Genomic DNA, 55,588 nt, shown 5'->3' on the forward strand with positions numbered 1-55,588 from the left:
CCTCCTTCGGGGTCTGGGTCGCGAGCAGGTCGCGCGCCCGGCTCCACGGCAGCTCCGGGGAGCCGTTCTGGTCGAGGTTCTTGGTCTTCGTCGGTTCGCTCATGCCTACGCGTCGAACGGGCCGACCGCGGATCGACACGCGGCGAGGGTTTTCGCGCCGCCCGGGTCGTCGTCGCCGGTGGCGGGCACGATCGCCAGCTCGTCGATCCCCGCCGCCGCGTACTCGGCGGCCTTCGCGGCGACCTCCGCGCGCGACCCCAGCAACCCGACCACGGCGATCGCCTCGACGGGCACCGCCGCCAGCAGCTCACGCGGGTGCGGCCGGGTGCGCGCGAAGCCGACCAGCTCGCCGAACCCCGCCGCGCGGAACATCTCGCCGTAGCCGGGTGCGGCCAGGTAGCCGACCACGCCCCGGCGCAGCTGCTCGAGCTCCGCCGGCCCGGGGTCCACCGCGCCGACCACCCACGCGGCCACCGGCGGCGGCGTCACGCCGGCCCGCGAAGCCGCTTCCCGGAGACCGCTCACCAGGGCACCGGCCGCGGCCGGGGTGACCAGGTTGACCACCATCCGGTCGGCGTGCCGCGCGGCGACGTCGAGCGCACGCGGCCCGAACGCCGCGATCGTCAGCGGCGATTTCGGGGCGGGCAACCGCAACCGATAGCCCTGCGAGCCCACCACCGAGCCGTCCACAGTGGACTTCTCGCCGGAAACGAGCTGCCGCACGGCGATCGCCGACTCCTCCAAAGCCGTCGCCGCCCGGGACCGCGACCGGCCGTGCCAGCCCCGCACCACGACGTCGCTCGACGTGCCCAGCGCGACCCCCGTCGTCCGGCCGGTCAGCGCCGCCACGGACGCGACGCCCATCGCGATCGTCGCCGGATCCCGCACGGTCACCGCGAGCGGCCCGAAGGTCAGCGAGATCGACGACGTCGCCGCGCCGATCGCGGTCCCCAGCGCGAAGGCGTCCCACGTCGCCATCTCGCCGATCCACAGCTCCGGGTACCCGGCGGCCTCCGCGGCGCGCGCGGTTTCCAGCGCCTCCTCCGGCGGGCGGTCCTGCCACAACCCCAGCGAAACCGAAAGCCTCATGCGGGCGCCCGCACGATCATGGTGACGACCGTGGTGAACGAGCCGCCGACGTTGAGCGTCAACGCCGTCCGCGCGCCCTCGACCTGCGTCTCGCCCGCTTTCCCGGTCACCTGCCGGGCAACGTCGTGCAGCATCCGGACGCCGGTCGCGCCGACCGGGTGGCCGAGGCCGATCAGGCCGCCGCCGGGGTTGATCCCGGCCGCGTCGAGGCCGCCCTCGGCGATGAACCGGCCGCCGTCGCCCGGCGGGGCCGCGCCCAGGTGCTCCAGCGCGACCAGGCCGGTGATGGTGAAGCAGTCGTGCAGCTCGACGACGTCGAGCGCGTCCGGCCCGGCCACGCCCGCGCGCTCGTAGGCGTCGACGACCGCGCCGCGCAGGTGCGGGAACAGGTACTCGCCGTCGGACGCCAGCTTCTCCGAGAGGCCGATGTGCGAAGTGCGGTGCCCGAAGCCCGCGATGCGCGGGAAGCCGCCGCCGAGCCGCTCGGCGAACGCCGGCGAAGCCAGCACGACCGCCGCGGCGCCGTCGGTGATCCGGCCGCAGTCCTGCTTGCGCAGCCGGCCTTCGATGACCGGGTTCAGCTCGTCGTCGGGTCCGAACGCGCCGGCCGGGAAGCGCCAGTCCCGCGCCTGGGCCAGCGGATTCCGCGTCGCGCGGTCGAAAGCGTGCGACGCGAACTGCCCGAGGTGTCCGGGATCGAGCCCGTACCGCTCGTCGTACGCGGAGGCGACGTCGGCGAAGAGTGCCGGCCACGGGAACTTCGCGCCCACGGCCTCGTGCCCGGCCCACGCCGCGGACCCGAGGTGCTCGGCCGCGCGCTGCCCGTCGACGTTGCGCATCAGCTCGACGCCGACGACCAGTGCGACGTCGTAGCGGCCCGCCTCGATGTCCGCGCACGCGGCGAGCACGGCGGTGCTGCCGGACGCGCACGCGGCTTCGTGCCGCGTCGAGGGCACGCCGTCCAGTTCCGGCACCGCGGCCACCAGCAGCCCGCCGAGCTGGGCCTGGCCGGTGAACAGCTCGGCCGCGAGGTTCCCGACGTGCGCGACCCCGACGTCCCCGGCCGAAACCCCGGCGTCCGCGAGCGCGGCCGGCACGACCTCGGCGAACAGCTCGAGGATCCCGCGGCCCTCCTTCGCGTAGTTGCGCGCGAAATCGGTCTGCGCCCCGCCCAGCACGAACACCGTCATGGCCTCACTCCAGACTTTCCCGCAGCTTCCGCTTCAGGATCTTCCCCACCGGGTTGCGGGGCAAGGCATCGGCGTACTCGAGCCGTTCGGGCAGCTTGAACGCGGCCACCTTCCGCTCGCGCAGGTACGCGACCAGGTCGTCGAGCGACGGCTTGCGCGCGCCGGGGACGACGACCGCGCACACCCGCTCCCCCATGACGTCGTCCGGCACGCCGATCACGCCGACGTCGGCGACGTCCGGGTGCCCGGCCAGCAGGCCCTCGACCTCGGCCGGCGAAATGTTGACGCCGCCGCGGATGACCAGGTCCTTCGTCCGGTCGACGTACCGCAGGAACTCGCCGCGCTCGCCGGCGATCTCGAAGACGTCGCCGGTGCGGAAGTGCCCGTCGGAGTCGAAGGACGACGTGTCGAGCGGCTCCCCCACCGCCGTGAGGTACCCGGCGAACACCGTCGGCCCGGCGATGTGCAGCTCACCGGGGCGCCCGGGTTCGGTCACCCGCTCGCCGGTGACGGGATCGTGCAGCCGCACCGACGTCCAGCCGGCGACGGGCGTCGACCACGTGACGGCCGAGGCGTAGTTCGGGAAGTAGCTCGCGCGCTGGTCCGGGTCCGGGATGTCGACCGGGCCGGACAGCAGCGCGGTGCCTTCGTTGGAGCCGAAGAAGTTGATGATGTCGATGCCGTGCCGCTCGGCCCAGGTGCGCACGAGCCACGGCGACAGCGGCGCCGAGCCGGAGCCGATCTTGCGCAGCGCCGAGAGGTCCACTCCGGACAGTATTTTCTCGTTGTGCAGCAGCATGGTCAGCAACGCCGGCGGCGCGAGCGTGTACGTCACGCGCTCGGCCGCGAGCTGCCCCAGGAACACCGGCAGGTCGAACGGGTGGTGCGGGACGAACACGGCGCCGGTCAGCAGCCAGGGCAGGAACATGCCGCCGATGCCGGCCATGTTCGTCATGGGGAACGGCGAGAGCAGGACGTCGTCGCGGGTCATCCCCGCGGCCTGGACGCAGCCGACCGCCGTCGCGAGCCAGTCGCCGTGGCAGCGCGGGACCGCCTTCGGTTCGGCTTCGGTGCCGGACGTCCAGCAGATCGTCACGCAGTCGTCGACGTCGGTGTCGAGTGTGGACAAATAGGAGTCCAAAGTGGATTTCTCCGCTGCGGACAGTGGTTCTTCGGGCCAGGCCAGGGCGCCGGCCGGTTCGTCGTCCCCCCGGGCGACGACGAACCGGACCGACGGCGCCGAAGCGCCTTTTAGCCCAAGGGCCGCCCCGGCGAGCTCGTGCTCGCCGTATCTGGATGCGGTCACCACGGCGACAGCTCCGGTGCGCCGGCACATCGGACCCATCTCGTGCTCCCGGTAGGACACCGGGAACGGGGTGACCACCGCACCGATCCGGACGATCGCGAGGAACGCCTGCACCAGGGCCGAGCAGTTCGGCAGCTGCACGGCCACTACGTCACCTGCTCGCACCCCTCTGGCGAGCAGGAACGCGGCCAGGACGTCGACGCGTTCGTCGAGCCGGTTCCAGGTCCACCGCACCGGGTCGCGTCCGACCAGTGCGGTGGTGTTCGGTGGATCGACCAGCGCGAGACCCTCCGGGTCGGCACTGACCCGCTCCTTCACGAGCTGGTCGATCGTCTCCGCACTCCACCATCCCCGCGTCCGGAAGTCCCGGGCGCGACCCTCTCGATGGCATCTCATGAACGGAGGTTTTCCAGCTGGTCCGCCCGGACCCAGGTCGCGTGAAAACCGAGCGGAACCCGCTGGGGCAACAGGACCCTGGCCACGGGTCCGGCAGCGAGATCGGCGGCGTCGAAGATGTCCAGTTCGGAGCGTCCCTCACGCTCGTCCTGCACGAACGTCACCAGATGACCGTCCGCCGAATCGGCGGCCGCTCCTTCGCGGGGTGCGAACGGAGCCTCACTGCCCCACCGGCCGGGACCGAACCGGTATTCGGTCTTGGCGCCGGCAAGATTGTCGTAGCGCACGAGCCCGTCGAACTTCAGCGTCGACTCGGGCGAGATGTGCACCGCGTAGGAGTACCGGTTCCGCTTGCCGACCCCGCGGGAGTCGACGGTCGGGAACTCGGTGTTGGCGTCGTCGAGCGCCTCTTCGCGGCACGCGCCGGTCCGCAGGTCGAAGCGGTAGCGGTGCAGCTGGGCGTCGAGCCGCAGGTAGGAGAGCATCTTCGCGAGCGGCGTGTGCGCGTCGGGCCGGGGAGCCGGCTTCTGCACGCGGCAGACGTCGAGGACGACCTCGTCGCCCTGCTCCCAGGCGTTGACGACGTGGTAGATGTAGCACGGGCTCGCTTCGAACCAGCGGATCTGGCTACCGTTCCCGTAGCGTGGCAGCACGCCGAAGCGGCTCGGCATCGAGCGGTCGAAGTGCAGCTTGTGGCGGCCCAGCTTCGCCGCGTGCGGGTCCTGGACCAGCGGCAGGTCCATCAGCACCGCGTAGCGCTCGGTGATGGCCATGTCGTGCGGCAGGCGCGGGCCGGGCAGCTCGATCTCGGTGGTGTTCACGACCTTGCCGTCCGCGCTGATCACGCCGTAGCGCAGGTACGGCGGGCGCGGGCCGTAGTCGAACCAGAACAGCTCGCCGGTGGCCTCGTCCACCTTGGGGTGGGCCATCATGTCGCCGACCAGCGTGCCGAGGAAGTCCTCGGCCCCCAGCGTCTCCAGCGAGAGCGGGTCGATGCCGTACGGCGAGCCGCACAGGTACCAGGTGGCCAGGATGCGGCCGCGGTGGAAGACGACGTCGGTGTTGGCGTTGTCCTTGAGGCCGAGGCCGTGCGCGTTGCCGAAGGGGTTGCCCTTCGGGTTCTCCATGACGCCGGTCCAGAGCGCCTGGCCGGCCGCGGACTCGGCTTCGAAGGCCTTGGTGCGGATCCAGCGGTTGCGGTAGCGGGCTTTGCCGTTCTCCAGGTGGACGGCGTGGATCATGCCGTCGCCGTCGAACCAGTGGTAGCGGCCTTCCGGGGCGAACCGCGGGTTGGGGCCGTTGCGCAGGTAGACGCCGTTGAGGTCCTTCGGGATCTCGCCGATGACCTGCAGGTCTTCCGCGTCGATCTCGGTGCCGACGGGGGCGTAGACGCCGAGCAGGTAGGGGTTGGGCTCCTCGGCCGCGTCCGCCGTCCGGGCCACCATGAGCGGCTGTTCGGAGGTGCTGGTCATCGGGCTGCTCCCTGGCTGTCGGGCTCACCGCGCTGGCTGATGGGGATGAGACTATGATTTGTGTAGTCAGGTGTCAATAGGCTTCTCTAGGTGTAGTCAGGTGTTACCCTGAGGCCGCTGAACAAGGGGGAAAGACGGTGACCGAGGCGACCGCACACCGCGTCCGGCCGGCGGGGGATCCGCTCCGCCGGGCGCTGGAGCTGGTCGGCGACCAGTGGACGCTGCTCATCCTGCAGAGCCTGTTCCTGCGCTTCCGGCGCTACGAGGAGCTGCGGCTGCGGCTGGGCATCTCGCCGACCGCGTTGTCGGGGCGGCTGCGGGACATGGTCGAGGCCGGCATGCTCACCCGCGTCCCCTACCGCGACGCGCGCCGCACGCGGCACGAGTACCGGCTCACCGAGCGCGGCCTGGAGCTGTGGCCGCTGCTGATCTCGATCTGGGCGTGGGAGCGCGAGTGGGTCGAAGGCCGCCGCGAGGTGCTGCCGACGCTGATCCACCTCGACTGCGAGCTGGCTACATCAGCGCCGCTGGGCTGCGCGGCCTGCGGGCGCCGGGTCGACGCCCGTGACGTGCGGGCCGAGCGCCTCGACAGCACCGGCGTCGCGGCGGCGACGGCGTCCAAGCGCTTCCGCCGCAAGGACGCCGAATCCCTGGCCGGGGACCCGACGATGTTCTTCCCCGACACTATGGAGCTGCTCGGCGACCGCTGGTCGACCGGCCTGCTGGTGTCGGCGCTGCTGGGCTGCCGGCACTTCTCGGAGTTCGAGCGCGAGCTGGGGATCGGGCCGAGCGTGCTGTCGGGCCGGCTGAGCAAGCTCGTCGAGGTCGGCGTGTTGCGGACCGGGACGGCGAAGACCCGCACCGACGCCCGCGACTACCGCCTCACCGCGAAGGGGCTTGCGTTCTTCCCGGCGCTGGCGTTCATCGCCGAGTGGTCGCGGGGCTTCGAGGTGACCGGCCAGGAGCCGGACATCACGCTGCACCACGTCGAATGCGGCAACCGGCTGCGGCCGATCCTGCTGTGCGACCACTGCGGCCGCCCCCTGACGCGCAAGTCGGTGCAGTTCGGCGGAGTTCCGTCCCCGAAACGCTGAAATCGACTCGCCAAGCCGGTGCGCGACTGACAGGCTGGAGCGGTCACACGTCGTCGTTTCCGGAGGTAGGCATGAGTGAACCGAACCCGTCGCCCAGCGGCGAGGAGGAGGACGACGTCAAGCGCAAGTTCCGCGAAGCGCTGGAGCGCAAGCAGGCCCACGCCCGCTCCGGCGCCTCCCACGAGAACGGCGGCGGCAAGAACCAGCACGCCCACGGCCCGGCGGCGAACAAGCGGACGTTCCGCCGCAAGAGCGGCTGATCCGGCCTTCGTGAAGGCCACCCCGAGGAACTCCACGTTCCTCGAGGTGGCCTTCACGGCGTTCAGGGGACGAACGAGCCGAGGTGGTCCAGGACCACGAACCGGCTGGTGGGGCTCGCGGCGGTGACGGCGGTGCGCAGCGGCTCCAGCCCACCCGCGTCGACGACCTTGCCGAGCGGCTCGTCGAAGTTGTCCCAGTGGGTCGCCGCCACGTAGCGGGGGTGGCCGAGGGCCGTGAGCAGCCGCGGCACGTACTGCGTCACCTTCGCGCCGCCCGCCGGGAGGCACACGACGTCCGGGCGCAGGCCCGCCAGCTCGGACTCGACGTAGTTCGAGCCGCCGAAGTTCAGCACGCTCGCGCCCGCGCCCGTCACCTGGTAGGCCAGCGTCCCGCCCTCCACCAGGTCCTCGATCACGCACGGCCGGTCCCGGCGCGACAGCGGCCGCGAGCCCGGGAACGCCACCCGCGCCCGTTCGCCCGTCGCCGAGTGCAACGAGCGCAGGACGCGGATCGAGTAGCCGTCGAACGTCAGGTCTTCGCCGCCGCTCGCGACCGCCAGCTGGTCCTCCGGGGCCCCCAAGGCGGCCATGAGACTCAAATGGGTCTCGGTGCCGATGACCGTCGCGCCGGTGCGTTTGGCCAGGTAGGGGACGTCGGTGAGGTGGTCGTAGTGGCCGTGGGTGACGAGGATGTGGTCCGCGCGCAGTTCCCCGCGGGCGAGGAAGCCGTCGATCAGCGTGCGGTTGACCGACAGCGGCGTCTTCGGGTCCGCGCCGGCCGGGGTGTAGGTGCCCGTCTTGAACCGCGTCAGCCACGGGTCGACGAGGATCGTCTTCGCCCCGGCGCGGATCTCCCAGCCGTTGTTCCCCCACCACCGCAGCGTCATCCCCGACGTACCCGAAGCCGCGGCCGCCGCCGGTCCCGCGCCCGCCAGGATGGCCGCTGCCGCGGCACCCGCGCCGAACAGCCCGCGCCTGTTGAATCCCATGTCCATATCGGACACCCGACCATGAACCGCGGACCGCTGTCCAAGATCGATCCGCCGGCATGTCGATAGGGGTACGGCTATCGTCGCAGCGTGGACCACCTCCGTTCGCTGCGGTACTTCCTCGTCGTCGCCGACGAACTCCACTTCGGCCGCGCGGCGGAGCGGCTCGGCATCGCGCAGCCGCCGTTGAGCCAGCGCGTCAAGCGGCTCGAAGCGGAGCTGGGCGCGAAGCTGTTCGACCGCGGCCGCCGCGTCACGCTCACCGAAGCCGGCGAAGTCCTGCGCGCCGAGGCCCGCGAGCTGCTCTCCCGGTGGGACCGGATGACGTCGCTGGTCGCGAAGGCCGAGCGCGGCGAGCTGGACGCGGTGCGCGCGGGCGTGCCCCCGGAGCTGCCCGGCGGTGTCCTCGCCGGCATCCTGACGGCGTTCGCCGCGCAGTACCCGGCCGTCCGGCTCGACCTGCAGGAGCTGACGACCGCCGAGCAGACCCGGCTGCTCGCGGACCGGTCGCTCGACGCGGGCCTGCTGCAGCTGCCGGTCGACGTCGTCGACCTGGAGCTCGGCCCGGTGATCGACACCCCGCTGGGCGTGGTCCTCCCCCGCGATTCCCCGCTGGCCCGCCGCAGTTCGCTTTCCCTGGCCGACCTCGCTGGCGAAGGCCTGGTGCACGCCCCGCGCGCGGCGGCGCCGGGCAGCTACGACGCCCTCCTGCGCACGTGCTGGGACCACGGCTTCCGCCCGGCGTCGATCCGCCACGCGCGCAACCCGGAGTTCGCGCTGGGCCTGGTGCTGGCCGGCCACGGCGTCGCGTTCGAACCGGGCCCGCGCAAGGAACCGCGCGTGGTGTGGCGGCCGCTGGAGGGGGAGGTGCTGCGCTCGCGGATGGCGTTCGCCTGGCCCCCGGCCAGCCCGCACCCCCAAGCCGCGAAGCTGGCCGAGCTGGCGGCGGCGGTGCTCGAAGGCGACGGGATCTCCCGGATCGTGCCCCCGAACCCGGTCGAGGCCCGGCCCTGGGACGTCTTCTACCAGACCTCGTGAGTGTTCAGGGCGGTTCTGACCGCCCTGAACACTCACGAGTCGCGGAGCTGCTCGACCGCCACCCGGGCCGCGTCGCCGATCGCTCGGTCGATGTCCGGACGTCGGAGCGTCTCCGCGCCGCCCACCGTGAACGCCGCGACCGCGTACGCGAGCCCGTCCGGGTAGGTCGCCACGCCGATTTCGTTGCGGATGCCCGGCATCGTGCCCGTCTTGCCCGCCACCGCGACCTCCGGCGGGAAGCCCGCCGTCAGCCGGTGCCAGCTCACCTGGGCCGACATCCACTCGCGCACCGGGACGCCCGCCGGATCGGCCCAGATCGCCGCCAGCAACGCGGTCATCTCGCGCGGGGTGCTCGCCGTCGTCCGCCGGGGATCCAGCGCCCGCAGCGGCCGCCCGGCCCCGGTGTCCTCGATGATCGTGCGCAGCAGGTCACGCGGGGCACCGATGACCGACGTCCGCGACAGGCCCAGCTCGGCCAGCAGCGAGCGCACGTTCGCCACGCCCACCCGGTCGAAGAGCAGGTCCGCCGCCGTGTTGTCGGACACCGACAGGGCCAGCCGGGCCGCGTCGCGCAGGCTGTAGGAGACGTCGTCGGCGAAGCCCGCCGAGCCACTGCCGCCCAGGCGGTCCGCGGCGGTCGCGCGCACCTGGTCGGCCGGGTCGAGCAGCCCCGCCGTGACCTGCCGGGCGAACTCGTAGGCCAGCGCCACCTTCACCACCGACGCCAGCACGACCGGTTCGTCGGCGCCGAGGCAGAACTCGAGGGACGAATCGAGACGGCGGGCGTGCAGGAACCCCTGCACGCCCGCCGTCGCGAAGATCTCTTCGGGGGAAGGACTCACCCGGCCATGATGGACCGCAGCCTGCCGATCTCCGCCATGCGCCGCTCCGCGAGCCGGTCCGCCGCCGTCGCCGGGGGCACGCCTTCGGTCTCGGCCAGCTTGAACACGGCCTTCGTCGTGTCGAAGATCGCGGTCGTCTTGCGCTTGGCGCGGTCGAAGTCGAAGCCGTGGCGCTCGTCGTCGACCTGGATCACGCCGCCGGCGTTGACCAGGTAGTCCGGCGCGTACAGGACGCCGCGGTCGGCCAGCTGCTTGTCGATACCGGGGTGCGCGAGCTGGTTGTTCGCCGCGCCGCAGACGACCTGGGCGCTCAGCAGCGCCACGGTCTCGTCGTTGAGCGCGCCGCCGAGGGCGCACGGGGCGAAGACGTCCAGCTCGGTGCGCAGCAGGGCGTCCACATCGGACACCACGCGGACGTCGGGGTAGATCGACCGGGTGCGCTCGATCGCCGGGGCCCACACGTCGGTGATCGTCACCTGCGCGCCGGCCGCCACCAGGTGCCCGACGAGGATGTGCCCGACCTTGCCGACGCCGGCCACGCCGACGCGCTTGCCCGCGAGGTCCGGGCTGCCCCAGAGGTGCTCGGCCGAGGCCCGCATGCCCTGGTAGACGCCGAACGCGGTGAGCACCGAGGAGTCGCCGGCGCCGCCGTCCTCCGGCGAGCGGCCGGTGACGAAGCGGGACTCGCGGGCCACGATGTCCATGTCCTGCACGTACGTGCCGACGTCGCACGCCGTGATGTAGCGGCCGCCGAGGGACTGCACGAAGCGCCCGAACGCGCGCAGCAGCGCTTCGGACTTCAGCGTCTTCGGGTCGCCGATGATGACGGCCTTGCCGCCGCCGAGGTCGAGGCCGGCCAGCGCGTTCTTGTAGGCCATGCCCTTCGACAGCGCGAGCACGTCGTCGAGTGCGTCCGCTTCGGTGGCGTAGGGGTGGAAGCGCGTCCCGCCCAGAGCGGGACCCAGCGCCGTGGAGTAGATGCCGATGATGGCCTTGAGGCCGCTGGCTTCGTCGTGGCAGTACACGACCTGTTCGTGCCCGGTGCCCCGGGTGAACACTCCTTCGGTCACGGTGGTGACTCCTTTGTCTCCCGCGCCCGGTTCGTGGCCGGGACGCGCTTCAAGGTTTCCAAGGGCGCGGGGCGGAGGTCGTCCGCCCGAGTGCGATTTCCCCGGATCAACCTAGATCCCCGCCGTCCGCCGGACCAGTGCAGGTCCCGCGATACGGACCGGTAACCCCCGGGTTAGGGGGTACCTGAGGGGGTCAGCCGCGGACCGCCGGTCCGAGTGCGGCCATCGCCGTCTCCAGCTGGGTGTCCGAAAGGTACGGTGCCGGGCCGAAGCGCAGGTACGCCCCGCGGCTGTCGGTGCGGACACCTTGCTTGGCCAGCGCGGCCTGCAGACCGCCCGCGTCGGCGCAGCGCAGCGAAAGGAAGCCGCCGAGCCGGTCCAGCGGCGTCTCCCGGTCGCGCGTGACGACGTCCGCGGGCAGGGCGAGCGAATCGAACACCGACGCGAGCAGACCCACCTGGTGCTGCGAAACCTCGCGGAGGAACTCGGGTGTGAGGCCCTGCTCGGCGAAGAACCGCTGGACCCGGGCGCCGCGGTAGTGGCTGGCCGGGTCGTAGGTGGCGCCGGCGAAGCGGTCGCCGCCGGTGGCGTAGGCGACCTTGCCGGGGTTGCGTTCGTCGGCCAGCGCCCCGAACTCGGCGTACCAGCCGGTGATCACCGGCCGCAGCTCCTGGGCGTGCGCGGGCAGCCGCAGGAAGCAGTTGCCCTCGCCGAGCTGCAGGTACTTGTAGCCGCCGCCGAGCACCCAGGCGTTGGTGAGCCCGAGGTCGTGCAGCGCGAACGGCACGACGCCGAGCGCGTGGTAGGCGTCGACGACGAGCTCGATCGAGCGGTCGCGGCAGACGTCGGCCAGGTGCGCGAGGCCGGGCACCAGCCGCGACGTCTCGAACAGCACGGCCGAGACGAGCACCGCGGCGGTGTCGTCGTCCACCTCGGCGGCGACGCGCTCGGCCAGCGTGGGCACCGGGTCGAGCGGCACCCGGACGATCTCGACGCCCTCCTCCTCGAGCCGGGCGAACTGGCGGCGCAGGGTGTGGAACTCGCCGTCGGTGGTGACCAGGCGGGGTCTTCGCGGCAGCTCCATCGCGGACAGGAACCGCAGCACCAGGTCGTGCGTGCTCGCGCCGAGCGCGTACTCGCCGTGCGGGTCGCCGAGCAGCTGCCGGAACCCGGCGCGCAGCTCGTCGGCCTTCGCGAAGGCGCGCTCCCACTTCGCGTCGACGTCGCGGGCGGCGTCCGCGAAGGACTCCAGCAGGCCCTCCTCCGCGACGTCCGGCCAGGCCTGGTGCGAATGCCCGGACAGCAGCAGGCGATCGGCCACCGCGAACCGGGAGTAGTGCGCGGCCAGCGCGTTGTGGTCCGCGCGGACGTCGTCGAGGGTGGTCACAGTCGGCTCCGTACTGCCCAGAGATCGGGGAACATCGGCTGGAAAAGCGTGGTGCGCAGGTAAGTCGCGCCGGACGATCCCCCCGTTCCGGTCTTGTCGCCGATGGTGCGTTCGACCATCTTCACGTGCCGGTAGCGCCACTCCTGCATCCCTTCGTCGAGATCGACCAGACACTCGGCGACGACCGACGGTCCGCCGTCGTCGCTGTACACGTCCAGCAATATCGCCTGCAGGGCCGGGGACGGCTCCACCGGTCGAGTGACGTCTCGGTCACACTCGACGGGATAGCCAGAAGCCTTGAGGTACGCCAAAAAAGAGTCGAACAACGAGGGCCGCGCCATCGCCCCGGCAATGCCTTTGCGCTGCTCGCCGCCCTCCGGGTAGTGCGCGAACACGCGCTCGTCACGCCGCCCGAGCACGGCTTCCAGCTCGCGGAACTGGGCCGACTGGAAGCCGCTCGACGCGTCCAGCCGCGCGCGGAAACTCGTGAACTGGCTGGGCGTCATCGTTTCCAGCACGTCGATCTGCGCGACGGCGACCTTGAGGATCGTGAGGATCCGGCGCAGCGTGCGGATCGAATGGGCGGTGTTGGCCGCTTCCAGGTTCTGCTGCAGGAATTCCGCCTCGTGCAGGATCTGCTTGAACCACAGCTCGTACACCTGGTGGATCACGATGAACAGCAGTTCGTCGTGCTCGTCCGACCGCAGGCGCTGAGCACCCAGCACCTCGTCGAGCGCGAGGTACGAGGTGTAGCTCAAGGCTTCCTGGGTCGCTTGGCTGGGTTCGGTCATCCTCGGGTCACCTCGTCGAAGTGGCGCTGCGCGGGGTCCGCGAGCGCGGCGTACAAATCGTGGAACAACTCGACCGCGGCCGCCCGGCGATCCGGTGCGGGCACCAGGTCGGCGGGCAGTTCCGGGTCGAGGGACGGGAACGCGCGGAAGGTGTGCACCAGGCGGGTGCGGACCTCGAACGCTTCGGGGTCCGGAAGCTCGCGCCCCGCGTACCCGCCGAACTGCTCGACGAACCCGGTGTACCGGGCGGCCAGGTCGTCGAGGTCCCAGGCCCGGCCGGCGAACCGGCGGACGTCCAGCGCGGCCGACGGCCGGCCGAGCAGCAGCCCGGCGTGCTCGGTGACGTCGAGCTCGCCGAGCAGGGCGAGCACCTCGGCCTCGCGGTCGTGCGGGGCGATCCACGTGCCGCCGGAGTAGGGCCCGAAGCCGAGGAACCGCAGCCGCCGGACCAGGCGTTCCCGGGCTTGGCGGCGGCTCTCCGGGATGCTCTGCCACAGCACGGTCCACTCGCCCGCGGCGCGCTCGCGGCGGCCGAGGGAGAAGATCCGCCGGTCGCCGTCGGCGAGCAGGGCGATGCTGCGCCGGGTCAGCGAGTAGTGCACGGTGCGGCCTTCGCGGTGCCGCTGCAGCAGGCCGCGGCGCACCAGCCGGGTCAGCGCGATGCGGGCCGCGCCGTCGGAGAAGCCCAGCTCGGCGAGCACCGCGACCAGGCCGCCCGACCACACCCGGCGGGTTTCGCGCGGGTGCACGTAGCTGCCCAGCAACGTCACGACCAGGTCCTGGGGACCGGTTTCGAAGGCGTCGACGGGCATGGGCGCAACTCTATACACCTCAGGCCGCTGCGGTGTAGCTTGATTTGCGTGACGTACTTCGCGGACCTCACCTCCCGGCAGGTCGCCGCCCTGGCGGACGGCCCGCGCGTGCCGGTGCTGCTGCTCCCGCTGGGTGCGATCGAGCCGCACGGGCCGCACGCGCCGCTGGGCACGGACCCGCTGATCTCCCGCGGGATGTGCGAGCGCGCGGCCGAGCGGCTGGCCGCCGACGACGACGTCCACGTGCTGGTGCTGCCCGAGGTCCCCTACGGCGTCACGCGGTTCGCGACCGGGTTCGCCGGCGGCGTCCACATCGGCGAGGAGACGCTGCACGCCCTGCTGGTGGACATCGGGGCCGCGCTGATCGGCCAGCGGTTCCGCCGGATCCTGCTGGTCAACAACCACTTCGAGCCCGCGCACCTGGTCACGCTGCGGCGGGCGGTGGAGACGCTCAACTTCGCCTACGACGGGCGCGCGGCGTTGCTCGACCTGGTCCGGCGGCGGCACGCGGCGCGGCTGACCGAGGAGTTCCGGTCGGGCGAGTGCCACGCCGGGCGGTACGAGACGTCGCTGGTGCTGGCCGACCGGCCCGAACTGGTGGACCAGCCGCTGATGCGGACGCTGCCGCACGTGCCGGTGAGCCTGGCTTCGGCCCCGTCCGACGGCGGGTTCCGCGAAATGGGGATGACCGACGCGTACTGCGGGAAGCCCGCCGAGGCGACTCCGGAAGAAGGCGCCGAGACTTTCTCGACGTTGACCGACCTGCTGGTGGAAGCGATCCGGGAGCTGGCCCGTGAGTGAGCCGTTCAACCTCGCCACGCACTTCCTCGACCGGCACGTGGCGGCGGGCCGCGGCGCGCGAACGGCGTTGCTCGTCGGGGACCGGTCGGTCAGCTACGCGGCACTGGCGGGGCTGGCCAACCGCGCCGGGCACGTGTTCCGCGACGCCGGTGTCCGAAGAGGACAGCGGGTCCTGCTGGCGCTGAGCGACGGTGAGGAGTTCGTCGCGGCCTGGTACGGCGCCCAGAAGATCGGCGCGGTCACCGCCGAGGTCTACCCGTTCCTGCAGCCCAAGGACTACGCCTACTACCTCGGCTACACCGAAGCCGTCGCGGTGCTCGCCGACGCCGTCACGCTGCCCGCGTTGCGCTCGGCCGGCGCCCGGAACCTGCTGGTCACCGGGGTTCCCGAGAGCGAGCTGCTCCCCGGCGAACGTCCGTTCCGGACGTTGCTCGACGCCGCGCCGGACACGCTGGACGCCGCACCGACCACTGTGGACGACGTCGCGATCTGGAAGTTCACCACCGGCAGCACCGGCGCGCCCAAGGCGTGCGTGCACCCGTTGCGCAGCCCCAGGGAGAGCTTCGAACGGTACGCCGTCGAAGTCCTCGGCCTCCGCGAAGACGACCGCGTTCTCGCCGTGCCCAAGCTGTTCTTCGGTTACGCGCGCGACCTCGTGGCGTTGTTCCCGTTCGGCGTCGGCGCCGCCGGGATCGCGTTCCCCGAGCGCAGCACGGCCGACCTGATCTTCGAGCTGATCGCCCGGCACCGGCCGACGGTGCTGGTCAACGTGCCGACCATGATGAGCGCGATGGTCGCCCACCCGGCCGCGGCGGAGCAGGACCTGAGCTGCCTGCGGATGACGACGTCGGCGGGCGAGGCGCTGCCCTCGGAGCTGCACCGGAAGTGGGACGCGGCCTTCGGCGTGCCGGTCGTCGACGGCATCGGCTCGTCCGAGGCCTACCACATCTACCTGTCGAACCGGCCGGGACAGGCCCGCGCCGGCACGCTCGGCACGGCCGTCCCCGGCTACACCGCCGAGGTCGTCGACGAGCTGGGGAACCCGTTGCCCGACGGCGAAATCGGGCCGCTGCGGGTGACCGGGCCGACGATCGCGCTGGAGTACTTCGGCGACCCGGAGAAGTCCGCGCGCACGTTCGACGGCGACACGCTGACCTCCGGCGACCTCTTCAGCAGGTCCGGCGGGTACTTCCGCCACCACGGCCGCGCCGACGCGCTGCTCAAGGTCGGCGGCGTGTTCGTCGCGCCCGGCGAGATCGAGGACTGCCTGCTCGGCCACGAGTCCGTGGTGGACTGCGCGGTCGTCGGGCACGAGACCGACGGCCTGGTCGTGCCGCGCGCGTACGTCGTGGTGCGGGAACCGGTGTCCGCGGCCGAGCTGAAGGACCACGCGAAAGCCCACCTGGCCAAGCACAAGTACCCCCGCGAGGTGGTGTTCGTGACCGAACTTCCCCGTACCGCCAACGGAAAGCTCGACCGGCGCGCACTGGCGGCCCGCCCGTGAGCCGCCTGGTCGTGGTCACCGGCGGCACCCGCGGCATCGGCGCGGCGATCGCCGCGCGGTTCCGCTCGCTCGGCGACACCGTGCTGGCGCCCGGCAGCGCGGAGTGCGACGTCACCGACGAAGCGGCCGTCACCGCGTATTTCGCGGCGGCGGGCCCGGTGGACGTGCTCGTCAACAACGCCGGGATCTCTTCCAGCGCCCCGGCCGCCCGGACCACTTCGGACGATTGGCACCGGCAGCTCGAAGTCAACGCCACGGGCGCGTTCTTCTGCACCCGGGCGGTTTTGCCCGGGATGCGCGAGCGCGACCGCGGCCGGATCGTCACGGTGGCTTCGACGGCCTCGCACGTCGGTTACCGCTACACGGCCGCCTACACGGCGTCGAAGCACGCGGCGCTGGGTCTCGTGCGCGCGGTGGCGGCGGAACTGGCCGGCACCGGCGTCACGGCGAACGCGGTGTGCCCGGCGTTCGTCCGCACCGACATGACGGCGTCCTCGGTGGCCCGCATCCGGGAACGCACGGGCCGGTCGCCCGACGACGCCGAAGCGGCGCTGGCGGCGGCGTCCCCGCTCGGCCGGCTGCTCGAACCTTCGGAGGTGGCGTTCGCCGCCTCCTTCCTGGCGGCCCCGGAAGCCGCCGCGATCAACGGCCAGACCCTCGTACTCGACGGCGGAGGAATCCAGTCATGAGCCCGTTCCGCGCGACCGCACCGCTGACGAAGGAGTGGGAACACTTCGAGTTCACCGTGGACAGCGGGGTCGCCACGGTGACCTTCACCCGGCCCGAAAAGCTGAACGCGCTGACCTTCGACGTCTACGCCGACCTGCGCGACCTCGTCCTGGAGCTGCCGCAGCACGAAGACGTCCGGGTGCTGGTGATCACCGGGCAGGGCCGCGGCTTCTGCTCCGGCGGCGACGTCGAGGAGATCATCGGCGAGCTGCAGAAGTTCGAGACGGCGGAGCTGCTGGAGTTCACGCGCATGACGGGCGCGGTGGTGAAGGCCCTGCGCGAGTGCCCGATCCCGGTGATCGCCGCGGTCAACGGCGTCGCGGCGGGCGCGGGTTCGGTGATCGCGCTGGCGAGCGACTTCCGCCTGCTGGCCGAGTCGGCGAAGTTCGCGTTCCTGTTCACGAAGGTCGGGCTGGCCGGCGCGGACATGGGTTCGGCGTACCTGCTCCCCCGCCTGGTCGGGCTCGGCCGCGCGACGGAACTGCTGATCCTGGGCGACAAGCTGCCCGCGGCCCGTGCGCTGGAGATCGGCCTGGCGTCCCAAGTGGTCCCGGACGCCGAACTGGCGTCGACGGCGTCGGCGCTGGCTCGCCGGCTGGCGGACGGCCCGGCGCTGGCGTACGCGACGACGAAGGTGCTGCTGACCCGCGAACTGGACATGGACCTGGGCAGCGCGATCGAGCTGGAAGCGATCACGCAGGCGCTGCTGATGACGGCGAAGGACCACAAGGAGTTCTACGCGGCCTGGTCGGCGGGCCGCGAGCCGCGGTGGACGGGCCGCTAGAGCAGTTCTTCGACGAGCGCGCCGGCCACGTCCTGGTCCGAACCGATCAGTGCGCTGTAGACGATCGGGCCGAACAGCGCGTCCAGCAAGGCATCGGGGCCGAGGCGCGGGGAGATCTCGCCCGCGTCGATCGCCCGGGTGATCAGCTCGCGTTCTCGCTCTCGGCGCGGGCCGAGGTAGCGCTCCTGGAAGCTCGCCGCCGTGGCCGGGTCGTGCTGCGACTGGGCGAGCAGCGCCAGCAGGACCTTTCCCGCCGGGTCGCCGGTGATGAAGCCGGCGAAGGCGTGCAGGTATTCGCGGAGCCCCTTTTCCGGGACCGGCAAGCGCTTGGCGGTGTCCTCGACGAGCGTGTCGAGCAGGATCTCGACCTTCGACGGCCACCAGCGGTAGATCGTCTGCTTGGCGACGCCGGCCTCGCGCGCGATCGCCTCGATCGTCAGCCCGCCGAACCCGTGCTCGACGAGCAGGTCGTCGGCGGCGTGCAGCACCGCGAGACGCGCGGTTTCGTCGCGCCGGTTGCCGGAGCGGGCCCTGGGCGGAGTGGGCATGCGGCCACGATAGCGTGCTACTGTCTAGACGCAACGTCGCGTCTAGACAAATGAGGTTCCCCATGTCCGAAGCACTCGTCATCGGCGCCTCCCGCGGCCTCGGCCTGGTCCTGTCCCGCGAGCTGACCCGCCGCGGCTGGCAGGTCACGGCCACCACCCGCGGCGACGCTCCCCCGGACCTGACCGTCGAAACCCTGGAGATGACCGACCCGGCACACCTGGCCGCCCTGCGCGCGCGGTTGAGCGGCAGACGGTTCGACCTGCTGTTCGTGAACGCGGCCGTCGACCGCGGCAACCTCGCGATCGGCGAAGTGCCGACGGAGGTGTTCACCGAAGTGATGATCACCAACGCGTTGAGCCCGTTGCGGGTGCTGGAAGCCTTGCGCGAACTGGTCGTCCCGGGTGGGACGGTCGCGGTGATGTCATCCGAGCAGGGCAGCATCACGCTGAACACCGAACCCGGCTACGAGCTGTACAAGGCCAGCAAGGCCGCGCTCAACCAGCTGATGCGCAGCTACGCGACCCGGTACGAAGGCGACGGGCACACGAAGCTGCTGATCGACCCCGGCCACAACCGGACGCGTCTCGGCGGCCCGGACGCGCCGCTGGCGCCGGAGGAGTCGATCCCTTCGGTGGTCGACGTTCTCGAGACCCAGGCGGGCAAGCCCGGACTGCGGTTCCTGGACCGGCACGGGGAAACCGTGCCGTGGTAATCACCCCGCGGCGGCGGTGACCGCGACCGCGTTCTCCTCCAGGGAGCCGAAGTACAGCTGCCCCTGCCACTCGCGGACGCCCACCAGCATGTGGAAGCCGTCGATCTCGCCGCGCAGTTCGCGGACCACCTTGCCGTCGGCCGCCACTCCCAGCACGCCCACCTCGCGGCCCGGGCTGGGCTGCAGTGACGTCGGCAGCCGGCGGACACCCGCGCGGAGGAACGCCGGCAGGCGGCGCACCACGTCCAGCGCCGCCACCTTCGGCGAAGCCTGCGTGATCCAGATCAGCCCGTCCGTGCCCGTCGAAATGTTGTCCGGGAAGCCCCACAGGCCGTCGACGAGGACGTCGGCACGACCGTCCGGAAGGGACACCCGTGACACCCGGCACGCTCCCGTTTCGGCCACGGCCACAAAGGACTCGTCCGGGGCCAGTGCCACGCCGTTCGCGAACTGGAGGCCGTCCAGGAGCAGGTCGATCGAGCCGTCCGGGGAGCGGCGCAGCAGGCGGCCGCCCGCGGTCTGCTCGATCAGGTCGTCGCGCCAGTTGTCGATGCCGAAGCGGCGGGACGAGTCCGTGAAGTACACGGTCCCGTCCGCGGCCACCGCCGCGTTGTTGCAGAACACGAAGTCCAGGCCCAGCGCGGAAGTCGCCAGGACCGACGGCGTCCCACCGGCAAGGGGGACGACCAGCAGGCCGGCGCGGGCGTCGCAGATCAGGAGCTCGTCCTCGCCGTACAACTCGAGCCCCAGCGGACGGCCGCCGGTGTCGGCGAGGACGTCGATGCGGCGGCCGTCCGGGGACAGGCGCAGGATGCGGCCGTCGTCGACGCCGGTGTAGATCCGGCCTTCCGCGTCGACCACGACGTCTTCCGGGCCGTGGCCGTTGACCGGGTGGATCGTGACCTCGCCGAACCGCATCGAACGTCTCCTACCGGTAGGTGAGCAGCGAAGCCGCGTCGGCCTCGAAGTGCGGGTGTTCGTTGAACGACAACAGGGTGACGCCGCCGCGGCCGGACACGAGCTTCGTGATGCCGCCGTTGACCGTGACGCGGTTGAGCTTCAGCAGCCCGGCTTCGGGCGTGCCCATCAGCAGGCCGCAGACGGTGGCGATCACGCCACCCGAGGTGAACACGAGCGCGTGCTCCCCCTTGCCGAGCGACGCCACCAGGTCTTCGAGCGCGGCACGGCAGCGGGCGAGGAACGCGGGCCACGTCTCGGCGCACGGCCCGCCGGTGCCCGCCGACGTCCACGCGGTCAGCGCCGCGTCGAGCACCCCTTGGTACGACCGGGAATCCTCCTGCGGCGCGCCACCGGCGTGGTGGCGCGCGATGTCGACGTGGTCGTACTCGTTCCAGCGCGGGTCCTCGACCACCGGGACGTCGCTGCCCAGCACCTTGAGCGCGGTCGCCGCGGTGTCCCGCTGCCGCGCCAGCGTGCCCGAGCGGATCTGCGTGAAGGAGACGGTGCGACGCAGCAGTTCCGCACCGACCACTGTGGACTGCTCGAAGCCCTGCGGGGACAGTGCGTCGTAGTCGGCCGCGCCGAACGACGCCTGGCCGTGCCGGACCAGGTAGATCGCGCCCACTACACGCTTCCCTTCGCGATGATTTCCCGGCAGCGCCAGTCCAGGTAGCCGACGAACTGCCAGAAGTCCTTGAACGCCGGGTTGCGCGTGGCGCCCTCCCGGTAGCGCCGGTACAGCTGCTGCAGCACCGCCGCGAGCCGGAACAGGCCGTAGACCTCGTAGAACCGCCAGTCGCCCACGGCCAGCCCGGTCTTCTCCGCATAGCGCGCGACGAACTCCTCGCGCGTGAAGGTCCCCGGCAGGTGCGTCGGCTGGCGGCGGCTCGCCTTCATGACGTCGTCGTCATCGGCCTGGACCCAGTAGGCCAGCATGCTGCCCAGCTCCATCAGCGGGTCGCCGAGGGTGGCCATCTCCCAGTCCAGCACGCCGGTGATGTTCAGCGTCCCCGGGCCGTCCAGCACCAGGTTGTCGAGCCGGTAGTCGTTGTGGATCAAGCAGATCTTCACCTCGGCCGGCTGGTTCTCCGCCAGCCACCCGCGCACCTCGGCGAAGTCGCCGACGTTGTCCGTGCGCGCCGCGGCGAACCGGTCCGACCAGCCGCGGATCTGGCGCTCGACGTACCCCGCGCCCTTGCCGAGGTCGGCCAGCCCGGCCTTCGTGACGTCGACGGCGTGCAGGTCGACCAGCCGGTCCACGACCTTGCCGGACAGCTCGCGCGCCTGGTCCGCGCTCAGTTCGAGGCCTTCGGGCAGGTCGCCGCGCAGGATCAGCCCGTCGAGCTTCTCCATGACGTAGAAGTCGCCGCCGAAGAGGCTCTCGTCGTCACCGAAGGCCAGCATCCGCGGCACGTACGGGAACACCGGCCGGAGCGCGTGCTGCACCCGGTACTCGCGCCGCATGTCGTGCGCCGACGCCGCCTTGTGCCCGGCGGGCGGGCGGCGCAGGATCAGCTCGCGGTCCGGGTAGGTCAGCAGGTAGGTCAGGTTCGACGCGCCGCCGGGGAACTGCCGGACGCGCGGTGGCTCGTCCCCGAGCCCCTCGACCTTCGTGGCCAGCCAAGCGTGCACCGCGGCGACGTCGAAGGCGTCCTCTTCGCGCACCTCGACGGCGGTCACGCGAACTTCCGCAGGATCGAGGCGGGCACCACGCGCATCGCGAGGCTCAGCGGCACCCAGGGCCACGCCGGGACGTAGGCGCGGGCCGGTTCGGCCTCGATCGCCTTGACCAGCGCCCTGGCCCCGCTCTCGGCCTTGGCGAGCAACGGGTTCTTGCCGATCCGGTCGTTCATCTCCGACTCGATGTAGCCCGGCCGGACGTCGGTGACGGTGATGCCCTTGCGCTTGAGCTCCAGCCGGGTGCCGTCGACGAACGCGGAGATCCCGGCCTTCGAAGCGGCATAGGCGGTGAGGTTGCCCGGCAGCCCGCGGATGGCGCTGAACGAGGAGACCACCGCCAGGTGCCCGGCGCCCTGGTCCCGGAAGATCCCGGCGGCGGCTTCGATCTGCGCCGCCGCCGCGACGAAGTTGACCTCGAGGGTCTGGCGGTTGGCGTCGAACCGGCCCTTCCCGACCGGCTGCCCCTTCCCGAGCCCGGCGTTCACAATCACCCGGTCGAGGGACCCCAGCTCGGCGCGGAACTCCTCGAAGACGGCGAACACGCGGTCGTGCTCGGTGACGTCGAGGGTGCGCGTGACGACCTTGATCCCGGGGTGGGCTTCCTCGAGCTCCTTGGCCAGGGTTTCGAGGCGTTCGGTGCGCCGCGCGCACAACGCGAGGTTGCGCCCCTTCGCCGCGAACTGGCGGGCCATCCCCTCGCCCAACCCGCTGCTGGCGCCGGTGATCAGGATGTTCTTCCGGAGCGTCATGGCTCGGATGCTACCCGTTGGTAATAAGACCGGTGGCCCGGCGCTGGGGGCGTCGCCGGGCCACCGGTCATCGCGCGGCCACACCGGCCGGTCGCACAACGCGGCCGGGTGAACCGGAGCCGTTGTCCACGGCTTCTCGGCCGGCGCCCGGGTGGTCCGTGAGGGGGAGGCGGGGCCACCGGCGCAGGCAAGTCATACAAGCGTGTCCGGCCTGGCCGGGGCAATGGTTCACAGTTGCCAGTACTAGCCCGTTCGCCCCAGCGGACCGCCCGGCGAAGAGGGACGCGGCCGGGGCGGGGAATCCTGCTAACGTGCTCCGTGTCGGGGATCGTCGGGGGACGGCACGGGGCGGATCGGCAATGGCGGGCAGCACGGCGGGCGACGAGAACGGGCGCACCGCGTTCGCCACGCAGCTGCGTGCGGCCATCGCGACGAGCGGGCTGTCCCTGGACCGGATCCAGGCCCGGCTGCGGGCGCGCGGGGTCGTCGTCAGCGTCACCGCCCTCAGTTATTGGCAGTCCGGCAAGCGCCAGCCCGAGCGGCAGAGCTCGCTCTCGGCCGTCCGTACGCTGGAAGAGATCCTCGACGTCCCGGCGGGCGCGCTGCTCGGCCTGCTGCCCCCGCCCCGGCCCCGCGGCGGCGCCGGGAAGCGCCAGGCGGGCGGCGAGCCGATGTCGTTCCCGCGCGAGGTGCTGCAGCCGTTGCTGGACAAGGTCGGCGCCCCGAACGCGCTGGAGCGCCAGCTCCCGCTGAAACTGGTCGGGCTGCACGACCTGTGCGACATCGCCGCGGACGGCGGCCAGCGCGCGGTCACGGCCCGCGCGGTGTTCCAGGCGGTCTCGGACGGCCAGGACCGCTGGCTCCTGGTGTACACCCAGGACGACCCGGCGGCGGGCGCCCCGGAGCTGCACGCGGTCCGCAACTGCCGAGTCGGCCGCGCCGAGGTCGACGAGGCCCACGGCCTGATCGTCGCCGAGCTCCTCTTCGACCAGCCGATCAACCGCGGCGAGACGCACTTGATCGAGTACACGCTGACGAACGGCGGGCCGCCGTACCCGGAGTGCCGCAACACCCACTACCGCGAGTTCCGCCGCCCGGTGCGGGAGTACCTGCTGGAGGTCCGGTTCGCGCCGGGAACGGCGCCGGAGCGCTGCTGGCAGTACTCGCACAACGGCTCGGCGGGCTCGCTGGCCCGCCGCCAGCTGAAGCTCGACGGCGGCGACGGGGTGCACGCGGTGGCGCTGGACTTCGGGCCCGGGGTGTTCGGGATCGACTGGGATTGACCCGATCGGCAGGCGCGGACGTCAGGAAAGCTTGGTGCGCAACACCTTCCCGGTCGCGTTGCGCGGCAGCTCGTCGAGGAACTCGACGTCCCGCGGCACCTTGTACCGCGCCAAGTTCGCCTTCACGTAGTCGCGGAGTTCGTCCGCGTCCGGTGAAACCCCGTCCGCCAGCACCACGAACGCCTTCAGCCGCTGGCCGAACTCCGGGTCCTCGACGCCGATCACCGCCGCCTCGAGGACGTCTTCGCGTTCCACCAAGAGGTTCTCCACCTCGATCGGGAACACGTTCTCGCCGCCGGAGACGATCATCTCGTCGTCGCGGCCGTCGATGAACAGCAGGCCGTCCTCGTCGAAGTGGCCGACGTCGCCGCTGGACAGCAGGCCGTCGATGATCTCCTTGTGGCGGCCGTCGGTGTAGCCGCCGAAGCTGAGGCCGCTGCCCACGAAGACGCGGCCGGTCACGTGGGGCTCGGTGATGCGGCGGCCGGCCGGGTCGTACAGCGCCACCTTGCAGCCGACCGGCGCGCGGCCGACCGTGCCCGGGGCCTTCCGCCAGTCCTCCGGCGTCGCGACCGTCGCCACCGCGACCTCGGTTGAGCCGTACAGGTTGTGCACCACCGGCCCGAACGCCTCGTTCGCGCGGTTGCCCAGGTCCGGCGACAGCGCCGAGCCGGCCACGAAGATGATCCGCAGCGACGACGTGTCGTACTTCTCGCGGGTTTCCTTCGGCAGGTCGACGATCCGCTGCAGCATCGTCGGCACCAGCACGAGCGCGGTGCACTTGTGCTCGGCGACGCCGCGCAGGGCCTCCTCCGGGGTGAACTTGCGGCGCATCACGACCGTCGAACCGAGCGCGAAGGAGAGGATGAACTGCGAGAGCCCGGTGCCGTGGAACAGCGGTGCGCCCATGTACGTGGCCTCGTTGGACCGCAACGGGATCCGGTCGAGGAACTGCGCCGACGCCAGCGCCGACGTGTGCGGCCGCGGCGCACCCTTCGGGGTGCCGGTCGTGCCGCTGGTGAGCAGGACGAAACCGCCCGGCTTGGCCGGGGCGGGCCACGGCCGGTCGTCGGTGCTGGCGATGATCTCGCTGAGCACCGGCACGGTCCGGTCAGCCAGGTCGCTGTCCGGGTCGACCCAGGCGAGGTAGCGGTCGACGCCCTCGGGCATCGCGTCGAGCAGCCCGGTGAACTCCTGGTCGTACACCAGCGCGGTGACGCCTTCGCGCTCGGCGACGTCGGCCAGCTGGGGCTTCGCGAACCCGGTGTTCATCAGCAGCAGGCGGACGCCGAGCTTGCCGGCCGCCGCCATCGTGAGGACCAGGCCGCGGTGGTCGCGGCAGAGCGCAGCGACGACCTGGCCCGGCTGGATGCCGCGGCCCGACCACGCCCTGGCCAGCGCGTTCGACTGGTCGTCGAGCTGCTTGTAGGTGAGCGGGCCGAGCTCGTCGACGATGCCGACGGCGGTCGGGTCGCGGCGCGCGGAGATGTGGTTCGCGCCGGCGAAGGGCCCGAACTTGCGGATCGCCACCAAGGAGCGGACCCCCTCGTCGAGCCGGGGGAAGGGGACGAGACCCGCGCGCCGCATCACGTCGACGCTGCGGGCCGTCTCGGCCACCTTGTCCGCCACCTGCGTGGCGAGCTCGACCAGGCTCATCCAGGCACCTCCATCGCTGCGGGGAAGAGAGCCCACGCCGACGGCGGGCGTACCGGCGGTATGGGAGCTACTGGAGAGTAAACCAACGTAGGCCGAACGCACCACCCGCGAGCGCGCGGAAACTGTCGGTGTCATCCGGGACTCCGCCCCAGGACGGGGGCTCCGCCACCCGAACCCCCGAAAAATGTCGGTGGTGGTCGGCACAATGTCTTCGTGCAGGTGATCGCGGGTCGTGAGGAGGACGGGAGCTTCACCGTGCACACGTCGTCGTCGACGGTGACGGGGCTGGACGAAGCGGGTTTCGCCAGGTCGGCGCGGGAACTGGAGGCGTCGCTGGAGCCCCGGTGGGTGTTCCCGTCGGCGGAGTCGACGTACCCGGTGCTAGTCGGGGCCGGGGTGCGGGTGCGGCGCTGCTACGACGTCGCGCTGGCGGAGGGGCTGCTGCTGGCGTACGAGGGCGCGGACGGGCAGTCGCGGAGCCTGCGCGCGGCCTGGGCCAGGGCGAACGGTGAGGAACCGCCACCGGACTCGACCGCCGTCGAGCTGGCGCAGCCGACGCTGTTCGACGCTCACGTGCCGACGCTGCCCGAGGGCGTGACGGTGGTCACGGCGGTCCGGCGCGTGCTGGCCGAGCAGGAGCGGCGGGTGGCCGCGACCGGGCACCCCGACCGGATGCGGCTGCTGCTGGCCGCCGAGTCGGCGAGCGCGCTGGCCGCCGTGGAGATGTCGGCCGACGGGCTGCCCTGGCGGGCCGACCTGCACGAGGCGCTGCTGGTCTCCCGGCTCGGACCGCGGGTGCGGCCCGGCGAGCGGCCGAAGGTGCTGGTGGAGCTGGCGGCGAAAATCAGCGAGGCGTTCGGCGGGCGGCCGGTGAACCCGGACTCGCCGCCGAGCGTGGTCCGCGCGCTGGCGCGAGCCGGCATCGAGGTCCCGGCGGCGCGGAAGTACCTGCTCAAGGGCATCGACCACCCGGCGGTCGGGCCGCTGCTGGAGTACAAGGAGCTCTCGCGGCTGTACACGGCGAACGGGTGGGCGTGGCTTGAGGAGTGGGTCGCCGACGGGCGGTTCCGGCCGCACTACGTCGTGGGCGGGGTGGTGTCCGGGCGCTGGGCCAGCCGGGGCGGCGGCGCGCTGCAGATCCCGAAGGTGCTGCGCACCTGCGTCCGGGCCGATCCGGGCTGGAAGCTGGTGGTGGCCGACGCCGCCCAGCTGGAGCCCCGGGTGCTCACGGCGTTGTCGGGCGACCGGCGCCTGGCCGACGTCGCGGCGGCGACGGACCTGTACGCGCGGCTGGGCGAGGCGCTGTTCTCGGGCGCCCGCTGGGTCCCGGCGGCCGACGACGACCGCGACGACCGGGCGCGGGCGAAGATCGCGATGCTGTCGGCGATGTACGGCGGCACGTCCGGCGAAGCGGGTCCCCTGCTCGCGTTGCTGCGCCAGCGGTTCCCGGACGCGGTGTCCTATGTGGAGCACGCGGCCCAGGCCGGCGAACGCGGCGAGCGGGTCCGCTCCCGGCTGGGCCGCACGTCCCCGGCCCCGTCGGCGGCGTGGCGCGCGCTCACCGGCGGGCTGGCCTCCGACGAAGCGGGGGAGCTGAAGGCCCGCCGAGCCTCCCGCGGCTGGGGCCGGTTCACGCGCAACTTCGTCGTCCAGGCCAGCGCGGCCGACATGACGGCGGTCATGCTGGCGACGCTGCGGCAGCGCCTCCCGTCCCCCGCGCACCTGGTGTTCTTCCAGCATGACGAGGTCATCGTCCACACCCCGGCCGAGCTGGCGGAGGAGGTGACGACGGCGATCACGGACAGCGTGGCGGAGGCGGCGCGAATGCTCTTCGGCCCGGCCTGCCCGGTGCGGTTCCCGCTGCACATCGCCCCGGTGGACACCTACGCCGACGCGAAGTGAGCCGTGCCGGTCATCCCGGCACGGCTCCCGCGCCTCAGGGGAACATCGAGAGCGGCTGCGTCACGACGTCCTGGTTCGGCAGGGTCCGGCCCGGGTTGCCGCGGAAGTCGGTCCAGCACGGGTACAGCCGGAAGTCGGCGCCGACCGCGGCCGCGGTGTAGTCGCCGATGAACACGCCCTGGAGCTCCTTCCCGGTGACCGCGCCGGCCGCCACGAACTGCACCTGCGGGTTCGACGTCTGCGTGGTGATCCGCCGGATCGGGGCCGTGCCGGCCCCGTCGCCCCACCCGGTGGCGTAGGCGTAGTCCAGGCCGATGCCGTGCGGGTCGTAGGCGCGCGTGTAGAAGGTGACCGCCACGCGCCCGGCCAGTGCGGCGACGGCGGGGAACACCTCGTCGGCGCCCGTGCCGATCTTCACCGGCGCCGACCAGCCGTGCCGGCCGTCGGAGCCGCTCAGGAAGGCGTCCCCGTCCGTCTTGACCGACTCGCCGTCGCGGTAGGTGCCGTGGCGGTCGTCGGCCCAGGTCACCCAGAGGTGGTCGGTCACCCGGTCGTACGCCAGCTGCGGGAAGCTGTTGACCCGGAAGTTCTCCCCGGTCAACGCGTTGTTGGCGACGTCTTCGTCGACCGGGAAGTCGAAGTCGAGCCCCACCTCGGCGTGCCGGAAGGTCCGGCCGCCGTCACGCGAGGTCGCCACGACGACGGCGTCGTGGTCGGCCGGCCGGTCGCACGCCGCCGTGGCGCACACCGATGTCTCGTAGGCGATCTGGAGCGTCCCGTCGCGGGTGACCACCGGGTTCGATCCGCTGCCGAACGGCGTGATGCCGCCCGGGAAGCCGGTCAACGACGGCGAAACACGGCGCGCCGGCGACCACGTCCGGCCGAAGTCGCCGGACTTCGACAGCACGATCGGCGATTCGACGAAGTTGCCGGCGGCGTCGTAGGTGAACTGCGTCCAGGTGACGTACACCGTGCCCGACACGGGGTCGGCGGCGATCCACTCCTTGTCGTTGAAGATGTTCGCGGGCGTCGGGGTGCCGGCCGGCGTGACGCCGTCGAGGTGCAGGATCGCCGGGTCGCCGAAGCTGCGCCCGCCGTCGTGCGAAACCGACACGGCGATGCCGCTGGCCTGCTGCTGGTCGTCCGGGACCGCGGCCCGGCTGAAGACGAGCGTCGAGTAGTAGACGGTGTTGTGCGGCCCGAACGCGATGGCCGGGTCGCCCGCCGCGTCCATGTACGACAGTGGCGCGGCCGCCCCGGTCGGGAAGTCCAGGTGCGGCAGCCGAACGTTCGCCCAGGTCTTGCCGCCGTCGAACGAGGTGTAGGCGAAACCACCGGAGTCGTTGCGGGACTCGCGGGTGTTGTAGAGCCGGTAGTCGTTGGACCCGGCGACGATGTTGCGCGGGTTCTCGGGGTTGACGGCGATGGTCGTTTCGTTCTGCGCGGTGCTGCAGCCGGTCTGGCTGCCGGTCGGGACGATGGTGTCGCCGTCGATGACGTCGCGGTTGGGCACCAGCGGCCGGTACGGGTTCGGCTTGCCGATGTAGGTCTGGCAGAGCGCGGACAGCGCGGGGTCGTCGCCGTCCTCCTCTTCCCCCTCGGCGAAACGTTCTTTGAGCAACGGGTTCGGCACGTCGTGCCGCGGCTCGGCGGCTTGCGCGGCCGGGGCGAGCACGACGGCGAGCGGCAAGAGGAGAGCGGTGAGCGTGGCGAAGATTCTTCGCTTGGCGGACGAAACACCCAAGGACATCGGCCGGTCCTTTCCCAGGAGGGTCTCCAGCCGGACCAGGCTTCTCGCGTGCCCGCAGCCGGTCAACCGACGGAAGTCCGGAGCCGGACAAACCGCATTTCCGGTAGCCTGAACGGCGATGATCGACTACGGGCTCGACCTCTCCGCGGTACCGCGCGACCGCGCACTCCAGGACCTGGTGGCCGAAGGCGACGAGCTCGACGCCCTGGTCTCGACGGAGCCCGACTGGTCCCGGCCGACCCCGGCCGAAGGCTGGACGATCGCGCACCAGCTCGCCCACCTCGCCGCGGCCGACGCGAACGTGCTCACCGCCATCCGCACGCCCGAAGCCTTCGACGTCGTGCCGAAGGACGCCGACCTCGATGCCGCGGCGGGCGCGGGCGAACCGCGGCCGGAGCTGCTCGAACGCTGGCGCGGCGGCCGGGCCGAACTCGCGGACGCGCTCGGCGACGTGCCACTGGACCACACCTTCCCCTGGTTCGGTTCGCAGGCCACCGCGGTCCTGATGGTGCCGCTCCGGCTGATGGAGACCTGGGCGCACGGCCAGGACGTCTTCGACGCGCTCGGCGTCGTGCACCGGCCGACCGGGCGGCTCCGGCACGTCGCCGCCTTGGGCGTGGCAGGGCGGGAGCTGTCGTTTTACGCGGCGCAGTCGCCGATGCCGGGCGAGCCGTTCCGCGTCGAGCTCACCGGTCCCGGCGGCGAGCTCTGGACCTGGGGTCCCGAAGACGCCGCGCAAAGCGTGCGGGGCAGCGCGCTCGACTTCTGCCTCCGGGTCACCCACCGCCGGTCCCGCGCCGAAACCGGCCTCACCGCGGTCGGCGAAGACGCGGACGAGTGGCTCGACATCGCGCGCGTCTTCCTCTGAGACCGGGGCTCACGCGAGGGCGTCGTCGATCGCTTTCGTGATCCGCTTCAGCGACACCGGGTGGGCCGTCCCCAAGGTCTGCGCGAAGAAGGAAACCCGCAGCTCCTCGATCATCCACCGCACCTCGCGCAACGCCGGGGACGACGTGCCCGGCGGCAGCGAGGCCAGCGCGTCGGCGTACTCGGCCTGGATCCACGCGACGTCGGCGGTGCGCTGCAGGTCGCGCGTCGGCTCCGTGGGCAGCTTCTCCAGCCGGCGCGAGATGCCCTGCAGGTAGCGAACGACGTTGCGCAGCCGCGAAGCACCCGTCTCCGTCACGAAACCCGGGTAGATCAGCGCGGCGAGCTGCGCGCGGATGTCGGCTAGCGACTCCGCGGGACCGCGCGTGGCCGGCAGCAGGACCTCGACGTCGTTCGCGGCGCGGAGGATCTTCTCGACGTCCGTCAGCACCCCGAGGACCTCGGGGTGCAGGCCGGCGCGGACCTTCTCCAGCAGCACCTTGAACCCGGTCTCGTCCCAGACCGGGCCGCCGCCGGCGGTCATCAGCGCGTCCACCGCGCAGTCGACGCAGTCTTCGAGCAGGGCCGCGACGCTGCCGTGCGGGTTGCGGTTCAGCACCAGCTTCGAGGAGTTGGACAGCGACCTCGTGATGAACTTCATCGGCGAGTTCAGGTTCAGCCGCAGCATCCGCCGCGTGCCCGACCACATCGCATGAGCTTGCTGGCCCGGGGTGTCGAGCATGCGCACCGCCACCGACGCACCTTCGTCGACCAGCGCCGGGTACGCCTTGACGTCGTGGCCGCGCTGGGTCGACTCGAACACCTTCGGCAGCGAGCCGAACGACGGTTTCGTCAGCCCGGCCTTCTCCAGGGTGTTGGCCGCCTTCGAGATCGTCTCGCGGACCTTCGGGGCCAGCTGCCGCTGCAGCGCTTCGACGTCCTTGCCCTCGGCCACCTTCTTGCCGCGCTCGTCGACCACGCGGAACGTCGTCTTCAGGTGCTCCGGCACCGACGAAAGGTCCCAGTCCGCGTACGGCACCGTGATCCCGCGCAGCGCCCGGAGCTCGCGCCCGAGCACCTCCAGCAGCGGACCGTCCGAAGGGGACACTCGCGAAAGGACGTACTTGGCCGTGTCCGGCGCCGGGACGAAGTTGCGCCGCAACGCCTTCGGCAGCGACTTGATCAGCTGGGTGACCAGCTCTTCGCGCAGACCCGGTACCTGCCAGTCGAACCCGTCCGGCGTCACCTGGTTCAGCACCGGCAGCGGGACGTGCACGGTGACGCCGTCGGCGTCCGCGCCCGGCTCGAACTGGTAGGTCAGCTTGAAGACCTGCGTGCCCTGCGTCCACGAGTCGGGGTAGTCCGACTCCCGCACGCCGCCCGCGGTTTCGTTGATGAGCATGGACTTCTCGAACGACAGCAGGTCCGGCTGCTCGTGCCGGGCCTTCTTCCACCAGCTGTCGAAGTGCCGCACCGAAACGACGTCGTCCGGCACCCGGGAGTCGTAGAACTCGTACAGCGTCTGGTCGTCGACGAGGATGTCGCGCCGCCGCGCCCGGTTCTCTAGGTCCTCGACCTCTTCCAGCAGCGCCCGGTTCTCGGCGAAGAAGTGGTGCCGCGTCTGCCAGTCGCCCTCGACCAGCGCGTGCCGGATGAACATCGCCCGCGACACTTCCGGGTCGATCCGGCCGTAGTTGACGCGGCGGTCGGCGATCAGCGGGACGCCGTAGAGCGTCACCTTCTCCGTCGCCATCACCGCGCCCTGCTTGCGTTCCCAGTGCGGCTCGGAGTAGTTCCGCTTGACGACGTGCTGGGCCAGCGGCTCGACCCACTCGGGCTCGATGCGCGCGTTGACCCGCGCCCACAGCCTCGACGTCTCGACCAGCTCGGCCGACATCACCCAGCGCGGCTGCTTCTTGAACAGCGCCGAACCGGGGAACACGCCGAAGCGGGCGCCGCGCGCGCCCAGGTAGTCGCCCTTCGCGGGGTCCTTGAGCCCGATGTGCGACAACAGCCCGGCGATCAGCGACGTGTGCACGCGCTGCGGGTCCACCGGGGACGCGTTCGTGTTCAGCGAGATGCCGAGCGGCTTGGCCAGCTGGCGCAACTGGCTGAAGATGTCCTGCCACTCCCGCAGGCGCAGGTAGTTCAGGTACTCGGTGCGGCACATCCGGCGGAACTGGTTGCCGGACAACGCCTTCTGCTGCTCGGCGACGTACTCCCACAGGTTGAGGTAGGCGAGGAAGTCCGACGTCGGGTCGGCGAAGCGCGCGTGCTGCTGGTCGGCCGCCTGCTGCTTGTCCGCCGGCCGCTCGCGCGGGTCCTGGATGGACAGTGCGGCGGCGATGATCATGACCTCGCGGACGCAGCCGTTCTTCGCCGCTTCCAGGACCATCCGGCCCATCCGCGGGTCGACCGGCAGCTGCGCGAGCTTGCGGCCGGTGTCGGTGAGGCGCCGGTCGCTGTTCCCGGCGGCCGCGCTGTCGAACGCGCCCAGCTCCTGCAGCAGGCCGATGCCGTCGGTGACCTGGCGGCGGTCCGGCGGCTCGACGAACGGGAACGCGGCGATGTCGCCGAGCCCCAGCGACGTCATCTGCAGGATGACCGACGCCAGGTTGGTCCGCAGGATCTCGGGGTCGGTGAACTCCGGGCGGCTCTCGAAGTCCTCTTCGGAGTAGAGCCGGATGCAGATGCCGTCGGACGTGCGGCCGCAGCGGCCCTTGCGCTGGTTCGCCGACGCCTGCGACACCGGTTCGATCGGCAGCCGCTGCACCTTGGTCCGGTGGCTGTAGCGGGAGATCCGCGCCGTGCCCGGGTCGACGACGTACTTGATGCCCGGCACGGTCAGCGACGTCTCGGCGACGTTGGTCGCGAGCACCACGCGCCGCCCGGCGTGGGGCTGGAAGATGCGGTGCTGCTCGGCCGCCGACAGCCGCGCGTACAGCGGCAGGACCTCGGTGCCGCGCAGGTCCGCGCGGTTGAGCACGTCCGCGGTGTCGCGGATCTCGCGCTCGCCGGAGAGGAACACGAGGATGTCGCCGGGTCCCTCGGCGCACAGCTCCTCGACGGCGTCGAGGATGCCCTGGGTCTGGTCGCGCTCGTCGTCGCCCTCCGGGTCGTCGGGGTCGACGAGCGGCCGGTAGCGCGTCTCGACCGGGTACGTCCGGCCGGAGACCTCGACGATCGGCGCGTCGTCGAAGTGCTGGGAGAAGCGCTCCGGGTCGATGGTGGCCGAGGTGATGATGACCTTGAGGTCGGGGCGGCGCGGCAGCAGCTGCTTGAGGTAGCCGAGGATGAAGTCGATGTTGAGGCTGCGCTCGTGGGCCTCGTCGATGATCAGCGTGTCGTACTGGCGCAGCGAGCGGTCGGTCTGGATCTCGGCGAGCAGGATGCCGTCGGTCATCAGCTTGACCAGCGTGTCCTGCCCGGACTGGTCGGTGAACCGGACCTTGTAGCCGACGGTGTCGCCGAGCTCGGTCTTCAGCTCGCCGGCGATCCGGTCGGCGACCGTGCGCGCGGCGAGCCGGCGGGGCTGGGTGTGCCCGATCTGCCCGCGGATGCCGCGGCCGAGCTCGAGGCAGATCTTCGGCAGCTGGGTGGTCTTGCCCGAGCCGGTCTCCCCCGCGACGATCACGACCTGGTGCTTCTCGATGGCGGCCGCGATCTCGCCCTTGAGCCTGCTGACCGGCAGCTCTTCGGGGAACTCGATCTTGGGCACGCTCTCGCGCCGCGACTGCACGCGCAGCTCGGCCTTCTCGACGTCGGCGGAGATCTGCGCGAGGGCGGCATCGCGGTCACGGGCTTTGCGGGCACCGTCGAGCCGGCGGCGCAGACGCACTTCGTCGCGCGGCATCAGCTCGGGCAGGCGCGCCCGCAGTTCTGCGAAGGGGGATGGCGTGGACATTCTCGGACCGAGGATAGCCGTGCGTCACGACCCGGGCCTCTCAATATCCCGCTCGCGTGACCCGGCCCACCCCGGGCGCCCGAGGGGCGCCCGGGTCAGGGCGTCAGCCGGGCTGGCCGGGCTGCTGCGGGTACTGCTGCTGTGCAGCGGGCTGCTGCTGCGGCGTGGCCTTGGCCCGGCCGGCCAGCGCCGAGACGCCGCACAGCGCGAGGCCGACGACGCCGAGGCCGATGCCGAACCACGGCTGCATGTCCGAGGCCCAGGCGATGAGCCGGAACTCGTAGTCGAACTGCTCGAGGATGAGCGAGCCGAAGCCCAGGACGGCGAAGACGACACCGATGCGCATGGCGATTCCGGCCATGGAAAACCCCCAACGGGAAAGGAAAACGGGAGCAGGCCGCCCCCGACGGCCCACGATTGGGACCGAAGGTTAACCGGCGGTCCCGCCCCTGTCGCGGGGTTTCCCGATTCGTTACCTCGGGCTCCGCTGGAGCGAGTCCGGGCCGAGGTCCGCGAGCGTCCGGTGGCCCGACAACCCCATGGTCAGGTCGAAGTCCGCCAGCAGGCTCCGCAGCACGTGGCGGACGCCGTCCTCGCCGGCCTGCGCCAGGCCGTACACCCACGGGCGGCCGACCAGGACCGCCCGCGCGCCCAGCGCCAGTGCCTTGAGCACGTCCGAGCCGGTGCGGACGCCCGAGTCGAAGAGGACCTCCAGCCGGTCACCGACCGCCGCGACGATGCCGGGCAGCGCTTCCAGCGCGCCGATCGCGCCGTCGACCTGGCGGCCGCCGTGGTTCGAGACCACGATGCCGTCCATGCCGGCCTCGGCCGCGCGGCGCGCGTCGGCGACGTGCTGGATGCCCTTGAGCACGATCGGGCCGTCCCAGTGCTCGCGCAGGAACGGCAGCTGGTCCCACGTCCGGTCGGTGCCGGTGAGCATGCCGATCCAGCGCAGGATCGCCATGTTCAGGTCTTCTTCCGGGGTCTTCTCCAGCAGGCCGCGGAACACCGGGTCGGTGAAGGGGACCGCGCACCCCTCGCCCTTGAGGAACGGCAGGTACGCCTGGTCCAGATCGGACGGTCGCCAGGCCAGCGTCCACGTGTCGAGCGTGACGACCAGCGCCGTGTACCCCGCGCTCTTCGCGCGGGAAAGCAGGCTCGCGCAGACGTCCGCGTCGCCGGGCCAGTACAGCTGGAACCAGCGCGGGCCGTCGCCGTTGGCCGCGGCGACGTCCTCGATGCTCGTCGACGACGCCGTGGAGAGGATGAACGGCAGCCCGATCGACGCGGCGGCGCGGGCGGTCGCGGACTCGGCGTCCGGGTGCACGATCGACTGGACGCCGACCGGCGCGACGGCCACCGGGGCGGGCAGCCGGGTACCGAGCACCGTCGTGGCCAGGTCGCGCTCGGTGGCGCCGGTCAGCATCCGCGGGACGACACGCCAGCGGTCGAACGCCTCGCGGTTGGCGCGCGCGGTCGCGCCGGAACCGGCCGCGCCGGCGACGTAGGAGAACGGACCGGGTGCCATGACCTCGCGTGCCGACGCCTCGAGCTTGGTCGCGTCGGTCGAGCACGGCGGCAGCTGACCCCCGAGTCCCTGCAGGTAGATCTCGTTCTGGTAGCTGCCGAAGCGTTCGGTCACGGGTTCCTCCTCGCGTTCGAGGGGGCACTGTACTCGCCGGTACTTCCACCCGGCGCCGCGAACTGACCGGCGGGTAACCTGAGCGGGCCCGACGTCGGACGATGAGGAGTGACATGCGCGCGCACGACGTGGTCCTGTTCGGTGCCACCGGGTTCACCGGCGGGCTGACCGCCGAGTACCTGGCCCGCCACGCGCCCGCCGAGCTGCGCTGGGCCCTCGCCGGGCGCAACCGCGGCAAGCTCGAAGCCGTCCGGGCCCGGCTGGCGGCCATCGACGACCGGTTCGCCGCGCTCGACCTGCTGATCGCCGACTCCGCGGATCCCGAGGCGCTGCGGGCCGTAGCTGAATCGGCGAAAGTGGTCATCACGACCGTCGGGCCGTACCTGACGCACGGCGAACCGCTGGTGGCGGCGTGCGCCGAGGCGGGCACGGACTACGTCGACCTCACCGGCGAACCCGAGTTCGTCGACCGGATGTACCTGGCGCACGACCGGCGCGCCCGCGAGACCGGCGCGCGGCTGGTGCACGCGTGCGGCTTCGACTCCATCCCGCACGACCTCGGCGCGTGGTTCACCGTGCGGCAGCTGCCCGAGGGCGTGCCGCTGGAGGTCGACGGGTACGTCCGGGCCGGCGGGATGCCGTCCGGGGGCACGTTCCTCAGCGCGCTGACCATCATGTCCCGGCTGCCGGCCGGGGCCCGGGTCGCTCGTGAACGGGCCGCGGCCGAGCCCCGGCCCGCCGGCCGGTTCGCGCACGCCCCGCTCGGGCGCCCGCACCGCGTCGCCGACCCCGGCTGGTGGGCGGTGCCGCTGCCGACCATCGACCCCGAGGTCGTCCGCCGGTCGGCGGCCGCGTCCGAGCGCTACGGACCCGACTTCACCTACCGGCACTTCGCCGCGGTCAAGCACCTGCCGGTGCTGGCCGGCGGCGTGGCAGGCGCGGGCGCCCTGCTCGCCGCGGCGCAGGTACCGCCGGCGCGGCGGGCGCTGTCGCGGCTGCTCACGCCCGGCGGCGGGCCGAGCCCCGAGCGCCGCGCGCGGTCGTGGTTCTCGGTGCGGTTCTTCGGCGAGGGCGGCGGCTCGCGGGTCGTCACGGAGGTGTCCGGCGGCGACCCCGGCTACGACGAGACGGCGAAGATGCTCGCGGAATCGGCGTTGTGCCTGGCGACCGACGAACTTCCGGAAACGGCGGGCCAGGTGACCACGGCGACCGCCATGGGTGACGCGCTCATCGACCGCCTCGTCAAGGCGGGCATTCGCTTCGAGACGCTCTGAGGTTTTCACGCTTTCACAGCGGCGGGCGTGAAAATCCGGTGCTGTGATGAATCTTCTGACGCCTCCGCTCCGCGATTAGCGTCGATCGGGTTCTCCCCTCCCCTTCGCGTTTTTCCAAGGAGCGTCATGAGATTGCCGCAACGGTTCGCCGCGCTCGGCGGCGCCACGGCGGCGGGCATGGTGGTGGTCGGCATCGCCGTCGCCGCGCCCGCGCAGCCCGCGCCCGAACCGCCGCCCTCCGCCGCGCAGGCGCAGGCCAACGCCACCGGCGCCGCCGCGAGCCTGGTCGCGGCCCGCCCCGCCGCGCTGTTCACCGGCACGCACGACAAGTTCGTCCAGCGGGACGTGCGGTCCGCCGGCGGCCTGTCGTACGTCGTCTACGACCGCACCTACGACGGCCTGCCCGTGATCGGCGGCGACCTGGTCATCGCCACCGACGCCGCCGGCACCGTGAAGACGACGTCGGTCGCGCAGCAGCAAGCACTCGGCGACCTCGACGTCCGCGGCGCCAAGCTGTCCGCACAGCAGGCCGAGGCCGTCGCCCGCAAGCAGGTCCGCGGGCCGAAGAGCCTGCCCGGCGGCAAGCTCGTCGTGGTGGCCGACGGCAGCGGGCGGCTGGCCTACGAAAGCAACGTCGAAGGCACCGACGAGCACGGCGAGCCGAGCAGCCTGAGCGTCTACGTCGACGCCGTGGACGGCCGGGTGCTGCGGAGCGTGCAGCACGTCGCCGCGGGTACCGGCACCGGCAAGTGGAACGGCCCGTCGCCGCTGGCGCTCAACACCACGAAGTCCGGCAGCACGTACTCGATGGCCGACCCGAACACGGCCAACCTGGACTGCCGCAACTACAGCAGCGACGCCGTCCTCACCGGACCGGACGACAGCTGGGGCAACGGCAGCGGCACGAACATCGAAACCGGCTGCGCGGACGCGTTGTTCGTCGCGCAGACCGAAAAGAAGATGCTTTCGGAATGGGTGGGCCGCAACGGCTTCACCGGCAACGGCGGCGCGTGGAAGATCCGCGTCGGCCTCGACGACGAAAACGCGTACTACTACAACTCGCGCCCGGCCTACGTGAACCTCGGGCACAACCCGAGCGGCGAATGGGTCGGCTCGCTCGACATCCTGGGCCACGAAATGGGCCACGGCATCGACGACTACTCCGGCTCCGGCGGCTTCTCCGGCGGCGGCACGCAGGAGTTCATCGCCGACACCTTCGGCACCGCGACGGAGTTCTACGCGAACGAGCCGTCGCAGTACGACCCGCCGGACTACGCGATCGGCGAGGAGGTCAACCTGGTCGGCACCGGCGCGATCCGCTACATGTACGACCCGTCGAAGGTCGGCGACCCGAACTGCTACTCCAGTTCGACCCCGAACGCGGAGGTGCACAAGGCGGCCGGGCCCGGCGACCACTGGTTCTACCTGCTGGCCGAGGGCAGCAACCCGACGAACGGGCAGCCGGCGAGCTCGACGTGCAACAACACCTCGGTGACCGGTCTGGGCATCCGCAAGGCGATCAACATCATGCACGGCGCCGTCCAGCTGAAGACGTCCGGCAGCGGCTACCTGCGCTACCGCACGTGGACGCTGCAGGCCGCGAAGAACCTGTACCCGGGCAGCTGCACCGAGTTCAACACGGTCAAGGCGGCGTGGAACGCGGTGAGCGTGCCGGCGCAGTCCGGCGACCCGACGTGCACGGACACCCCGCCGACCACCACCACGCCCCCGACGACGACCACCCCGCCGACCACGACCACGCCGCCCCCGGGCGGGTGCAGCGGGCAGCAGGTGCAGAACCCGGGCTTCGAGTCGGGCCAGGCGTCGTGGACCGACCCGAACACCACGATCGGCCAGTGGGGCAGCCAGGCGCCGGCGCGCTCGGGCAGCTACGGCTCGTGGCTCGGCGGCTGGGGTTCGGCGCACACCGACACGGTTTCGCAGTCGGTGACGATCCCCGCGAACTGCCGCGCCAGCCTGACGTTCTGGCTGCGCGTGTGGACCGGTGAGACCGAGAACGTCGCTTACGACAAGCTCGTCGTGTCCCTCGGCTCGACGACGCTGGCGACGTACTCGAACCTCGACCGCAACTCGGCCTACGTCCAGAAGACGATCGACGTGTCGTCGTTCGCCGGGCAGACGGTCACGCTGAAGTTCGCCGGGACCGAGGACCAGTCCCTGCAGACGTCGTTCGCCGTGGACGACACCGCGCTCACGGTCAGTTGATCCCCCGGCGAGGCCTGTCACCTACTTTGGTGGCAGGCCTCGTTGCGCGGTGTTCCGCGAGAATTCATGCTTACCCGATGGAAGCGCTGCCTGCGGAAGTCGCCACCGCGGTCCGGGAAGGACCGTTCGAGGTGGCGTTCGACGCGGCGATCCGGCACCGCGGGCTGAGCCTGGAAGCACTGCAGCGGCGGATGGCCACGCACGGCGCCCAGGTCAGCCTGGCGACGCTGAGCTACTGGCGCCGCGGCCGGCGTCACCCGGAAGGGCACCGCTCGCTGCACGCGGTCGGCGTCGCGGAAGGATGCCTCGGCCTGCCCGCGGACGCGTTGACGACGCTGGTCGCGCGCCCCCGCGAGCGCACGCCGTGGCCCGGCGGGGTCAGCCTGGCCAGCGCGCTGGGGTCCGAGCCGACGGAGCTGGCCTCCTGCGACGGCATCGACCTCGACGGCAACGCCCGCCTGGCGCTGGCCTCGGTCCACCAGCGCGCGACGCTCGGCCCGGACCGCACCGAGCGCTCGGTCCGTTCGGAGCTGGTGGTGACCAGCCGCGAGGACGGCGTCGACCGCTGGGTCTCCTTCTTCCGCCCGCAGACCGGCGGCGGCCACCGGCCGGTGCTGCGGTCGGCGAACTGCTGCCGCCCCGGCCGCGTCCGCCGCGACCCGGCGTCCGAGCTGATGGCCGTGGAACTGCGCTTCGACTACCCGCTGCGGGCGGGCGAGACGTACGTGTTCGACTTCGAGTTCGGGTACGAGGGGACGCCGCCGGAGACGAGTTACCTGCAGTTCGGGGTGCGCGCACCGGCCCGCCAGATCGTGCTGCAGGCGGCCTTCGACCCGGCGGCGGTGCCGGTGCGCTGCTACCGCTACCACCAGCCCCGGGAGGGCTCGCCGGACGGGGAGCGGTCGCGGGAGCTGCCGGTGGGGCCCAGCCTGACCAGCCACATCGCGGTGCTGGACGCCCAGCCGGGGGTCTACGGGATGGTCTGGGAGTGGGACTGAGCCGAGCCCGGCCGCCGGTTGGGTGGGTGGCCGGGTTGTCGTGACCGCACCTGGGCCGCGACCCGGCCCGCGTACGCCGCCCGCCCCGCCGGGTCCAGTTCCGTCAGCGCCCGGTCGTCGCCGATCAGGCCGCGGGCCCGGGACATCACCGGTTCCGGGGTGATCGCCGCCAGCAGGTCCCAGCCCGCCAGCCACCGCGGGACCGCCGTCTCCGCGCGCCGGGTCCGGAGCGTGCCCGCGATCGCCTCGGCCACGTCCTCCGGGTCCACTGTGGGCAGTGCTCCCCCGAGCCGCACCCCCGAAGACAACTCGGTCCGCACGGCGCCGGGCAGCACCGCGCTCACGCTCACCCCCGTCGCCGCGTACTCGCGGCGGACCGCCGCCGTCAGGCCGACCGCCGCGAACTTGCTCGCGTTGTAGACCGCCATGCCCGGCAGCGGGATCTTGCCCGCCATCGACGCCACGTTCACCACGTGCCCCCGCTCGCGCGCGATCATGCCCGGCAGCACCGAGCGCAGGCCGTTGACCAGGCCCTGGACGTTGACGTCCAGGGTGGTCCGGCCGACCTCGTCCGGCTCCGCCAGGAAATCCCCGAGCGGCATCACACCGGCGTTGTTGACCAGGACGTCGATCCGCCCGAACCGCGAAGTCACCGCCTCGGTGAAGGCGTCGAAGGATTCGCGCGCGGTCACGTCCAGCGGGAAGCTGTGCGCGTCCGCGATCGGCACGGTGTCCAGGTCGCCGACGCACACCGTGGCCCCGCGCGCGGCGAACTCCGCCGCCGTCGCGCGGCCGATTCCCCGTGCCCCGCCGGTGATCGCGACGACCGCGCCGCGCGGGTCAATGACCGGGTAGCCGCTACCGAACCGCATGGGCCCTCCTGATTTCGTAGTCCTTCTCGTCGAACGAACCCACCTGTGAGCGCAGCCGTCCGGTCGAGAACGGCCAGCTGAAACTGTTGCGCCCGTTGACGTCCGTGTAATAACTGGAGCACCCGCCGGACTGGTAGACCGTGCCCGGCAGCGCCGCCTGGACGTCCGCGTCGAACGCCTCCTGGACCGAAGCCCGCACCGAAACCGACGCCCAGCCCGAGCGCAGCGTCCGGGTCACCGCCGCCACCGTGTGCCGCAGCTGGGCTTCCATGATCATGAACGCCGACGAGTGCCCGGTGCCGAGGCTCGGTCCGAGCAGCAGGTACAGGTTGGGGAAGCCGGCCACCGTCGTCCCGAGGTACGCCCGCGGGCTGCCTTTCCAGTGGTCGTCGAGGCTGCGGCCGTCGCCGTCGAACACGCGCGCCGACACCGGCATGTCGAGGATGTGGAAGCCGGTGCCGAAGATGATCGCGTCGACCTCGGCCGACGAGCCGTCCGCACCGAGCACGCGACCGTCCCGAATGGCCGAGACGCCCGTCGCGTGGACGTCCACATGGGACTCGGTGAGCGACCGGTAGTAGGTGTTGGACATCAGGAGCCGCTTGCACCCGAGCGTGTAGTCCGGTGTCAGCGCCGTGCGCAGCACCGGGTCCCGCACGGTCAGCCGCAGGTGCGCGAGGCCGATCTTCTGCACCTGCCGCAGCAGCCACGGGTGCCGGAAGCCGAACCCGAGCGTCTCCATCGCGCCGTATTCCGCCCGGCGCAACGCCCGCTGCAGCGCCGGGAACCGCCGGAGCAGGAACCGTTCGACGCCGGGGACGTGGTGGTCGGGCTTCGGCAGCACCCACTGAGCGGTGCGCTGGAACAGGTGCAGCTCCGCCACCCGCGGCACGATCTCGGGCACGAACTGCACCGCGGACGCGCCCGTGCCGATCACCGCGACGCGCTTGCCCGCCAGGTCGTAGCCGTGGTTCCAGCGCGCGGAGTGGAAGACTTCGCCGGGGAACTCCGCGAGACCGGGCAGGTCCGGGACCTTCGGTTCGTGCCACGGCCCGGTGCCGGCGACGAGGATCCGCGCGGTGTACGGGCCGGCCGACGTTTCCAGTTCCCACCGGCCATCCCGGGGATTCCACTGCGACCGCGTGACCTCGACGCCGTACCGGATCTTCTCCGTGACGCCGAACCGCGCGGCCGTCTCGTGCAGGTACGCCCGGATCTCCGGCTGCCCGGCGAACGCGCGCGTCCACTCCGGGTTCGGCGCGAAGGAGTAGGAGTACAGCGCGGACGGGACGTCGCAGGCGCAGCCGGGGTAGGTGTTGTCGCGCCAGGTGCCGCCGAGCGAGTCCGCCTTCTCCAGCACGGCGAGGTCGGTGACCCCGGCTTGGCCGAGGCGGATGGCCGCGCCCAATCCCGACGCCCCGGCTCCGACGACGAGGACTTCGAAGTGGCGTTGTTCCATTTTCGGAGACTAACAGTATCTCGATACTGACGGTACCCCGATTCCGGACCTGACTAGAGTGCACGCATGGCCCGACTCACCCGCGCGGAAAGCCAGGCACGCACCCGGCAGCAGCTGATCGACACCGCCAAGGAGCTCTTCCTGCGCGACGGCTACTCGGTGACGTCGCTGGAGAAGGTCGCGGACGAGGCCGGGTACTCGAAGGGCGCGGTGTACTCGAACTTCCGCAGCAAGGACGAGCTCTGCCTCGCGGTGCTCGACCGGATCCACGACGAGCAGGTCACACTGGTCGCCGAGGCGCTGTCCGGCGCGGACGGGATGGAAGGGCTGCTCACGGCGTTCCAGGCGTGGGCCGAGCGCAGCATCGGCGACGAGGCCTGGACCGCGCTGGAGGTCGAGTTCGCCACGAACGCCCGCCGCGACCCGCACGTGCGCGCCGAACTGGCCGCGCGCGACAAGGCCATCCGCGAAACCATCGCCGGCCTGCTCACGGGCTACGCCGAGCGCTTCGCGATCACCCTCCCGATGTCGGCCGACGACGCCGCGACGGCCCTGCTCAGCCTGGGCATCGGCCTGGGCGTGCAGCGGGCGATCGACCCGACGATCCCGGTGAACGTGCTCCCGGACGTGATCAGGCTCTTCGCCGGCGCCCGCTGAGTCGTCCCGGCCGTCCCGGCTCGCCCGGCCCGCACGGACGTCATGAACGAGTCGTTCACCGCGCCCCACGCGGTGAAAGGGTCGTTCATGACATCGGCCCCCGTGGCGACCTCGGCGCAGCCCCGGCCACCGTCCTAACCGGACCCCAGCACTGGTCTGGACCGTTCACGAACATGAACGAATTCCGCCTCTTGTGGAGCCCGCTGACTCTTCGCTACCGTGTCGCTACGCCGCAGCTCCACCCGCATCACCCGTAACCGCCGTGATCCCCCACGGCGCACACCGCGGAAAGGGTCTCCTCCCATGAGCAAGAAGTTGCGGCCGGTTCTCGTCGGCGCGCTCGGCGCCGCCTCCGTGGCCGCCCTCGTGATCACCACCCCCGCGATCGCCGCGAACGAAACCACCAGCGTGACCAGCGCGAGCGTCCGAGCCGCCGGTGACCTGTCGGTGCCGGCGAAGAAGGAGATCGCGATGAAGCTGGTCTCCAGCGCGGAAAACTCGTCGCTGGACTGGAAAGCGCAGTACAAGTACATCGAGGACATCGGTGACGGCCGCGGGTACACCGCCGGCATCATCGGGTTCTGCTCCGGCACCGGCGACATGCTCGAACTCGTCGAGGCGTACACGAATTCCGTCCCGGACAACCCGCTCGCGAAGTTCCTTCCCGCGCTGCGCAAGGTGAACGGCACCGATTCGCACAGCGGCCTCGGCTCGGCGTTCGAGAGCGCGTGGAAGCAGGCCGCGGCCACCAGCGCGTTCCAGACCGCGCAGAACAACGAGCGCGACCGCGTCTACTTCAACCCGGCCGTGAGCCAGGGGAAGTCGGACGGCCTCAGCAACCTCGGCCAGTTCGCCTACTACGACGCGATCGTCATGCACGGCCCCGGTGACAGCTCCGACAGCTTCGGCGGCATCCGCAAGGCCGCGATGAAGAAGGCGAAGACGCCGGCCCAGGGTGGCGACGAGGCGACCTACCTCAAGGCGTTCTTCGCCGCGCGCAAGGTCATCATGAAGCAGGAAGAGGCGCACGCCGACACCTCCCGCGTCGACACCGAGCAGCTGGTGTTCCTCAACGCGGGCAACTTCGACCTGCACACGCCGCTGAAGTGGAAGGTCTACGGCGACTCCTACACCATCAACTGAACCCGGCGCGGCCCGCGTGGCACCGTTAGGCTCTCCCGTATGCGCAGGAGATCCCTCGGTGTCACGCTGGCCGCGGCCGCGCTGCTGACCAGCGGGGCCGCCTCGCCGGAGCAGCCCGAGCCGGAACAGCGCATCACCGTCCGAGCCGATCCGGCGGACGCGACCACGGCCGTCCTCACGGCGTGGCAGCGCACCGGCGGCGAGTGGACGAAGGCCTACGGCCCGGTTCGGGCGCACGTCGGGAAGAACGGGGTCGGGCAGGCGAGCGAGTCGACGTCCCACACCCCGGCGGGCGTCTGGCCGCTGACCGAGGCGTTCGGTACCGCACCGGCGCAAACCCGGCTGCCCTACCGGGAAGTCACCACCTCGGACTGGTGGGTGTCCGACGTCGCTTCCCCGCACTACAACACGCACTTCTCCTGCACTCCCGGCACGTGCCCGTTCGACGAGGCCGCCGGGGAGAACCTCGGCAAGGCGGGCGCGGTCTACGCCAACGCCGTCGTCATCGACTACAACCGCGCACCCGTCGTGCCGGGCGCGGGTTCGGCGTTCTTCCTGCACGTCACCGACGGGAAGCCGACCGCCGGCTGCGTCGCGATCCCCGGCGCGGACCTGACGGAGCTCCTGCGCTGGCTCGACCCGGCGCGGCACCCGGTCATCGAGATCAGCGGCTGACCAGCTCGTCGGCCGTGCGGGTGTTCAGGACGCGCTCGGGGCCGATCCCCGCCTTGATCGCGCGCTCGCAGCCGTAGCCCAGCCAGTCGAGCTGGCCCGGCGCGTGCGCGTCGCTGTCGATGGTGAAGTCGCAGCCGATCTCCGCGGCCAGCCGCAGCAGGCGCATCGGCGGGTCGAGCCGCTCCGGCCGGGAGTTGATCTCGACCGCCACGCCGTTCTCGCGGCACGCGGTGAACACGGCTTCGGCGTCGAACTCCGACTCGGGACGGCCGCGGCCGACGACCAGCCGGCCGGTGCAGTGCCCGAGCACCCGCGTGCGCGGGTTCCGGACCGCCGCCACCATCCGCCGGGTCATGTCCCTGGCCGGCATCCGCAGCTTCGAGTGCACGCTCGCGACGACGAAGTCCAGCTGCCCCAGCAGTTCGTCCTCCTGGTCGAGGGCACCGTCGTCGAGGATGTCGACCTCGATGCCGTGCAGCAGCCGGAACGGCGCCATCAGCTCGTTGGCCTTCGCGACGATCTGCATCTGCGTCCGCAGCCGGTCCGGCGAAAGCCCGTTCGCGACGGTCAGCCGCGGCGAGTGGTCGGTCAGCACCATCCACTCGTGGCCGAGGTCCCGCCCCGCGACGGCCATCTCGCCGATCGAGCTGCCGCCGTCCGACCAGTCCGAATGGGTGTGGCAGTCCCCGCGCAGCGCCGACCGCAGCGGCTCGCCGTCCGGGAGTTCCTTCTCGACGAGCTTGGCGCGATACGCCGGATCGCGCCCGGCCAGCGCGTCCTCGACGACCCCGGCGGTCGCCTTGCCGATGCCGGGCAGCGAGGTGAGCGTGCCGTTCTCCGCCATCGAGGCCAGCTGCGCAGCGTCGGTCTTGTCGACGGTCGCGGCCGCGTTCCGGAACGCCCGGACGCGGTAGGTCGGTTCCCCCGCGCGTTCGAGCTGGAACGCGATCTCCCGCAAGGCCCATGCCGGATCCATGGGACCTGTCTACCCCCTCGGGGGCAGTTGATGCAGCTCGACGTCCACCAGAACGCCGTCCTCGACGCGCGCGGTCTGGTACGTGCAGTGCGGCTGGCGGCGGCGGTCGGTCGGCGAACCGGGGTTGAGCAGCCGCAACCCGGACGGCGCCACGGTGTCCCACGGGATGTGGCTGTGCCCGAACACGAGCACGTCGGTGTCCGGGAACCACGCGTCGCACCGCTGCTCACGGCCCTGCTTCGCGCCGGTTTCGTGGATCACGGCCAGCCGGACGCCGTCGAGGTCCGCCCGCGCGATCTCCGGGAGCCGCGCCCGCAGGTCGGGGCCGTCGTTGTTGCCGTAGACGCCGATCAGCCGCTTGCTGCGCGCCTCGAGCTCGTCCAGCAGGGCGACCTCGACCCAGTCACCCGCGTGCACGACGACGTCGGCGGCCTCGACCTCGGCCCACACCTGCGGCGGCAGCACGCGGGCGCGGGCGGGCAGGTGCGTGTCCGAGATGAGGAGCAGCTTCACCCGATGGCCTTCAGCACCCGGTCCAGGAACCCGCCGATGTGCTCGCGCAGCAGCGCCGCGGCGCCGTCGGCGTCGCCCTTCTTGGCCGCCGCGAGCACCGCCTTGTGCTCGGTCCACTCCTTCTTCCAGCTGGGGTTGGCTTCCCAGCCGACGACGCTGATCAGCGCCGCGCGGTCCTTGAGGTCGTCGAGGATGCTGACCATCAGCGGGTTGCCGCAGCCGCGGTAGAGGGCGCGGTGGAACCGGCGGTTCAGCAGGCTGAGCGCGGCCTGGTCCTTGTCCGCGATCGCCGACGACGCCTCCTTCAGCGCCTCCGCCGCGTCCTCGAGCAGGGCGGGGTCGCGCCGCTCGACGGTCCGCCGGACGGCTTCCGGCTCGAGCACCGTCCGGACGTCGTAGACGGACTTCGCCAGCTCGGCGTCGACCGTGACCACGGACGCGCCCTTGTACGGGCTGAACGTCACCAGCCCGGAGTTGGAGAGCACCTTGAGCGCCTCGCGCACCGGCGTCTTGGACACGCCGAGGCGCGCAGCCAGCTCCGCTTCGACGAGCGGCTGGCCGGGAACCAGCTCGCGGGTGAGGATGCCGCGCCGGATCTCCTCCAGGACCACTTCGGTCCGGGAGGCCGGCAAGCTGAACGTCCCGGTCATGGCGCGCTCCCTCACTAGTGTCGGGACCCATTCAACCAGGCCCCCGAGATCATATATCAGATGCCATACTGGATCGCATGAAGACGCCCGAGGAGCTCCGCAGCCACCGCTGGTTCGGCGGCGACGAGCTGCGCAATTTCAGCCACCGCGCCCGCGGCCGCCAGCTCGGCTACAACCCGGAAGAGCACCTCGGCAAACCGGTCGTCGGCATCCTCAACACCTGGTCCGACATCAACCCCTGCCACATGCACCTGCGCGAACGCGCCGAGCAGGTCAAGCGCGGCGTCTGGCAGGCCGGCGGCTTCCCGCTGGAGTTCCCGGTCGCGACGCTGTCGGAGACCTACCAGAAGCCGACGCCGATGCTCTACCGCAACCTCCTCGCCATGGAGACCGAGGAGATCCTGCGGTCCTACCCGATCGACGGCGCCGTCCTGATGGGCGGCTGCGACAAGACGACGCCGGCGTTGCTGATGGGCGCGGCGAGCGCCGGGCTGCCCGCGATCTTCGTGCCGGCCGGGCCGATGCTGCGCGGGCACTGGCGCAACGAAGTCCTCGGCAGTGGCACGGACATGTGGAAGTACTGGGACGACAAGCGTGCCGGGCTCATCGGCGACGCGGAAATGTCCGAATTGGAGCGAGGTCTCGCCCGTTCCCCCGGGCACTGCATGACGATGGGGACGGCCTCGACCATGACGTCGGCCGCGGAGGTGCTCGGCGTGACGCTGCCAGGCGCCGCGTCGATCCCCGCCGTCGACTCGGCGCACCACCGGATGGCCGCGGCGAGCGGAGCGCGGATCGTCGGCATGGTCTGGGAAGACCTGACGATCACGCAGGTGCTGGACAAGCGCGCGTACGCCGACGCGATCACCACCGTGCTCGCGCTGGGCGGCTCGACCAACGCCGTGATCCACCTGATCGCGATGGCCGGGCGCAGCGGGATCCCGCTGTCGCTGGCCGACTTCGACGCCATCGCGCGGCGCGTGCCGGTGCTCGCGAACATCCGCCCCGGCGGCGACTGGCTGATGGAGGACTTCTACTACGCGGGCGGCCTGCCCGGGCTGCTGTCGCGGCTGACCGACCTGCTGCACCCCGACCGGCCCACCGTCACCGGGCGCACCCTCGGCGAGAACCTCGCCGCCGCGCAGGTGCACGACGACGACGTCATCCGGCCGCGGGACAACCCGGTGGCGGCCGAGGGCGGGGTCGCCGTCCTGCACGGCAACCTGGCGCCGTCCGGCGCGGTCATCAAGCACATCGCGGCCGAGGCGCACCTGCTCACGCACACCGGCCCGGCCGTGGTGTTCGAGGACTACGCGGACCTCAAGAAGCGGATCGACAACCCGGACATCACCGCCGATTCGGTACTGGTGCTGCGGGGCTCCGGCCCGCTCGGCGGCCCGGGGATGCCCGAGTACGGGATGCTGCCGATCCCCGCGCACCTGCTCGAGCAGGGCGTCCGGGACATGGTCCGGATCTCGGACGCGCGGATGAGCGGCACCAGCTACGGCGCCTGCGTGCTGCACGTCGCCCCCGAGTCGCACGTCGGCGGCCCGCTCGCGCTGGTCCGCGACGGCGACCTGATCACCTTGGACGTTCCCGCCCGGACGCTGCGGCTCGAGGTGTCCGACGAGGAGCTCGAGCGACGGCGGGCGTCCTGGGTGGCCCCGGCGCCGCGGTTCGAGCGCGGTTACGGCGCGCTCTACAGCGAACACATCACGCAGGCCGACGAAGGCTGCGACTTCGACTTCCTGGCCCGGGCGGGACACAATCCCGAGCCCGACGCGCGGTGAGGTTGCCTCGGTCGGCCGTTCCGTGACCGGTTCATCCCCCGTTAGGGCGAGTCGTACGGCTTGTCCGGGTGCCCCGTACGCTGAGGCCGTCACCGGCGCGATCCGGTGCCGCGTTGAAGGGGTGGAGAGTTGCCGCACGAACCGCGCTGGCCCGAGTCACACGGTGAGCAGACGGACGTCCTGCCGGTCGTCCGGCCCGAGCCGGAAGCCACGCCCCCGAAGCAGCGCGACCTGCGCAAAGCCGGCTGGATCGCGGGCGGGGTGTTCGGTTTCCTCGTCGTCGTCTACGGCGTCGACCTGCTGGTCAGCCAGGGCAGCGTGCCGCGCGGGGTGACCGTGGCCGGCGTCGACGTCGGCGGGATGGACCGCGCCGCCGCCGAGCAGGAGCTGCGCGGCCGGATCGAGCCGCGGCTCACCCGTCCGCTGGCCGTGACGGCGGGCGACGTCCAGGGCACGCTCTCGCCGACCCTCGCCGGGCTGAAGCTCGACTGGCCGCAGACCCTCGACCAGGCCGGCGAGCAGCCGCTGAACCCGTTCACGCGCCTGTCGTCGCTGTTCTCCAGCCGCGAGGTCGGCGTCGTCAGCCACGCCGAGGACGCCAAGCTCACCGCCGCGCTGGAGCAGCTGCGCGGCCAGGTCGACCGCGACCCCGCCGAAGGCACCGTGAAGTTCGAGGGCGTGAACCCGGTCGCCGTGCCGCCGAAGGCCGGGCAGAAGCTCGACGTGCCGGCCGCGAGCGCCGCCGTCGTCGAGCACTGGGCGCGGGGCGAGACCCTCGCGCTGCCGGTGACGAGCACGCCGGTCCGCACCACCCCCGAAGGCGTCCAGGCCGCGCTCGACCAGTTCGCGCGGCCCGCCGTTTCGGGTCCGCTGGTGGTCAAGGGCGAGGGCAAGAACGCCACCGTGAAGCCGGAGGCGATCGCCGCGGCGATCACGTTCGAGCCCGCCGACGGCGGCGGCCTGAACCCGAAGATCGACAACGCCAAGATCGCCGAAGCCGCCGGGCCGCAGCTGAAGTCCACCGAGAAGGAGGGCAAGGAGGCGACCATCGTCTTCGAGGGCGGCAAGCCCACGGTCGCCCCCTCCACCGACGGCCGGACCATCGACTGGGACCCGAGCCTCAAGCCGCTGCCCGAGGTCCTGAAGAAGACCGACGGGCGCGAGGTGCCCGCCGTCTACAAGGACGCGCCGGCCAAGGTGACCACCGAGCAGGCGAACCAGCTGGGCGTGAAGGAGGTCGTCGGCGAGTTCACCACCGGCGGCTTCGCGGCCGACTCCGGCACGAACATCCGCGTCGTCGCGCAGAAGGTGAACGGCGCCATCGTCAAGCCGGGGGAAACCTTCAGCCTCAACGGGTTCACCGGCCCGCGCGGCAAGCCGCAGGGTTACGTCGAGGCGGGCGTGATCAAGGACGGCGCCCCAGGCCGCGAAGTCGGCGGCGGCATCTCGCAGTTCGCGACGACGCTGTACAACGCGTCCTACTTCGCGGGCATGAAGGACGCCGGGCACAAGGAACACAGCTACTACATCAGCCGCTACCCCGCCGCGCGCGAGGCGACGGTGTTCCAGAACCCCAACGGCTCCAGCGTGATCGACCTCAAGTTCACCAACGACTCGGCCACCGGCATCGCGATCCAGGCGATCTGGTCGCCGTCGTCGATCACGGTGAAGCTGTGGGGCACCAAGCGCTACACGGTCGAGTCGATCCCCGGCGGCCGCTCGAACCCGAGCGACCCGCAGCCCAAGCCGGGCCCGGCGGAGAACTGCCACGCGTCCAACGGCGCGCCCGGCTTCACCACGACGGACACGCGCGTGCTCAAGGACGCCGCGTCCGGCCGCGAAGTCAGTCGCTCGACCCGGACGGTCCACTACAACCCGCAGCCGAAAATCACGTGCGGCGAAGGCCAGTGACCTCCTAACGGCCGTTCACGCTGGGCGTCCGCGCCGGTACCCTGAGTGCCCATGGCGGCACGCGCGGTCGGGTTCCGGGACGTCCTCGGCGTGACCGAGTTCCGGGCGCTGTTCTCCGCGCAGCTGGTCTCGGTCACCGGTGACCAGCTGGCGCGCGTTGCGTTGTCGATCCTGGTCTACGACCGCACGAATTCGCCGGGCTGGGCCGCGCTGGCGTACGCGCTGACGTTCCTGCCGGACCTGGTCGGCGGGCCGCTGCTGTCCGGGCTGGCCGACCGCCACCCGCCGCGGGCGGTGATGGTCGTGGCCGACGTCCTGCGCGCGGCCGCGGTGGCCGTGATGGCGGTGCCCGGTCTCCCGCTGGCGCCGGTGGCGGCGCTGCTGGTCGGCGTCCAGCTGCTCAACCCGGTCTGGAACGCGGCGCGCGCGGCACTGCTGCCGCAGGTGCTGCCCGGCGACACCTTCGTGCCCGGCATGGGTTTGCTGATGATGCTGGTGCAGGCGGGCCAGGTCGCCGGCTTCGCGCTGGGCGGGCTGCTCGTGGCGGCCATCGGTACCGGCGGGGCACTGCTGGCGGACGCGGTCAGCTTCGCGGCGTCGGCGCTGTTCCTGGTCACCGGCGTCCACGCGCGGGCGCCCCGCGAATCGTCCGGCGTCCGCTGGTGGCGGCACGTCCGCGCGGGCTGGACGGTGGTGACCGGCGACCGGCGGCGGCTCGCGCTGGTGGCGCTGGGGTGCGTGTCGGGGATCTACATCGCGGGCGAGGCGATCGCCGCCCCGTACGCCGCCGAACTCGGGGGCGGCGCGGTGGTGGTCGGGCTGCTGCTGGCGGCGTACGCGCTGGGGAACGTGCTCGGGATGGCGGCGTTGTCGCGGATCCCGCCCGAGCGGCGGGCGCGGCTGCTCGGGCCGCTGGCGGTGCTGGCGTGCGCGGCCCTGCTCGGCTGCTCGCTGCGGCCGAACCTGGAGGGCACGCTGGCGCTGCTGACGCTGTCCGGGGTGGCGAGTTCGTACAACCTGATCGCGAACACGACGTTCGTCCAGCTGACCCCGGACACCCAGCGCGCGCAGGCGTTCGGCTTCGCGCTGACGGCGCTGCGGGTGTCGCAGGGCCTGGGCGTGGTGCTGGCCGGGCTCGCGGCGGAACGCGCGGCCCCGCACGGGGTGGTCGCCGGCGCGGGCGCGATCGGCGTGGCGGCGGCGATCGGCGCGGCGGCGCTGTGGCGTCGTGCGCAACCGGATTCCCGGTGACCGGCCCGGCCGGCCGGTCACCGGGCACGGGTCAGGACCGCGTCCAGTCGGTCGGGCACTGCGGCAGCGGTGACGAGACGCCGGGGCGGGTCCAATCCGTCGGCAGCTCGCGCACGGTCCAGTCGGTGGGCAGTTCGCGGGCGGTCCAGTCGGTCGGCAGCTGCCGCGGGGTCCAGTCGGTCGGGATCGCGCGGGTCCAGTCGGTGGGGAGCTGCCGCGTCCAGTCGGTCGGCCGCTGCGCGCGGCGGCGGGACGGGACGATGTTGCTGGTGGGGAGGAAGTGCGACATGGTTTCTCCTAGGTGAGGGTTGTTGTACGGTGCGTAACCGGACGGTAGCCTGACCGGCCTAGTGACACACCGCGTTCATTCGATTACAGTGACGATTTCCGCGAAGAGTTCCGTCCTGAGAAGAGGGGCGTTTCGTGGGATTGTCCGGGTCCCCAGGGCGAAAGCCCAGCTCAGAACGTCCACGATCAGGTATCCGTACGTGGGCGATGTGGAAGCTGACCACTCCGGTGTTCGGCTATGTCCTCGTCGTCGACGCGCTGGCGCTGATCGCGGTCGTCGCGACGGCCACGCTCGTGCCGATTACCGCCCAGTCGATGCTCTGGTGTGGACTGATCCTCGCGGGCGAAATCGTGCACCTCGAAGCGGCGCAACGCATCGAGCGCATCCGCGAGCTCGCCGCCGACGGCCGCCCGCACATGCACCTGCAGTCGATCTGGATCTTCGCCGGGCTGCTCCTGCTGCCCCCGCCACTGGCCACACTCGTCATCGTCGTCAGCTACGCCCATTCCTGGGTCCGCGTTTACAAACGACGCGGCGTGATTCACCGGAAAGTGTTTTCCGGGGCCACCGTCATCCTCGCTTGTTTCGCCGCGGGCGCCGTTCTCCGGGCGGGAACCGGGTACGTGGCGCCGTACGTCCCCCACCTGGACGGCTTCGGCGGGATGACGGCGCTGCTGGCGGCCGGCCTCGTGTACTTCGGGCTCAACTACGTGCTGGTCATCCTCGCGATCCTGATGAGCAACCCGGGCAAGCCGCCGCGGCAGGCGTTCGGCAACCCGTCCGACGTGCTGATCGTGCTGGCCGCGGTCGGCGTCGGCTGCGGCATCGCGCTGGTGATGACGGTCCGGCCGTGGCTGCTGCCGGTGCTCATGGTGACGCCGGTGGCGCTGCACATCGGGCTGCTGCTCCCGCAGTTCCAGGCCGCCGCGCGCACCGACTCCAAGACGGCGCTGCTGGCCCCCGAGTTCTGGGTCCAGCTGGCCCGCAACGAACTGGCCCGCGCGACCGAGCTCGCCTCGACGGCGGGCGTCCTGATGATCGACATCGACCACTTCAAGGCCATCGACGACGGCAACGGCCACCTGGCGGGCGACGAGGTCCTCCGCGCGATCGCGGCGGCGATCCAGGGCTCGGTCCGCGGCGGCGACTACGTGGGCCGCTTCGGCGGCGACGAGTTCGTGGTGCTGCTCCCGGGCGCGACGAGCGCGGAGATCGTGGCGATCGCCGACCGCATCCGGACGGCGATCGCGCGGGTCGAGGTCGCGGTCCCGGTGATCCGCCCGGGCAAGCCCGAGGTGATCGCCGGCCTGACCGCGTCGATCGGTGCGGCGGTCTACCCGGAAACGGCCGCCGAGTACACGATCCTCCTGCAGGCCGCGGACGACGCGGTGTTCGAGGCGAAGGCGGCGGGCCGCGACCGGGTGGTCCTGGCCACGGCCCGCACGGAGCTCACCCGCCCCGAAATCCCCGACGCGCGCTGACTACGGCAGGGTCGCCAGCGACGCTTCGAGCGCCGAGTCCGGGAGCTCGTTGTCCACCATCTCCCCGGCCAGGTAAGCGCCGTACGCGGGCAGGTCGAGGTGCGCGTGCCCGCACAGCGCCGTGAGGATCACCTTCTCCTCACCGGTTTCCTTGCACCGCAACGCTTCCTGGATGCACGCCGCGAGCGCGTGGGTCGGCTCGGGGGCCGGGATGATCCCCTCCGCCCGCGCGAACTGCACCCCCGCGGCGAAGCACTCCTGCTGCCCGATCGCGAGCGCTTCGATCAGACCCAGCTCGTAGATGTGCGAGATCAGCGGCGACATCCCGTGGTAGCGCAGGCCGCCCGCGTGGATCGGGTCCGGGATGAAGTCGTGGCCGAGCGTGTGCATCTTGAGCAGCGGCGTGAGCCCGGCCGTGTCGCCGAAGTCGTAGGCGTACTTCCCGCGCGTCAGCGTCGGGCACGCGGCCGGCTCGACCGCGCGGATGACCGGGTCCATCCGGCCGGCCAGCTTCTCGCGCAGGAACGGGAAGGCGAGCCCGCCGAAGTTCGAGCCGCCGCCGGTGCAGCCGACGAGCACGTCGGGGGTGTCACCGGCCAGCTCGAACTGCTTCAGCGCTTCTTCGCCGATGATCGTCTGGTGCAGCAGCACGTGGTTGAGGACGCTGCCCAGCGCGTACCGCGTGTCCGGGTCCTGCGCGGCCTGCTCGACGGCCTCGCTGATCGCGATCCCGAGGCTGCCGGTCGAGTCCGGGTGCTCGGCGAGGATGGCCTTGCCGGACTCGGTCAGCTCGGACGGGCTCGGGTGGACGGTCGCGCCGAACGTCTCTATCATCAGCTTGCGGTAGGGCTTCTGGTCGTAGGAGGCCCGGACCTGCCACACCTCGCACCGGATGCCGTACTGCGCGCAGGCGAACGCGAGCGCGCTCCCCCACTGGCCGGCGCCGGTCTCGGTGGTCAGCCGGGTGACGCCCTCCTGCGCGTTGTAGAACGCCTGCGGCACAGCGGTGTTCGGCTTGTGCGAACCGACCGGGCTGACGCCCTCGTACTTGTAGTAGATCCGCGCCGGGGTGCCGAGCGCCTTCTCCAGCCGGCGCGCGCGGAACAGCGGCGACGGCCGCCACAGCCGGTAGACCTCCCGGACCTCCTCCGGGATGTCGACATAGCGATCGGTCGTCACTTCCTGGGCGATGAGCGCCTGCGGGAAGAGCGGCGCCAGATCGGCCGGACCGACCGGCTCGCGGGTGCCGGGGTGCAGCGGCGGCGGTGGCGGTTCGGGCAGGTCGGGAACGACGTTGTACCACTGCGTCGGGAGATCTTCTTCGTCCAGGATGTACTTGGTGCGGTCGGCCATCGCGCCTCCTAGGTCGGTCTCCCAACTTAGGTCGCGACCGGCCGCGGAGCCAGTACGGTGACCGGATGGGGAACTTGGTCCTGCTCGACGCTCCGTCCAACCTGGGCCTGCGCCCGCCGGCCGAGGGCGCGGTGCCCGGCTGCTACAAGACCCCCGGCGTGCTGCGCGACCTGGGCATCCTGCGCCGCCTGGGCGCGTCGGACGGCGGGGTCGTGACGCCCGGGCGGTACGTGGGCACCTGGCAGCCGGGCGACGGCGTCCGCAACTCGGCGGCGATCGCGGCCTACACACGGGCACTCGCGGCCCGGATCGCGTCGGTGCGCGCCGGCGGTGGCTTCCCGGTCGTCCTGGGCGGCGACTGCTCGATCTCGCTGGGCGCGATGCTGGCGCTGCGCCGCTGCGGCCGCTACGGGATCGCCTACCTCGACGGCCACGACGACTTCCGCCACCTGCCCGCGGCCGAGCACGTCGGCGCGGCGGCGGGCGAGGACCTGGCGATCATGACCGGCCGCGGCGCCGACGACCTGGCCGACATCGACGGGCTCCGGCCGTACGTCCGCGACGAGGACGTCCTGGTCCTGGGCGTCCGGTCCGCCGAGTCGGCCCGGCTGGAGGCGGCGGGCATCGCGCACGTCACGTCGGAGTCGCTCATGGCCGGCACCCCGGTGCCGCCGGCCTTCCCGGACCTGGACGGGTTCTGGGTGCACGTGGACATCGACGTCCTCGACCCGGCGCACGTGTCCGCAGTGGACAGTCCCGACCCGCACGGTCTCGATCCGTCGACGGTGGTTTCGGTGCTGCGCGAGCTCTTGGCGCGCCCGGGCGCGGCGGGCTTCGAGCTGACGGTGTTCGACCCCGACCT

Annotated in this window: 50 protein-coding genes (2 of these 50 only partly in view); 22 read left to right on the top strand and 28 right to left on the bottom strand. The window is 71.9% G+C overall.

Translation table 11 applies throughout. The annotated features are described in order from the left end of the window. The 5 genes in view from AB0B33_RS27870 to AB0B33_RS27890 are tightly spaced (at most 4 nt apart) and all read right to left on the bottom strand, a layout consistent with a single transcriptional unit that may run on beyond the window. Positions 1 to 103 carry the 5' portion of a pyridoxamine 5'-phosphate oxidase family protein gene (locus AB0B33_RS27870; RefSeq protein WP_360777064.1) on the bottom strand. 416 nt of this gene lie to the left of the window's left edge, so only the first 103 of its 519 coding nucleotides appear in the window; its start codon is at positions 101 to 103; its stop codon lies beyond the left edge, outside the window. A 2-nt stretch (positions 104 to 105) separates the two neighbouring features. Further along, on the bottom strand, positions 106 to 1,089 hold the full coding sequence (locus AB0B33_RS27875; RefSeq protein WP_360777066.1) for an LLM class F420-dependent oxidoreductase: 984 nt from the start codon (positions 1,087 to 1,089) through the stop codon (positions 106 to 108). Further along, positions 1,086 to 2,279, bottom strand: a complete 1,194-nt coding sequence (locus AB0B33_RS27880) for an acetyl-CoA acetyltransferase (RefSeq protein ID WP_360777068.1) — start codon at positions 2,277 to 2,279, stop codon at positions 1,086 to 1,088. The genes AB0B33_RS27875 and AB0B33_RS27880 overlap by 4 nt, the downstream gene beginning before the upstream one ends. Before the next feature lie 4 nt (positions 2,280 to 2,283). Beyond that, on the bottom strand, positions 2,284 to 3,981 hold the full coding sequence (locus tag AB0B33_RS27885) for a class I adenylate-forming enzyme family protein (protein WP_360777070.1): 1,698 nt from the start codon (positions 3,979 to 3,981) through the stop codon (positions 2,284 to 2,286). Further along, positions 3,978 to 5,453 (bottom strand): carotenoid oxygenase family protein, encoded by a 1,476-nt coding sequence (locus tag AB0B33_RS27890; protein ID WP_360777072.1) that lies wholly within the window; start codon positions 5,451 to 5,453, stop codon positions 3,978 to 3,980. The genes AB0B33_RS27885 and AB0B33_RS27890 overlap by 4 nt, the downstream gene beginning before the upstream one ends. 137 nt (positions 5,454 to 5,590) lie before the next feature. On the opposite strand from AB0B33_RS27890, the gene AB0B33_RS27895 reads away from it, so the two are divergent. Together AB0B33_RS27895 and AB0B33_RS27900 are read left to right on the top strand one after the other, a co-directional pair. Continuing rightward, a complete protein-coding gene (locus AB0B33_RS27895) occupies positions 5,591 to 6,547 on the top strand; it encodes a winged helix-turn-helix transcriptional regulator (protein ID WP_247020115.1) in 957 nt (318 codons plus the stop codon). Positions 6,548 to 6,618: 71 nt separating this feature from the next. Further along, a complete protein-coding gene (locus tag AB0B33_RS27900; protein WP_247020113.1) occupies positions 6,619 to 6,807 on the top strand; it encodes a DUF5302 domain-containing protein in 189 nt (62 codons plus the stop codon). A gap of 62 nt (positions 6,808 to 6,869) precedes the next feature. On the opposite strand, the gene AB0B33_RS27905 is transcribed toward AB0B33_RS27900, so the two are convergent. After that, entirely contained in the window at positions 6,870 to 7,796 is a 927-nt protein-coding gene (locus AB0B33_RS27905; protein ID WP_360777074.1) for an MBL fold metallo-hydrolase, read from the bottom strand. A 90-nt stretch (positions 7,797 to 7,886) separates the two neighbouring features. Here AB0B33_RS27905 and AB0B33_RS27910 point away from each other — a divergent pair, with 90 nt between their 5' ends. Next, positions 7,887 to 8,834: a LysR substrate-binding domain-containing protein gene (locus AB0B33_RS27910; RefSeq protein ID WP_360777076.1), complete on the top strand. Its 948-nt coding sequence runs from the start codon at positions 7,887 to 7,889 to the stop codon at positions 8,832 to 8,834. Between the two features lie 32 nt (positions 8,835 to 8,866). On the opposite strand, the gene AB0B33_RS27915 is transcribed toward AB0B33_RS27910, so the two are convergent. The 5 genes from AB0B33_RS27915 to AB0B33_RS27935 all read right to left on the bottom strand — a co-directional run bounded on the left by AB0B33_RS27915 (position 8,867) and on the right by AB0B33_RS27935 (position 13,736). Then, complete coding sequence (locus tag AB0B33_RS27915; RefSeq protein ID WP_360777078.1) at positions 8,867 to 9,676, bottom strand: serine hydrolase; 810 nt, start codon at positions 9,674 to 9,676, stop codon at positions 8,867 to 8,869. After that, positions 9,673 to 10,746, bottom strand: coding sequence for a Glu/Leu/Phe/Val dehydrogenase dimerization domain-containing protein (locus AB0B33_RS27920; RefSeq protein ID WP_247020105.1), 1,074 nt, complete (start codon positions 10,744 to 10,746; stop codon positions 9,673 to 9,675). The genes AB0B33_RS27915 and AB0B33_RS27920 overlap by 4 nt, the downstream gene beginning before the upstream one ends. Before the next feature lie 193 nt (positions 10,747 to 10,939). Further along, a complete protein-coding gene (locus AB0B33_RS27925) occupies positions 10,940 to 12,133 on the bottom strand; it encodes a kynureninase (RefSeq protein ID WP_360777080.1) in 1,194 nt (397 codons plus the stop codon). Next, positions 12,130 to 12,924, bottom strand: a complete 795-nt coding sequence (locus AB0B33_RS27930) for a tryptophan 2,3-dioxygenase family protein (protein WP_360777082.1) — start codon at positions 12,922 to 12,924, stop codon at positions 12,130 to 12,132. Before AB0B33_RS27930 ends, AB0B33_RS27925 begins: the two co-directional genes overlap by 4 nt. After that, positions 12,921 to 13,736 carry a PaaX family transcriptional regulator C-terminal domain-containing protein gene (locus AB0B33_RS27935; protein ID WP_360777084.1) on the bottom strand — a complete coding sequence of 272 codons (816 nt, stop codon included), beginning with the start codon at positions 13,734 to 13,736 and terminating at the stop codon, positions 12,921 to 12,923. Before AB0B33_RS27935 ends, AB0B33_RS27930 begins: the two co-directional genes overlap by 4 nt. Positions 13,737 to 13,784: 48 nt before the next feature. Between AB0B33_RS27935 and AB0B33_RS27940 the strand changes: the two genes are divergently transcribed. From AB0B33_RS27940 to AB0B33_RS27955, 4 genes are read left to right on the top strand one after another with little or no spacing between them, the layout of a single operon-like run. Continuing rightward, a complete protein-coding gene (locus AB0B33_RS27940) occupies positions 13,785 to 14,537 on the top strand; it encodes a creatininase family protein (RefSeq protein ID WP_360777086.1) in 753 nt (250 codons plus the stop codon). Next, on the top strand, positions 14,530 to 16,041 hold the full coding sequence (locus AB0B33_RS27945) for a benzoate-CoA ligase family protein (RefSeq protein ID WP_360777088.1): 1,512 nt from the start codon (positions 14,530 to 14,532) through the stop codon (positions 16,039 to 16,041). Before AB0B33_RS27940 ends, AB0B33_RS27945 begins: the two co-directional genes overlap by 8 nt. Next, positions 16,038 to 16,730, top strand: a complete 693-nt coding sequence (locus tag AB0B33_RS27950) for an SDR family NAD(P)-dependent oxidoreductase (protein WP_360777090.1) — start codon at positions 16,038 to 16,040, stop codon at positions 16,728 to 16,730. The genes AB0B33_RS27945 and AB0B33_RS27950 overlap by 4 nt, the downstream gene beginning before the upstream one ends. Then, positions 16,727 to 17,554 (top strand): enoyl-CoA hydratase family protein, encoded by an 828-nt coding sequence (locus tag AB0B33_RS27955; protein ID WP_360777092.1) that lies wholly within the window; start codon positions 16,727 to 16,729, stop codon positions 17,552 to 17,554. The genes AB0B33_RS27950 and AB0B33_RS27955 overlap by 4 nt, the downstream gene beginning before the upstream one ends. Here AB0B33_RS27955 and AB0B33_RS27960 read toward each other — a convergent pair. Next, positions 17,551 to 18,102: a TetR/AcrR family transcriptional regulator gene (locus tag AB0B33_RS27960; protein WP_360777094.1), complete on the bottom strand. Its 552-nt coding sequence runs from the start codon at positions 18,100 to 18,102 to the stop codon at positions 17,551 to 17,553. The genes AB0B33_RS27955 and AB0B33_RS27960 overlap by 4 nt on opposite strands. A 62-nt stretch (positions 18,103 to 18,164) precedes the next feature. Here AB0B33_RS27960 and AB0B33_RS27965 point away from each other — a divergent pair, with 62 nt between their 5' ends. Then, positions 18,165 to 18,815, top strand: coding sequence for an SDR family NAD(P)-dependent oxidoreductase (locus AB0B33_RS27965; protein ID WP_360777096.1), 651 nt, complete (start codon positions 18,165 to 18,167; stop codon positions 18,813 to 18,815). On the opposite strand, the gene AB0B33_RS27970 is transcribed toward AB0B33_RS27965, so the two are convergent. The 4 genes from AB0B33_RS27970 to AB0B33_RS27985 are packed head-to-tail and all read right to left on the bottom strand — an operon-like array spanning position 18,816 to position 22,204. Continuing rightward, positions 18,816 to 19,733, bottom strand: coding sequence for an SMP-30/gluconolactonase/LRE family protein (locus AB0B33_RS27970; protein WP_360777098.1), 918 nt, complete (start codon positions 19,731 to 19,733; stop codon positions 18,816 to 18,818). Between the two features lie 10 nt (positions 19,734 to 19,743). Beyond that, the gene (locus AB0B33_RS27975; protein WP_360777100.1) at positions 19,744 to 20,400 is read right to left on the bottom strand and encodes a histidine phosphatase family protein; all 657 of its coding nucleotides are present in this window, start codon (positions 20,398 to 20,400) and stop codon (positions 19,744 to 19,746) included. After that, positions 20,400 to 21,455 (bottom strand): phosphotransferase family protein, encoded by a 1,056-nt coding sequence (locus AB0B33_RS27980; RefSeq protein WP_360777101.1) that lies wholly within the window; start codon positions 21,453 to 21,455, stop codon positions 20,400 to 20,402. Before AB0B33_RS27980 ends, AB0B33_RS27975 begins: the two co-directional genes overlap by 1 nt. After that, on the bottom strand, positions 21,452 to 22,204 hold the full coding sequence (locus AB0B33_RS27985) for an SDR family oxidoreductase (RefSeq protein ID WP_360777103.1): 753 nt from the start codon (positions 22,202 to 22,204) through the stop codon (positions 21,452 to 21,454). Before AB0B33_RS27985 ends, AB0B33_RS27980 begins: the two co-directional genes overlap by 4 nt. Positions 22,205 to 22,563: 359 nt before the next feature. Between AB0B33_RS27985 and AB0B33_RS27990 the strand changes: the two genes are divergently transcribed. After that, the gene (locus AB0B33_RS27990; RefSeq protein ID WP_247020076.1) at positions 22,564 to 23,487 is read left to right on the top strand and encodes a hypothetical protein; all 924 of its coding nucleotides are present in this window, start codon (positions 22,564 to 22,566) and stop codon (positions 23,485 to 23,487) included. 21 nt (positions 23,488 to 23,508) lie between these two features. Here the strand turns inward: AB0B33_RS27990 and AB0B33_RS27995 are convergent, their stop codons facing one another. Next, on the bottom strand, positions 23,509 to 25,143 hold the full coding sequence (locus AB0B33_RS27995) for an acyl-CoA synthetase (protein WP_360777105.1): 1,635 nt from the start codon (positions 25,141 to 25,143) through the stop codon (positions 23,509 to 23,511). A 213-nt stretch (positions 25,144 to 25,356) separates the two neighbouring features. Here AB0B33_RS27995 and AB0B33_RS28000 point away from each other — a divergent pair, with 213 nt between their 5' ends. After that, on the top strand, positions 25,357 to 27,045 hold the full coding sequence (locus tag AB0B33_RS28000) for a bifunctional 3'-5' exonuclease/DNA polymerase (protein ID WP_360777107.1): 1,689 nt from the start codon (positions 25,357 to 25,359) through the stop codon (positions 27,043 to 27,045). Between the two features lie 34 nt (positions 27,046 to 27,079). On the opposite strand, the gene AB0B33_RS28005 is transcribed toward AB0B33_RS28000, so the two are convergent. Continuing rightward, positions 27,080 to 28,795 (bottom strand): sialidase family protein, encoded by a 1,716-nt coding sequence (locus AB0B33_RS28005; RefSeq protein ID WP_360777108.1) that lies wholly within the window; start codon positions 28,793 to 28,795, stop codon positions 27,080 to 27,082. Between the two features lie 118 nt (positions 28,796 to 28,913). On the opposite strand from AB0B33_RS28005, the gene AB0B33_RS28010 reads away from it, so the two are divergent. Next, positions 28,914 to 29,663: a TIGR03084 family metal-binding protein gene (locus tag AB0B33_RS28010; RefSeq protein ID WP_360777110.1), complete on the top strand. Its 750-nt coding sequence runs from the start codon at positions 28,914 to 28,916 to the stop codon at positions 29,661 to 29,663. A gap of 9 nt (positions 29,664 to 29,672) precedes the next feature. Here the strand turns inward: AB0B33_RS28010 and hrpA are convergent, their stop codons facing one another. From hrpA to AB0B33_RS28025, 3 genes are all read right to left on the bottom strand, one after another. Beyond that, entirely contained in the window at positions 29,673 to 33,566 is a 3,894-nt protein-coding gene (hrpA, locus tag AB0B33_RS28015) for an ATP-dependent RNA helicase HrpA (RefSeq protein WP_360777112.1), read from the bottom strand. A gap of 103 nt (positions 33,567 to 33,669) precedes the next feature. Next, the gene (locus AB0B33_RS28020; protein WP_360777114.1) at positions 33,670 to 33,927 is read right to left on the bottom strand and encodes a hypothetical protein; all 258 of its coding nucleotides are present in this window, start codon (positions 33,925 to 33,927) and stop codon (positions 33,670 to 33,672) included. A gap of 111 nt (positions 33,928 to 34,038) precedes the next feature. After that, on the bottom strand, positions 34,039 to 35,208 hold the full coding sequence (locus tag AB0B33_RS28025) for a lactate 2-monooxygenase (protein WP_360777116.1): 1,170 nt from the start codon (positions 35,206 to 35,208) through the stop codon (positions 34,039 to 34,041). A gap of 113 nt (positions 35,209 to 35,321) precedes the next feature. On the opposite strand from AB0B33_RS28025, the gene AB0B33_RS28030 reads away from it, so the two are divergent. From AB0B33_RS28030 to AB0B33_RS28040, 3 genes are all read left to right on the top strand, one after another. Continuing rightward, a complete protein-coding gene (locus AB0B33_RS28030; protein ID WP_360777118.1) occupies positions 35,322 to 36,482 on the top strand; it encodes a saccharopine dehydrogenase NADP-binding domain-containing protein in 1,161 nt (386 codons plus the stop codon). A 126-nt stretch (positions 36,483 to 36,608) separates the two neighbouring features. After that, complete coding sequence (locus AB0B33_RS28035) at positions 36,609 to 38,708, top strand: M4 family metallopeptidase (protein WP_247020058.1); 2,100 nt, start codon at positions 36,609 to 36,611, stop codon at positions 38,706 to 38,708. Positions 38,709 to 38,785: 77 nt separating this feature from the next. Further along, the gene (locus AB0B33_RS28040; RefSeq protein WP_247020055.1) at positions 38,786 to 39,706 is read left to right on the top strand and encodes a hypothetical protein; all 921 of its coding nucleotides are present in this window, start codon (positions 38,786 to 38,788) and stop codon (positions 39,704 to 39,706) included. Here the strand turns inward: AB0B33_RS28040 and AB0B33_RS28045 are convergent. Both AB0B33_RS28045 and AB0B33_RS28050 read right to left on the bottom strand, forming a co-directional pair. Beyond that, positions 39,679 to 40,578 (bottom strand): SDR family oxidoreductase, encoded by a 900-nt coding sequence (locus AB0B33_RS28045; RefSeq protein WP_360777121.1) that lies wholly within the window; start codon positions 40,576 to 40,578, stop codon positions 39,679 to 39,681. The two genes, AB0B33_RS28040 and AB0B33_RS28045, sit on opposite strands and share 28 nt — an antisense overlap. Beyond that, positions 40,565 to 42,037 (bottom strand): NAD(P)/FAD-dependent oxidoreductase, encoded by a 1,473-nt coding sequence (locus tag AB0B33_RS28050; RefSeq protein WP_360777122.1) that lies wholly within the window; start codon positions 42,035 to 42,037, stop codon positions 40,565 to 40,567. Before AB0B33_RS28050 ends, AB0B33_RS28045 begins: the two co-directional genes overlap by 14 nt. Positions 42,038 to 42,103: 66 nt before the next feature. Here AB0B33_RS28050 and AB0B33_RS28055 point away from each other — a divergent pair, with 66 nt between their 5' ends. The 3 genes from AB0B33_RS28055 (at position 42,104) to AB0B33_RS28065 (ending at position 44,512) form a co-directional block, all read left to right on the top strand. Beyond that, a complete protein-coding gene (locus tag AB0B33_RS28055) occupies positions 42,104 to 42,694 on the top strand; it encodes a TetR/AcrR family transcriptional regulator (protein ID WP_247020049.1) in 591 nt (196 codons plus the stop codon). Positions 42,695 to 42,997: 303 nt separating this feature from the next. Continuing rightward, positions 42,998 to 43,837, top strand: a complete 840-nt coding sequence (locus AB0B33_RS28060) for a chitosanase (RefSeq protein ID WP_247020047.1) — start codon at positions 42,998 to 43,000, stop codon at positions 43,835 to 43,837. A gap of 39 nt (positions 43,838 to 43,876) precedes the next feature. Beyond that, entirely contained in the window at positions 43,877 to 44,512 is a 636-nt protein-coding gene (locus tag AB0B33_RS28065; RefSeq protein ID WP_360777125.1) for a L,D-transpeptidase family protein, read from the top strand. Here AB0B33_RS28065 and AB0B33_RS28070 read toward each other — a convergent pair. Genes AB0B33_RS28070 through AB0B33_RS28080 form a run of 3 tightly spaced genes read right to left on the bottom strand, consistent with a single transcriptional unit; the run spans position 44,502 to position 46,651 of the window. Further along, complete coding sequence (locus tag AB0B33_RS28070) at positions 44,502 to 45,488, bottom strand: PHP domain-containing protein (RefSeq protein ID WP_360777126.1); 987 nt, start codon at positions 45,486 to 45,488, stop codon at positions 44,502 to 44,504. The genes AB0B33_RS28065 and AB0B33_RS28070 overlap by 11 nt on opposite strands. Positions 45,489 to 45,497: 9 nt before the next feature. After that, positions 45,498 to 46,001: a metallophosphoesterase gene (locus AB0B33_RS28075; protein ID WP_360777128.1), complete on the bottom strand. Its 504-nt coding sequence runs from the start codon at positions 45,999 to 46,001 to the stop codon at positions 45,498 to 45,500. After that, positions 45,998 to 46,651, bottom strand: a complete 654-nt coding sequence (locus AB0B33_RS28080; protein WP_247020039.1) for a GntR family transcriptional regulator — start codon at positions 46,649 to 46,651, stop codon at positions 45,998 to 46,000. The genes AB0B33_RS28075 and AB0B33_RS28080 overlap by 4 nt, the downstream gene beginning before the upstream one ends. Before the next feature lie 77 nt (positions 46,652 to 46,728). Here AB0B33_RS28080 and araD point away from each other — a divergent pair, with 77 nt between their 5' ends. The 3 genes from araD (at position 46,729) to AB0B33_RS28095 (ending at position 51,603) form a co-directional block, all read left to right on the top strand. Then, on the top strand, positions 46,729 to 48,441 hold the full coding sequence (gene araD, locus AB0B33_RS28085; RefSeq protein ID WP_247020037.1) for an L-arabinonate dehydratase: 1,713 nt from the start codon (positions 46,729 to 46,731) through the stop codon (positions 48,439 to 48,441). 129 nt (positions 48,442 to 48,570) lie between these two features. Beyond that, positions 48,571 to 50,352: a VanW family protein gene (locus AB0B33_RS28090; protein WP_360777130.1), complete on the top strand. Its 1,782-nt coding sequence runs from the start codon at positions 48,571 to 48,573 to the stop codon at positions 50,350 to 50,352. A 51-nt stretch (positions 50,353 to 50,403) separates the two neighbouring features. Next, a complete protein-coding gene (locus AB0B33_RS28095) occupies positions 50,404 to 51,603 on the top strand; it encodes an MFS transporter (protein ID WP_360777132.1) in 1,200 nt (399 codons plus the stop codon). A 31-nt stretch (positions 51,604 to 51,634) separates the two neighbouring features. Here the strand turns inward: AB0B33_RS28095 and AB0B33_RS28100 are convergent, their stop codons facing one another. Continuing rightward, positions 51,635 to 51,892: a hypothetical protein gene (locus AB0B33_RS28100; RefSeq protein ID WP_360777134.1), complete on the bottom strand. Its 258-nt coding sequence runs from the start codon at positions 51,890 to 51,892 to the stop codon at positions 51,635 to 51,637. A 206-nt stretch (positions 51,893 to 52,098) separates the two neighbouring features. Here AB0B33_RS28100 and AB0B33_RS28105 point away from each other — a divergent pair, with 206 nt between their 5' ends. Further along, on the top strand, positions 52,099 to 53,373 hold the full coding sequence (locus AB0B33_RS28105; protein WP_360777136.1) for a diguanylate cyclase: 1,275 nt from the start codon (positions 52,099 to 52,101) through the stop codon (positions 53,371 to 53,373). Here the strand turns inward: AB0B33_RS28105 and AB0B33_RS28110 are convergent, their stop codons facing one another. Next, a complete protein-coding gene (locus AB0B33_RS28110) occupies positions 53,374 to 54,726 on the bottom strand; it encodes a TrpB-like pyridoxal phosphate-dependent enzyme (protein WP_360777137.1) in 1,353 nt (450 codons plus the stop codon). 65 nt (positions 54,727 to 54,791) lie between these two features. Between AB0B33_RS28110 and AB0B33_RS28115 the strand changes: the two genes are divergently transcribed. Further along, a protein-coding gene (locus AB0B33_RS28115; RefSeq protein WP_360777139.1) for an arginase family protein crosses the window boundary here: on the top strand, positions 54,792 to 55,588 show its 5' portion. The gene runs 61 nt beyond the window's last position; only the first 797 of its 858 coding nucleotides appear in the window; it begins with the start codon at positions 54,792 to 54,794; its stop codon lies beyond the right edge, outside the window.

It is taken from the genome of Amycolatopsis sp. NPDC049159 (assembly GCF_040648295.1).
GTDB classification, from domain to species: domain Bacteria; phylum Actinomycetota; class Actinomycetes; order Mycobacteriales; family Pseudonocardiaceae; genus Amycolatopsis; species Amycolatopsis pretoriensis_A.

What these genes read in the sequence shown, in the direction of transcription:
- AB0B33_RS27880 (WP_360777068.1), bottom strand. Translation starts at nt 2,279, where the DNA reads ATGACGGTGTTCGTGCTGGGCGGGGCGCAGACCGATTTCGCGCGCAAC.
- AB0B33_RS28030 (WP_360777118.1), top strand. Translation starts at nt 35,322, where the DNA reads ATGCGCGCGCACGACGTGGTCCTGTTCGGTGCCACCGGGTTCACCGGC.
- AB0B33_RS28055 (WP_247020049.1), top strand. Translation starts at nt 42,104, where the DNA reads ATGGCCCGACTCACCCGCGCGGAAAGCCAGGCACGCACCCGGCAGCAG.
- AB0B33_RS28045 (WP_360777121.1), bottom strand. Translation starts at nt 40,578, where the DNA reads ATGCGGTTCGGTAGCGGCTACCCGGTCATTGACCCGCGCGGCGCGGTC.
- AB0B33_RS27960 (WP_360777094.1), bottom strand. Translation starts at nt 18,102, where the DNA reads ATGCCCACTCCGCCCAGGGCCCGCTCCGGCAACCGGCGCGACGAAACC.
- AB0B33_RS28005 (WP_360777108.1), bottom strand. Translation starts at nt 28,795, where the DNA reads ATGTCCTTGGGTGTTTCGTCCGCCAAGCGAAGAATCTTCGCCACGCTC.
- AB0B33_RS28035 (WP_247020058.1), top strand. Translation starts at nt 36,609, where the DNA reads ATGAGATTGCCGCAACGGTTCGCCGCGCTCGGCGGCGCCACGGCGGCG.
- AB0B33_RS27955 (WP_360777092.1), top strand. Translation starts at nt 16,727, where the DNA reads ATGAGCCCGTTCCGCGCGACCGCACCGCTGACGAAGGAGTGGGAACAC.
- AB0B33_RS27970 (WP_360777098.1), bottom strand. Translation starts at nt 19,733, where the DNA reads ATGCGGTTCGGCGAGGTCACGATCCACCCGGTCAACGGCCACGGCCCG.
- AB0B33_RS27890 (WP_360777072.1), bottom strand. Translation starts at nt 5,453, where the DNA reads ATGACCAGCACCTCCGAACAGCCGCTCATGGTGGCCCGGACGGCGGAC.
- AB0B33_RS27905 (WP_360777074.1), bottom strand. Translation starts at nt 7,796, where the DNA reads ATGGGATTCAACAGGCGCGGGCTGTTCGGCGCGGGTGCCGCGGCAGCG.
- AB0B33_RS28100 (WP_360777134.1), bottom strand. Translation starts at nt 51,892, where the DNA reads ATGTCGCACTTCCTCCCCACCAGCAACATCGTCCCGTCCCGCCGCCGC.
- araD (WP_247020037.1), top strand. Translation starts at nt 46,729, where the DNA reads ATGAAGACGCCCGAGGAGCTCCGCAGCCACCGCTGGTTCGGCGGCGAC.
- AB0B33_RS27930 (WP_360777082.1), bottom strand. Translation starts at nt 12,924, where the DNA reads ATGACCGAACCCAGCCAAGCGACCCAGGAAGCCTTGAGCTACACCTCG.
- AB0B33_RS27885 (WP_360777070.1), bottom strand. Translation starts at nt 3,981, where the DNA reads ATGAGATGCCATCGAGAGGGTCGCGCCCGGGACTTCCGGACGCGGGGA.
- AB0B33_RS28065 (WP_360777125.1), top strand. Translation starts at nt 43,877, where the DNA reads ATGCGCAGGAGATCCCTCGGTGTCACGCTGGCCGCGGCCGCGCTGCTG.
- AB0B33_RS28080 (WP_247020039.1), bottom strand. Translation starts at nt 46,651, where the DNA reads ATGACCGGGACGTTCAGCTTGCCGGCCTCCCGGACCGAAGTGGTCCTG.
- AB0B33_RS27990 (WP_247020076.1), top strand. Translation starts at nt 22,564, where the DNA reads ATGGCGGGCAGCACGGCGGGCGACGAGAACGGGCGCACCGCGTTCGCC.
- AB0B33_RS28095 (WP_360777132.1), top strand. Translation starts at nt 50,404, where the DNA reads ATGGCGGCACGCGCGGTCGGGTTCCGGGACGTCCTCGGCGTGACCGAG.
- AB0B33_RS28110 (WP_360777137.1), bottom strand. Translation starts at nt 54,726, where the DNA reads ATGGCCGACCGCACCAAGTACATCCTGGACGAAGAAGATCTCCCGACG.
- AB0B33_RS28010 (WP_360777110.1), top strand. Translation starts at nt 28,914, where the DNA reads ATGATCGACTACGGGCTCGACCTCTCCGCGGTACCGCGCGACCGCGCA.
- AB0B33_RS27995 (WP_360777105.1), bottom strand. Translation starts at nt 25,143, where the DNA reads ATGAGCCTGGTCGAGCTCGCCACGCAGGTGGCGGACAAGGTGGCCGAG.
- AB0B33_RS28060 (WP_247020047.1), top strand. Translation starts at nt 42,998, where the DNA reads ATGAGCAAGAAGTTGCGGCCGGTTCTCGTCGGCGCGCTCGGCGCCGCC.
- hrpA (WP_360777112.1), bottom strand. Translation starts at nt 33,566, where the DNA reads ATGTCCACGCCATCCCCCTTCGCAGAACTGCGGGCGCGCCTGCCCGAG.
- AB0B33_RS27935 (WP_360777084.1), bottom strand. Translation starts at nt 13,736, where the DNA reads ATGCCCGTCGACGCCTTCGAAACCGGTCCCCAGGACCTGGTCGTGACG.
- AB0B33_RS27900 (WP_247020113.1), top strand. Translation starts at nt 6,619, where the DNA reads ATGAGTGAACCGAACCCGTCGCCCAGCGGCGAGGAGGAGGACGACGTC.
- AB0B33_RS27965 (WP_360777096.1), top strand. Translation starts at nt 18,165, where the DNA reads ATGTCCGAAGCACTCGTCATCGGCGCCTCCCGCGGCCTCGGCCTGGTC.
- AB0B33_RS27875 (WP_360777066.1), bottom strand. Translation starts at nt 1,089, where the DNA reads ATGAGGCTTTCGGTTTCGCTGGGGTTGTGGCAGGACCGCCCGCCGGAG.
- AB0B33_RS27985 (WP_360777103.1), bottom strand. Translation starts at nt 22,204, where the DNA reads ATGACGCTCCGGAAGAACATCCTGATCACCGGCGCCAGCAGCGGGTTG.
- AB0B33_RS28050 (WP_360777122.1), bottom strand. Translation starts at nt 42,037, where the DNA reads ATGGAACAACGCCACTTCGAAGTCCTCGTCGTCGGAGCCGGGGCGTCG.
- AB0B33_RS28020 (WP_360777114.1), bottom strand. Translation starts at nt 33,927, where the DNA reads ATGGCCGGAATCGCCATGCGCATCGGTGTCGTCTTCGCCGTCCTGGGC.
- AB0B33_RS28070 (WP_360777126.1), bottom strand. Translation starts at nt 45,488, where the DNA reads ATGGATCCGGCATGGGCCTTGCGGGAGATCGCGTTCCAGCTCGAACGC.
- AB0B33_RS28040 (WP_247020055.1), top strand. Translation starts at nt 38,786, where the DNA reads ATGGAAGCGCTGCCTGCGGAAGTCGCCACCGCGGTCCGGGAAGGACCG.
- AB0B33_RS28105 (WP_360777136.1), top strand. Translation starts at nt 52,099, where the DNA reads ATGTGGAAGCTGACCACTCCGGTGTTCGGCTATGTCCTCGTCGTCGAC.